Origin of the sequence: Fulvimarina endophytica (assembly GCF_003403015.1) — a bacterium.
In the GTDB taxonomy this organism is placed as follows: domain Bacteria; phylum Pseudomonadota; class Alphaproteobacteria; order Rhizobiales; family Rhizobiaceae; genus Fulvimarina; species Fulvimarina endophytica.
Map to the genome: position 1 here is coordinate 285,275 of NZ_QURL01000005.1, position 57,362 is coordinate 342,636.

The following is a 57,362-nucleotide window of genomic DNA, read 5'->3' on the forward strand; positions in this document are numbered from 1 at the left end:
CGTCGGCGACGTCACGAACAGCCTGCGCGGACCGAATTCGGAACTCGACTGATCGAACGACAGCGGTCCGCTCGCCGGGCGAACTCGAACGACACCCGGTCGGAAACTCCGGAATGGTGTTCGATCAGGTCTCAGGGTTCGAGATTCTCGGCATAGGCGGCCTTGACGCCCTCGGCCGTCATCGCCGTGAAGCGGACCGTGCGCAGGGTTTCCTGCTCGGCCCTGGCGATGGCCGATTTCGCCTCGCTTCGCGCGGGCATGGCCGCATCGTCGGCATTCATGGATGCGCTGCCCGCAGCCGCGCCCGCTATGCCCGCATCGTTGGCCGGCCTCGGCGAGGCACCGGCCGCGCCGCCGCTCACCGCATCCATCTGCCAGGCCGCGAACTTCTCCACCGCCCGGCGCCGCGCGATCGCATCGACGACACTGACCGAGGGCACGGACGGCGCAGCCTCCGCCTTCGCCACCTGAACGGGCTCGGCACCGGCCTTCTGCCCCGTGCTCGTGACCCGAGCCGGGTGAAAGATCATCGTCGAGATCAAGCTGTCGATAAGCCCGTTCATGGTCCCGTCCTCGTCCTTCCCGGCAAGATCGTCGCAACAGAACAGGAATTCGTTGATTTGATCCTTCAAATTCGAGGAAAGCGACGAATATTGTGGAACGGCGCTGGAATGTGCGAACGCACGGGTGCCGATATCGGCCGCAGCGACGGCGCAAAGCGCCCGAACACCTCTGCGAGCGGCCTGCCATTCGGTTCATGCGAAGGAAGTGATACCCGTGACCGCACCCAACGCGTCAGCGCCACGGATCGGCGCGCGCCGGCCCATGCTGGCGACCCTCATGATCGCCTCGGCGGTCTCGCCGCTCGCCATCAACATCTTCGTCCCGTCCATGGCGACCATCGCCGCCTCGCTGGAAACCGACGGAGCGACGGTCGGCCTCGGGCTCTCGCTCTATCTCTTCGCGGTCGCGATCCTGCAGATCGTGGCCGGCCCGCTCTCGGACCGCTTCGGACGGCGGCCGGTGATCATCGGCGGCATGGTCCTCTTTCTCCTCGGCACGCTTCTCTGCCTCTTCGCATCCTCGATCCTCTGGTTCCTCCTCGGGCGCGTGATCCAGGCCGCGAGCGCCACCGGCATCGCCCTGTCGCGGGCCGCCGTGCGCGACGTCTATTCGCGCGAGCGCTCGGCGGCGATGATCGGATATGTGACCATGGGCATGGCGGTGGCGCCGATGGTCGGTCCGGCGGTCGGCGGCTTCATGGATACGCTCTTCGGCTGGCAGTCCGTCTTCTGGCTGCTTCTCGGCCTCGGCCTCGTCGCCCTCGCCTTCATCCTTCTCGATCTCAACGAGACCAATCCGGATATTGGCCGACCCTTCACCGAACAATTGTCGAACTACGGAAAGCTTTTTTCCGAGCGCAGCTTCTGGCTCTACGCCGGTGCGGGCGCGTTCATCACCGGGTCCTTCTTCGGCTTCCTGGGCGGCGCGACCTTCATTTCGGTTGAACTCCTCGGGCTCACCCCGGCCGAATACGGGTTGTGGTTCATCCTCTGCCCCCTCGGCTACATGATCGGCAATTTCGTCACCGGCCGTATTTCAGAGCGGGTCGGGATCAAGCGCATGATGGTGATCGGCTCGACGCTCACCGTCGTCTCGACGCTGATGATCCTCGCGCCCATCGTTGCCGGCTATCTCGGCGCCCATACGCTGTTCGGGCCCATGCTGCTCCTCGGCATCGGCAACGGCATGACGCTTCCCTCGGCAACGGCCGGCGGCGTCAGCGTCCGGCCGGATGCGGCGGGCGCCGCCGCAGGTCTGCTCGGATCGAGCCAGATCGGCGTCGGCGCGGTCGTCTCGACCCTCGCCGCCTCGATGGCGACCGGGGCCTATGGGGCGACGAGCCTTGCGATCATCATGGTCGTCGTCTCGCTCGCGGCCCTCGCCTGCTCGCTCCTTGCACCGCGCGTGTCGAAATGACCGAAAGGGCTCGTTCTGCATCCGGGAAAGAACCTGCAGGATCCACGAGCCTGATCCCGCGGGAGCCGGGTCTCGATCCCGTCGCGGGCGCGGTGATCCTGGCCGGCGGACGCGGCTCGCGCATGGGAGAGGGCGAGCCGAAGCCGCTTCGCATCCTTGCCGGCCGCCCTCTCATCGCCCATGTGGCCGACCGGCTCGGAGCCATCCGACCGGTTGTCGTCAACGCACCGGCCGACGGCAGTTTCGATGCCTATGGCGATCATGTCGCGCCGGATCTGCGCTCAGGCTTCCAGGGTCCGCTCGCAGGCATCGAAGCGGGCATGGACTGGCTTGGCGCCGAGGACGAGCGGATGACCCATGCCCTCGTCCTGCCATCCGATACGCCCTTCCTGCCGAACGATCTCGTCCCTCTCCTTCTTGCGGAAGCGTCGTCTTCGAGAGTTCTCGTCGCAAGCCATCGCGGGCGCCTTCATCCGACGGTCTCCCTCTGGCCGATCACGCTCCTTTCGACCCTTGCCGAATGGCTCGACGACGAACGACCGCGCGCGATCAGGGCCTTTCTCGACCATGCGGGCTATCGCACGGTGTCCTTCGACGACCTCGCAGGCGACTGGGGGCCGGAGGGCGATCCCTTCGCCAATGTGAACACGCCGGAGGATCTGGCGCAGGCGGAGCGGCGATTGGAAGCGCGCGCCGGCAAGGGTTGTGGACCTTCGCGATAAGCGATTGTCTTGACGAAGACTTTCGTGCCACCATTGCCGAATTGCGCGCCATGCCGCCAAAACAGGCGACGGACCGCACCCGCAGGCAAAAGCCAAACAAGAACTTAGAAGATCGAGCTTCCATGCTGAAAACCCTGACCTCCGCTTTCGTGGCCGCCTCGCTTTTGACCGCCGCTCCCGTCATCGCCCAGGAGAGCGATGCCGACAAGGACTGGTCCACCATCGTCGTCGGGACGGAAGGCGCCTATCCGCCCTTCAACTTCACCGACGCCTCGGGCGAGTTGCAGGGGTTCGACATCGATATCGCGAAGGCGCTCTGCGAGGAGATGCAGGCCAAGTGCAGCTTCGTGACCCAGGAATGGGAGGGCATGATCCCCGCCCTGCAGAACGGGAACTTCGATCTTCTCATCGCTTCCATGTCGATCACGCCCGAGCGTGAGGAACAGATCGCCTTCTCCAACAAGTATTACAGCACGCCGCCCGCACTCGTGACGCTCAAGGATTCGGACATTACCGGCACCAGCGCCGAGGACATGGCCGGCAAGGTGATCGGCGCCCAGGTCTCCACGACCCATGCCGAGGCCGCACGCGACTACTTCCCCGATTCCGACGTGCGCGAATATCCCTCGGCCCAGGAGTATCAGCTTGAACTCGAGAACGGCCGTCTCGATGCCGTGCTGGACGACGTCGTCGTCCTCGACGAATGGCTGAAGAGCGATGCCGGCACCTGCTGCAAGATCGTCGATACGCTTCCGGCCAAGGAAGACATCTACGGCAAGGGCATCGGCATCGGCATGCGCAAGGGCGACGACAAGCTGAAGGCCAAGGTGGACGAAGCCATTCAGGCCATCCGCGACAACGGCACCTACAAGACGATCCAGGACAAGTATTTCGACTTCGACGTCTACGGTTCCTGAGACACGAACCATGCCGATCCCGCTCGAGGATCGACGCGGCACCAGGCCGGAGCGGGTCCCCTCGCCCCGGCCTTTCTTGCGCTCGACCGGCGGTCCGGCGTCACATCCCGCCTATCGCAGGCATGACGGGTCCCGCAGGCTTCATCCACCGCTCGGTCGCCGTCGGGCCCGGGCGAAGGACTTGCGCAGGCGCGCCGAAAGGGCGAGACGGGGCCTCTTTGCGCGCCGGAACCCGGCGCCAGTGACGATTTCCGCTGCATGGACATCAAGATGGAGGCTGCGCTGGACGCATTCGCCCTTCTGAGCTTCGGAGACGCCGGTTGGGGCGACGAGATGGCGAGCGGTCTCGCCGTCACGGCCGCGCTTGCCCTCGCGACCCTGCCGGGCGGCCTCGTCATCGGCTTCCTGCTCGCCCTCGCCAAGCAGTCGAGCGACCGGCTCCTGTTCCACTCGGCCAATATCTACACGACGATCTTTCGCGGCCTTCCCGAGCTCCTGACCCTGTTTCTCGTCTATTTCGGCGTGAATGCGCTTCTGCAGAGCATCGCGGAGAGCAGCGGCGTCGTCGATCTCGCGCTTTCGCGCTTCCAGTCGGGCATGATCGCCCTCGGCCTCGTCTTCTCCGCCTTCGCCTCCGAAGTCTTCCTGTCGGCCTTTCGTGCCATTCCGAAGGGTCAGTACGAGGGCGCGAACGCGCTCGGCCTCGGCAAGTTCGCCACGATGCGCCTCGTGATCTTTCCCCAGCTCGTGCGGATCGCGCTGCCGGGCCTCTCCAATCTCTGGATGATCCTTCTGAAGGATACGGCGCTCGTCTCGGTCATCGGTCTCGAGGAGATCCTGCGTCAGGCGCAGATCGCCTCCCGCGTCACCCGCGAGCCGTTCCTGTTCTTCGGAACCGCCATCCTTCTCTACCTGATCCTCACCCTCGCCTCCTCCGTCGCGATCGGCGGCATCGAGCGGTGGTCCAAGCGCGGGGAGGCCGCACGATGAGCGACGTCACCGCCCCGACCCCGCCGCCCGAGGCAAAGCGCCGTCCCGGCATCGCCGGCATCCTCTTCGCCGCGTTCTGGGCCGCCGTTCTTCTCGGCATCCTCTCCTATTTATACGCGAACTGGCGCCCCGAACTCTTCGCGCGCTATGGCTTCAACTATCTCGAAGGTCTCTGGGTCACCGTCAGCCTCGTCCTTGCGAGTTTCGTGATCGGCGCCGTCCTCTCGCTGCCCGTCGCCTTTGCACGGACGGCGAGGAGCCGTTTCGCCACCGTTCCCGCCTTCGCCTTCGTCTACTTCTTTCGCGGCACGCCGCTGATCGCTCAGCTGTTCCTGATCTATTACGGGCTCGGCGAGTTCCGTCCCTTCTTCGATTCGATCGGTCTGTGGTGGTTCTTCCGGGACGCCTGGTATTGCGCGCTCTTCGCGATGACGCTCAACACCGCGGCCTATCAGGCCGAGATCGTACGCGGTGCCATCGACAGCGTTCCAAGGGGCCAGTGGGAGGGCGGGCGATCCCTCGGCCTTTCGCGCCCGGTCATCTTCGCGAGGATCATCGCGCCCCAGGCGATGATCGTCGCACTGCGGCCCTATGCGAACGAACTCATTCTGCTCATCAAGGGCTCGGCGATCGTCGCCATCATCACAGTCTACGACCTCTTCGGCGTCGCGCGGCAGACCTTTGCGCGCACCTTCGACATCCAGGCCTATGTCTGGGCGGCGATCCTCTATCTCCTCGTGGTCGAGGTGCTCCGCCGGCTGACCAATCTGGCCGAAGCCCGGCTGACCCGGCATCTGAAACGCTGACCTGACGGATCGATTCGCAGACGCTCCCGGCATCCCGGTTGCCGGTTCGGGCCATCGAGCCCGCGCCTCGCCAGCCCTCCGCGACGCGCATTTGACCGCCCCCCGCGATGGTCTAGTTTGCGGTCGGGACTCAAGAAGAGCGAACAGGGGGAGAAGCCGGCATGGCGAAATGCGCATTCATCGGGCTCGGCGTCATGGGATATCCCATGGCGGGTCATCTGAAGACGAAGGGCGGGCACGAGGTCACCGTCTGGAACCGGACATCCGAGAAGGCGCAGAAATGGGCGTCGGACTATGACGGAGCCCATGCGGCCTCGCCGCGCGAAGCGGCCTCGGGAGCCGGGTTCGTCTTCATGTGCGTCGGCAATGACGACGATGTGCGCTCCGTCGTCTACGGCGATCACGGGGTTCTTGCCGGAATGGAGAGCGGCGCGACGCTCATCGACAACACCACCGCCTCGGCCGAGCTTGCGCGTGAACTCGCCGCCGCATGCCGGGAAAAGGGCGTGAAGTTCATCGATGCGCCGGTCTCGGGTGGCCAGGCGGGCGCGGAGAACGGACAGCTGACCGTGATGTGCGGGGGCGACCAGGCCGATTTCGATGCGGCAAAGCCGGTCATCGAGAGCTATGCGAAGATGGTCGGCCTGATGGGCGGGTCAGGGTCCGGCCAGATCACCAAGATGATGAACCAGATCTGCATCGCAGGCCTCGTTCAGGGCCTCTCGGAAGCCATCGCCTTCGGCAAGAATGCCGGAATGGACATCGAGAAGGTCGTCGGCGTCATCTCGAAGGGGGCCGCCGGGTCCTGGCAGATGGAAAACCGCCACAAGACCATGGATGCCGGAAAATACGACCATGGCTTCGCGGTCGAATGGATGCGCAAGGATCTCGGAATGTGCCTCGCCGAGGCGCGGCGCAACGGCTCCCAGCTTCCGGTCACCGCTCTCGTCGACCAGTTCTATGCCGAGGTCGAGGCGATGGGCGGCAAGCGCTGGGACACTTCGGCCCTTCTCGCCCGCCTCAAGAAGCCGGACTGAGACCGCGGCAGCCTCAGGCCGCCGTGAGCTTCGCGGCGCTCAGATGCACCTCCAGCGTCCCCTTGAAGCCGTCCGCGTCGAACGGCTTCATCAGGATCCCGTTGGCGCCGGCACGGCGCAGGCGCATCAGCGTGCCGATATTGCGGTCGACCAGCGAGACGACGATCACCGTATGGGGACTGCGGAAGCGGACGGAGCGTACCGCTTCGGGAACGCCGACGCCGCCGCCCGTTGCCGAGAGGATGACGAGGTCCGGCGCGCCGTGTTCGCCGAGATGGGCGTTGAACGCCCCGATGCTCTCGAACACCGTCGTCGTATAGCCCATCCGCTCCAGAAGCCGCTCGGCAACCTTACGGATGACCGGCATTTCGTCGAAGAGAAGGCATGTGGTCATCGTCGTCCGTCCCGAAGCAAGCGGCAGCCTCGCCGTGAGAGCGAGGGGCCATCGTCGCGCAAACCCTAACCCCGGCGACTTTCGGAAAGGTTAGGGTTTGCCACCGTCCCGGCCGAACCGAAGACTGCCCGACACTCCCGTCGCATCTGCCGTTCCTGCCGCACCGCAGGGGAAGTCGAGGCGAGCCCCTCAGTCGAGGCGGAACGTCACCCGTCCCTCGCCCGCCTCGTGGCTGACCGTCAGGCCGGCCTCGCGGGCGCAGAACAGCATGTAATAGGGCTGGACCGTCTGGGCATCGATCGGCGCGTCGTCATAGGTGCCCTCGATCAGCGGCACCACATGGGGCTGGAGGCGGATGCGCTGGGCCGCCGCCGTCACGCTCGCCTTCGGCGGATCGGCGCTCTCGACCTCCACGGTGACCTCGCCGCCGCGACTGATGCTCGAACTCGCCAGCACGACGAGATTGAGAATCGCCTTGGCGAAGTTCTTCGGGACATAGCCCTGGGCGCCAGTCCAGGTCAGCTGCGGCTTCTCGTGGTCCATATAGCCTTCCGCGACGGTCTTGGCGTCGTTGAGATCGATGGACGCGGTCTGCGAGCCGGAGGCGCCGTAGGCCATCCGCGCGAACTGGAGCTTGCCGACGGCCGCCTTGCAGGAATTGCGCACCAGCGCCATGGATTCCGCGTCGTCCGGCATGTCGTCGAGCAGTTCGAGCCCGCTCTGGATGCCGAAGACCGGCGAGATGATGTCGTGGCAGATCTTGCTGGACAGCAAGGCTGCGAGATCGGCTGCGGAAAGTTCGGGAAGTGTGTTCATCGCGCGTTTCTTCTTCCTCTGCTGGCCCCTCGTGCCCGGTCGGCACGTCGGATTGCCGGTTTTGCAAGCGTCCGGCCCGCACGGACCCGGAGGACGCTTCCTCTCGCATGAATGGCCGCGATGCCTAACGGGCTATGGTTAAGCCTTTCTTCGCGAGACGCCGATCAGAACCATTCCTTCCCATAGGAGGGTCGCGCCAAACTTGACGCTGCCGCCGCCCGAACCTGACCGATCCGCGCATTAGGAGTTTCGAAACCTTAACGAATCTATTCTCGGCTCCAAGCCACGCATGGTCCGGGCCTGAAGCCCGAACGGCAAGGGAGAGTGATCGTTCATGACGAAGGCCAGAAACGCCGCCCTCAGCCTCGGTCTCGGTCTGTGCCTTGCGGCACTCCCGGCGCTGGCGCACAAAGCCCATGCCCAATATGCGACGGACCAGTCCTATGGCGGCGGCCAGGGCGGATATGGCGGTCAGGGCGGATATCAGAACCAGAGCCCCTATGCGGCTCAGGGCCAGACCTATGCGCCGCAACAGGCGCAGGGTGGCGCGGGCGCCTATACCATCAACGAAGTCGTCCAGTCCGGCCACCAGTTCTTCGGCTCGACCTCGGGCGGGCTCGCCAATCTCATGCAGCAGGCCATCTCGAGTTACGGATTGCCGAACGGCTACATTCTCGGCGAAGAGGCCGCCGGCGCCTTCATCGGCGGCGTGCGCTTCGGCGAAGGCGTTCTCTACACGAAGAATGCCGGCAATCACCGCGTCTTCTGGCAGGGCCCGTCCATCGGCCTCGATGCCGGTGCGGACGGCGCGCGGACCATGATGCTCGTCTACGACCTTCCCTCCGTGCCCGAACTCTACGGGCGCTATGGCGGCGTCACCGGAACCGCCTATCTCGTCGGCGGCTTCGCGATGACGGGCCTGAAGCGGGGCGGCGTGATGATCGTGCCCATCAAGACCGGCGTGGGGGCCCGTCTCGGCGTCAATGTCGGCTATCTGAAGCTGACGCCCGCACCGACCTGGAACCCGTTCTGACGCGGGAAGCCCGTCTCTTCGGAACTCGGTCCCGCGATCGGCGGCACCGGCGAACGCAATCGCGCAACAGGTCACGAGCCTTTTCGAAGCTTCGTCCAGGCAAGGGGCGAATTTCGACCGCTTCCGGCCTATCTTGACGAGCAGACCGTCAGGAAGCCAAATCATTCATGATCACAGTCGCGCTCACCTTCGCCTTCGGACTCCTCCTGGCTCTCCTCGCTGCGCTCCTTCTCGCGCCGCTGGTCTGGAAGCGCGCGCGCTCGATCGCACGGCAGGAGTTCGAGGCAACGATCCCGGCCAATGCACGCGAGATCCAGGGCACCTACGACCGGTTGCGCGCGCAGACCGCCTTCGACGCCCAGCGGCGTGAGATCGCCGCGCAGGAGCGCGAAAGCCGGGCCGCCGCCGAGCGCGCGAACGCGGGACGGGTTACCGGCGAGAACGCGGAGCTGAGGGCCGAGAACAAGGCGCTCTCCCTTCAGATCGGCCAGCTCGCGAGCGAGATCGAGGATCTGAACGAGGCGCTGTCGCGGCGCGAGAGCGAGGCGGATGCCGCCGACAGCGAGCTCAGGGACATCCACCAGGACATGCAGCTCCGAAACGAAGAGTTCGAGGAGGTCCTCGCGCGCTACGAGGAGGTTTCGGATCTTGCCGACCAGCAGAGGGTCCAGCTCGTCACCTTGGAGACCCGCAATCAGGAACTCACCGACGCCCTGCGCACCCTCGAGCGCCGGATCGAGAGGGCGGACGAGATCATCGCTCGCCTGTCGGGCGACGAGACTGCCGCAGTCGGCGGCACGCTCCTCGACACGGCCTCCCATCGGCAGGACGGGGAGCCTCTTCGAAGCCTGAAAACCGGATCCGACGGTACGGCGTACCCCTTCGCGCCCGGTGCCGACGAAAAGGCGCGGCCGGGGGCGTCAGGCGCTTCGTCTGCGCCTCTTCCCGCTGCATCGCTCGCCACACTGACGGACGGGCCTTCCCTCGAAGCGATCAGCGACCCGGCGGCTCTTCGCGAGGAGATCGCCGAGATCGCGGCGCTCGTCATCGACATGACCGCGCGTCAGGAAGGACGCACCTCGCCGATCGAGAGCATTCTCGCATCCGCACACGAAAGCGACGAGCGCAGCCTCGCCGGCCGGGTCCGAGCCCTTCGCAAGGCACGCGAAACCGAAAGCGGGGCCCGCAGTTCCGTCAACTGACGCTTCGGTGGGCCTTGCAGGATACCGCTTCTGGAAGACACGTCCAGAGAGCGGATCGTCTGCCCTCGCCGGCCGATGTCAGCCGACGTCCTCTCCTCGTTCCGCAGGGTAACCGGGGCGCTCGCTCTGGCCAACGATCGACGCGGTGGATCAGTTGCGCAATTCGCGGCGCAGGACCTTGCCGACATTCGTCTTCGGCAGTTCCTCGCGGAACTCCACGACGCGCGGGCGCTTGTATCCCGTCAGGTGTTCGCGGCAATAGGCCTTGACCGCAGCCTCGTCGATCGAGGAGTTCTCGCGCACGAGGACGACCTTCACCGCCTCGCCGGAATTTTCATCCGGAACCGCGACAGCGGCCGCTTCCACGATACCCGGCATGGAGACGAGGACGTCCTCGATCTCGTTCGGATAGACGTTGAAGCCGGAGACGTTGATCATGTCCTTCTTGCGGTCGACGATCTTGAACCAGCCGTTCTCGTCCATCAGCCCGATATCGCCAGTCTTGAAGAACCCGTCTTCGGTCATGGCACGAGCCGTTTCATCCGGCCGCTGCCAGTATCCGGCCATCACCTGCGGCCCGCGAATGGCGATCTCGCCGATATCGCCCTGGGGCAGCTTCTCGCCCTCGTCGGACAGGATGGCCATTTCGGTACCGGGAAGCGGCAGGCCGATGGACCCGGTGTAGCGCGTGTCGCGCGTATGGTTAGCCGAGGCGACGGGCGAGGTCTCCGAGAGGCCGTAGCCCTCGCAGATCGAGGTCCCGGTCAGCTCCTCCCAGAGTTCGGCCGTCTTCTTCTGAACGGCCATCCCGCCGCCGACCGACAGGACGAGCGGGCTCCAGTCCACCGACTTGGCACCCTCGTGCCGGGCGATCGCGCCGAAGAGCGTGTTCACGCCGGGGAAGGTATGGAAGGGCTGGCCCTTGATCGCCTTCAGAAGGGCGGGAATGTCGCGCGGATTGGGGATCAGGATGTTCGTGCCGCCCATGCGCATGGAGAACATCATGTTCACGGTGAAGCCGAAGATATGATAGAGCGGCAGGGCGCAGACCATCGTCGTCGCCTCTCCGGACCTGATCTTCGAGAGCGCCGGGCCGAACCACTGCTCCACCTGCAGGACGTTCGAGACGATATTGCGGTGGGTGAGCGCCGCGCCCTTCGAGACACCGGTCGTGCCGCCCGTGTATTGCAGCACCGCGACCTCGTCGAGGCTCTGCGCCGGTCGCCTGAGGGACGCGCCCTCTCCCTTCTTCAGGGCATCGAGAAAGCCGACGGCCTCCGGCAGATCGTAGGCCGGCACCATCTTCTTGACCTTGCGCACGACGAGGTTCGTGATGAAGCGCTTCACGACCGGCTGCAGATCGCCGATGGTCGTCACGATCACATGTTCGAGCTTGGTCTGCGACCGGCAGCTCGCGACCGTATTCGCCATATTCTCCAGGACGACGATGGCCTTCGCCCCCGAATCGTTCAGCTGGTGGGTGAGCTCGCCCGTCGTGTAGAGCGGGTTGGTGTTCACCACGATCAGCCCGGCGCGCAGGGCGCCCGCGACGGCGACGGGATAGGCGAAGACGTTCGGCATCATCAGCGCGATCCGGTCGCCCTTCTTCAAACCGATCGACTGGAGATAGGCGGCGAAGGTCTTGGAATGGCGATCGAGTTCGCGAAAGCTCATCTTCCCGCCCATCAGCAGGAAAGCGGTCAGGTCGCCGTGCTTCTCGAAGGCTTCGTCGAGAAGGTCGGCGAGCGAACGGTAGTCGAACGGCGGCAGGTCATGGGCGACCCCGTCCTGATAATGATTGAGCCAAGGCGCGTCCATTCAGGTTTCCTCTTGCTTTTTCAAGCAGCCTAGACGACCCGTGATCGGAAGCAAACGCGGTTTCTGCGCCGCTCACGCGAAAGGCATGACGATGGCGACGAATTGCGAAACGGCAAAATTCGGGGCGATCGCAGAAGGAGAGGTGCGGACCTATCGCCGCGACGATCTCACGCTCGCCGTCCGCGTCTGGAAAGGGGACGGGGCGAGCCCGAAGCGGCCGATCGTCTGCCTGCCCGGCCTGACGCGAAACAGCCGCGATTTCAGCGCGTTCGCTTCACAGATCAGGCGGCTCGATCCGTCTCGCACGGTGATTGCCTTCGACTATCGCGGGCGCGGTCTTTCGGATCCGGTCTCGGACCCGTCCGCCTACAATGCCGCCGAAGAGGCGAAGGACGTTCTGGCGGGGCTCGATCATCTCGGTATCGCCGAGGCCGATCTGATCGGGACGTCGCGCGGCGTCATCGTCATCCATCTGATCGCCGTCTTCGCGCCCGAGCGTATCGGCAGGGTCGTCTTCAACGATGCCGGACCGCGGATCGAGGCGGCAGGTCTGGCAGAGATCCGCGACTATCTCGAGGCGGCGAGGCCTCACGAGACGCTCGACAAGGCGAGCGACGCCGTCGAGCGGTTGTTCGCCCCGACCTTCCCATCGCTCGGCCGCCCGGATTTCGAGCGAGAGGCGCGCGCTCTGCATGTGGAGCGGAACGGATCGCTCGTCTCCGACTTCGATCCGAAGCTCCTGCGGACCCTCGACGCCGTGGAGGCCGACAAGCCCCTTCCCGAGATGTGGGACCTGTTCGAGCGGCTCGCCGACAGGGAGATACTCGTTCTGCGCGGCGAACACTCCAATATCCTCACACCAGAGACCGTGACCGAGATGGAGCGGCGGCATCCGGGCCTGAAGAGCCAGGTGGTGAAAGGACAGGGCCATGCGCCCTTCCTGGAAACGGCCGGTCTGCCGGGGCTCATCCTCTCCTTTCTCGACGAGAACGCGCCGGCCTGACGCGGGCCCGGCGCGGCCGGACGCCCTCCCCGCGATCGCTCTCAGCCGACCCGGCGCCGATCGAGGCTCGTGAGCTGGGCATGGCGTGCGCGAAGGTCGCGGGCCTTGTCTTCCGTAAGATCGCCGACGCATCTCGGGCAGGACACGCCCGGCTCGAAATCCGTCGATGCGAGATCGGCTTCGCTCAACGGCTCGCCGCAGGCAAAACACGCGGTCCACGAGCCCGGCGCAAGACCGTGGCCGACGGCGACCCTGTCGTCGAACACATAGCACTCGCCCTGCCAGCGCGACGTGTCGGCATCGATCTCTTCGAGATATTGAAGAATGCCTCCCTTGAGGTGGTAAACCTCCTCGAACCCCTTCGCGAGCATGTAGCTCGATGCCTTCTCGCAGCGGATGCCGCCGGTGCAGAACATGGCGACTTTTGGGTTTTCAGCCGGGTCGAGTTCGCGCTCGACATAGGCTTTGAACTCGGTAAAGCTGTCGATGCCGGGATCGCGCGCGCCCTCGAAGGTGCCGACTTTGGTCTCGTAGCGATTGCGGGTATCGATGAGGAGGACATCGGGGTCTGCGACGAGCGCGTTCCAGTCCTTCGGCGCCACATAGGTTCCCACCTGTCGGGTGGGATCGGCTTCGCTCGCCCGCATCGTGATGATCTCGGGCCGGATGCGAACCTTCATCCGGGCGAAGGGCCAGGCCTGCGCCCGCGAATGCTTCACCTCGCCGAGACGAACGCCGCAGATCTCGTCGAGGGTTTCGATCAGCACCGCCGTCGCGGCGTCCGGGCCGGCGACCGTCCCGTTGACCCCTTCGCTCGCGATCAGGATCGTTCCGCGAAGGCCATGCTCGCGGCAGAGCGACAGGAGCCTGTCGCGAAGCGAGGGCAGATCGTCGAGCGCGACGAAGCGGTAGAAGGCGACCACATCGAGTTTCATGGCCGAGGATCTAACCCTCGCCGCGAGCGCGCGCAATCGGGGCGACCAGACCGTTCGGATCGAGGGTTCAACTCGCGGCTTCACGCTCGCGCGAGGTCGCGCTATGTAGCGGCAGCCTCATCCGAACGCATTCGAAAGACCCTCCGATCTCGATCTCCCCCCGCATCCTCGGCACGGCGCTTCTTGCGACCGCCGTCTTCACGATCCTGCGCGACTGGTTCGCCGTGCCGGGCTCCCCGATCCTCGCGGCGATCGGGGTCTGCGCGTTCCTCGTCCTCGCCTTCCCGGGCGCCACGTGGTCGCGGCGCATGTTCGTCTGCATCGGGGCGGGCCTTGCGGTCATCGCCATCTTCACGCGGGGCGACTGGCAGGACCTGATCCGGGCCGCGCTCGGCCAGGGAGCCTTCATCGCGACCTTCTTCGTCGCGCTCGCCACGCTCCGCTCGCCTGCCGCCCTGTCCCCCGCGATCCTTCGATGCGGCGAATACCTGGCCAGCCAGCCGCCCGGGCGCCGCTACATGGCGCTGAACGCCGGCGGCCACCTCTTCGCGCTGATCCTCAATTACGGCTCGATTCAGCTTCTCGGCGGTCTCACGGAAAGCATCGCGGGCCGCGAGCCGAACAAGGAACTCGGCGAGATCCGCAACCGGCGCATGCTTCTCGCCGTCCAGCGCGGCTTCTGCGCCTCCCTGCTCTGGTCGCCCCTCGCCTTCGCCATGGCGATCACGACCGCGATCGTTCCCGGCGCCACCTGGTCGGCCGCCGCACTCTTCGCGCTCGGCAATGCGGTCGTCTTCAGCGTCATCGGCTGGGCCCTCGATACGATCGTCAAGCCGAAATATTCCGGGCCGCGACCGGAGCGCCGGGACCCGGACGGCACGATCCGCGACCTGAAGCCGCTCATCCTTCTCCTGACGATCATCTTCAGCGGGGTCGGGATCATCGAACTTGCGACGGGCCTCAAGGTGGTCACCGTCGTCATGGTGTTCATCCCGCTCATCGCCCTCGGCTGGCTCATGATCGAGGCGAAGGAGAGCGAGCGCCCGGGTGCCCAGGTGCGGGCGGAAGTCGAGCGCATGGCGTTCGTGGAGATCCCGAGCTACCGCTCCGAGATCGTTCTCCTCATCATGGCGGGCATCATCGGCTCGCTCGGCGCATCGCTCGCGGTCCCGCTTCTGCAGCGCTCAGGCCTCGACCTGTCGACCCTCCCGATCTGGCTGATCATCGCCGCGCCGGTCTGGCTGATCCCGCTCTTCGGCCAGATCGGCATGAACCCGATCCTGTCGGTCTCGCTCTTCGCGCCGATCCTGCCGAATCCCGAGGTGATCGGCGTCTCCCCGGTCGCGGTGGTCTGCGCGATCACGGCGGGCTGGTCGCTCGCCGGCATCACCTCGCCATTCACCGCGACGACCATGCTCGTCGGGCGGCTCGGCCATACGACGGCCTTCCGGGTGGGAGCGTTCTGGAACCGGGCTTTCTTCCTCGTCGCAGCTTCGGCTCTCACCGTCACCGCGCTGCTCATCGCCGAGATCGCGCCGGCTTGACCCCGCGCGTTCGCGAGGCGTCAGAGCTTGGCGAGAACGCTTTCCGCCGACGAGACGTCCGGGAGTCCAGGCGCTTCCTCGACGCCGAGCGAGGCGACGACGCCGTCCTTCACGATCATCGAATAGCGCTTGGAACGCAGCCCGAACCCGGCCACCGACAGATCGATATCGAGCCCGATCGCCTTGGTGAACTCGGCATTCCCGTCCGACAGGAACAGGATCTTGCCGGATGCCTGCTTGGCCTCCTCCCAGACCGCCATGACGAAGGCGTCGTTCACGGCGACAACGGCAATCTCGTCGACGCCTTTGGCGCGGATGGCCTCGTTGTGCTCGAGGAAGCCGGGCAGATGGTTCATCGAACAGGTGGGCGTGAAGGCGCCCGGAACGCCGAAGAGAACGACCGTCTTGCCTTTGAAGACGTCGTCGGTCGAAAGGTCGACCATGCCGTCCGACGTCTTGGTGCGGAAGCTGGCATTCGGCAGCCTGTCGCCTTCCTTGATGCTCATGGCGTCTTTCCCCTCTGCGTTCCGCTCGGCGTTCGATCTTTCGCCGGCAGGGCCGGCTCGAACGAAAATTTAGGCCGGCCGGGGCGCAAAGCGAGAGCGGACCCTGCCGGGTTTTCCGAGGCTCACGATCCGCGCCGCCGCCAGCGGTTCCCCGGGTCGGCGAAGGAGGCGAGCGCGCCGTGGACGCCGACGACGCGGGCGGCCATGTCGCGCCCCGCCTTCACTGCCTCGGCGACGGAGGAGCCAGCGAGCCGTGCGCCGAGATAGGCACCGTTGAACGAGTCCCCCGCGCCGGTCGCATCCACCACCTCGACATCAGTGAGCGCCGGCACCTCGCCCCTCTCCTCACCCGATCGATAGGTCATCGAACCGGCCCCGTTCTTGACCGCCACTTCCCGAACGCCGGCTTTCGCATAGCGCTCGATCGTCGCGGCTGGATCGCTGTCGCCGAAGGCCGCTTCCTCGTCATCGAAGCTCGGCAGCACAACGCTGGCGGCCTCCGCCATCGCCATCACCGCCTCGCAGGCTTCGTCTCGGCCCGCCCAGAGCGCGGGGCGGATATTCGGATCGAAGGCGACGAGGCGCCCTGCATCCCGCGCCTTCCGGCATTCGCCGATAAGGGCGGCGCGCGCATCGGGTGGCAGGATGGCGAGCGTGATTCCGGAAAGATAGACGCAGTCCGCCGCTCCGATCGCCGAACGCAGCGCGTCCTCGTCCTCGGCCAGCCTGCGGGCTGCGGAGGTCTCGCGCCAATAGGTGAAGCGGCGGTCGCCATCGACCTGCTCGATCATGTAGAGGCCCGGACGCCTGCCGGGCAATCGGCGGATCGCTCCGGTATCGATGCCCGCATCGTTCAGGAAGGCAAGGATGCGATCGGAGAAACGGTCGTCGCCGAGAGCGGTGAAGTAGGCCACGGTATCGCGCTGCGGGTCGAGCCCGGCGCGCGCATACCAGAGCGTGTTGAGCGTATCGCCCGCATAGCCCATCCGCCAGTCACCGCCGACCGCAGAGCCCTGCCGGCTTTCGCCGCCGGACATCTCGATCATCACTTCGCCGATGGACAGTATGCGCATGGGCCCGTCTTGCCTCCGAGGCTGATGCTTCATCCCGGTCGGGCATACAGGGCGCGGCGCGTTCTCGAAAGGCTCGCGACGAGGTTCGGGGCGGGCTTTCCTTTGAAGTAGACCGAGAAGGGGAGCCCTTCAGGCGCTCGCCGCGCTCGGGACGAAACCGCCTTCGTCGAAGGCGAAGCAGTTGCGGCCTCGCCGCTTGGCCTCGTAGAGAGCGCGATCGGCGGCGACGAGCATCTCGTCGAGGTCCCGGCTCAGATCGCGTCCTCCCCACGTCACGCCGACGCTCACGGTGACGACGTCGAGGCCGTCGCCCCGTGCGGGATGGGGCATCCTCAGGGCCTCGATCGTCTCCTGGACCGAGCGGGCGAACCGCGCCGCCTCGAATTCGCTCCTGTCTTGCAGGACGAAGGTGAACTCCTCGCCGCCGAAGCGGGCGCAGAAGGCGCTCTCGTCGGCTGCGGCGATCCTGGCGAACGCGTCGGCGATCCGCTGGAGACAGGCATCTCCCGCCGGATGTCCGAGAGCGTCGTTATAGAGCTTGAAATGGTCCACATCGACCATGAGGACGGCGGTCGAACGCCGCTGCGACAGCGCTCCCCGCAGAACCTCGGTCAACTGACGCCGATTGGGGAGTCCGGTGAGATCGTCGGTTCGCGACTGATCGCGGAACTTGAGCCCGTCGCTCTTTGCCATCTCGGCCTCCAGGCGCGCCGACAGGGTGCGCAGGTAATTCTCGCACCGCATCCGCTCGTATCGGAAGTTCGCAAACAGCGCGAAGAAGCAGACCGTCGAGATCTGGAGCACGAATGTCAGGGAGAGATCGTAGCCCAGCCCGCCTTTCGTTGCGATCGCAAGCAGGGTGACGACGTAAGCTGAACCGGTGAACACGACCGCGTTCGCAAAACGCAGCGCAAGGAGCAGGTTGGCGAAGATGATAGTGAGCGGCAGTTCCGCATATGTGAAAAGACTTGCCGGATCCCGCGACAGCCAGAAGAGGAAAACCGGGACGAGATAGCCGTTGAAAACACCGATTGTGACCAGTCTCTCGGTCCACTCGAGGCTGATCCGGCCGATCGCCCAGACGAGAAGGAGCGTCGACGGCGTGATGACGCCGATCCTCAAAATCCAGGCGAGATCGACGATATCGGGCACGAGCCAGATACTCGAGATGTTGTAGATATTGTAGATGAACAACCCGAGAAGGATCGCGATGCGCAGCTCCTTGACGCGCCGCTCGGCAGTCTCCTGTGTATAGCATTGCTCGATGGGCTGCGCGAAACGAAGCCACTTCGTGACGGGTGGTCGCCCGCCAAGATCGAATGTCTGCTCCAATAGTGCGCCGTTCATCGGGAAAGCCCTTCGTGGAGCCTAATTCCTGACGGCAATGGGTAAAAATCACGACAAGGATATGCCTCGCAATCGTCCGACGCTGCCGGATCTTGACCGATCGCGCCCGATTCCGCCGCTCTTTCGGATGCAACGCCCCACGCTACGGCGCGCCGATCGACGCCTTCCTGCCGTTTAGGGAGGGCGCCCTGCGCCTCGTTCGCCCTCCGCGATGCCGCACCTGCAGGCTCTCGCGAGATGCCACGGTTCGGAAGGCCGTGCGACGCTAACGCTTCGTTAAGCATGTTGGCGCAAACTTCCGGTGCGGCTCGACGGGCCTTCCCGCCATTCTTTCACCGGATTCGTTTCGATAACGGGATGTGGGGGGAACGGGCCGTCCGGCAGCGCGAGCGAACCGGACAGGGCGCCGGCTCGCGATCGGGCAGCGATCGAACCCGATGCCGGTGACGATCCCTGCCATTCTGCCGGAACCGGCAGGCGGGCGGCGCGGCACGAAAGCACTGGACGGCTCGGACGGAGCCGAACGGCGCGAGATCTTTAGGACAGGGGCGAGCGGGGACTATGGGCGAAGGTGTGATCACCGAAGGTTTGGGCCATGCCGGCGGCGTGTCGATGTGGGCCCTGTTCTGGCAGGCCGGTCTGATCGTCAAATTGGTGATGATCGGGCTCGTCGTCGCCTCGGTCTGGACCTGGGCGATCATCGTCGACAAGTCCATGCGCTTTGCCGCCATGCGGCGCCAGCTCAACAATTTCGAGAACCGGTTCTGGTCCGGCCAGTCGCTGGAGGAGCTCTACCAGTCGCTCGTCGAGCGCAAGACCTCCGGCATGAGCGCGATCTTCGTCGCCGCCATGCGCGAATGGAAGAAGAGCTTCGAGAAGGGCGCGCGCTCGCCCATCGGCCTGCAGCAGCGCATCGAAAAGGCGATGGACGTGACCCTCGCCCGCGAGATGGACCATCTGGAATCGCGTCTCGGCTTCCTTGCGACCATCGGCTCGGCCGCTCCCTTCGTCGGCCTGTTCGGCACGGTGATCGGCATCATGACCTCGTTCCAGGCCATCGCGGGATCGCAGCAGACCTCGCTCGCCGTGGTCGCGCCCGGTATCGCCGAGGCGCTGCTTGCGACGGCCATCGGTCTCGTCGCCGCGATCCCGGCCGTCATCGCCTACAACAAGCTGACCTCCGATGCCGGCAAGATCGGGCTGCGCCTCGAAGGGTTCGCGGACGAGTTCTCCTCGATCCTGTCGCGCCAGATCGACGAGCGCGCACCGCAGCATCGCGCCGCCGCCTGACCGAAGCATCGAGCCGGAGCGGCTGACCGGGCCGCCCCCTTTCACAGAACGAGCGAAGAGCGGGACCTTCATCCCATGGGCATGTCGACAGGATCAGCGGGCGGCGCACGGCGTCGCAGGGGCAGAGGCCGCGGCCGCCGCGCTCCGATGAGCGAGATCAACGTGACGCCCATGGTGGACGTCATGCTGGTTCTGCTCATCATCTTCATGGTGGCAGCTCCGATGCTCACGGTCGGCGTGCCCATCAACCTGCCGGAAACCCAGGCGAAAGCGATCAATTCGGAAACCCAGCCGATCACGATCAGCGTCGATGCGGGCGGCACGGTGTTCCTCAACGACACCGAGATCCCCGTCGAGGACGTGGTGGCCAAGCTTCAGGCGATCGCCAGTGCCGGCTACGAGGAGCGCATCTTCGTGCGCGGCGACCGCTCGGCCGACTACGGCACCGTGATGCGGGTGATGGCGCTCATCTCGTCCGCAGGCTTCCGCAATATCGGTCTCGTCACCGATCAAGAGAGAAACGCTTAAGGCGCCGCGATGAAGACCGGGCTCCTCGTCTCAACCGCAATCCATGGCGTAGCACTCACCTGGGGCCTCTGGGCCCTGGGCGCGCCAGATCCCATGGTGCTGCCCGACGACAGCCTGCCGGTCGACATCGTCTCGGTGCAGGAGTTCTCGCAGATGATGCGCGGCGCCGAGGATGCGCCGCTGGCCGAGACGAGCGCCGTCGAGCCGACGGACGACAGCGAACAGCCCGTGCCGGACGCCCAGAACGCGGGCCAGAACACCGTGGATCTCGACGCCGCGCCCGCACCGCGGGCAGCGCCCCGCGAGACGATCCAGACCGCGGCCGCCGAGGCGCAGCCCGAACCCGTGCCCGTGCCGGCTCCCGTTCCCGAACCCGAACCACAGCCGGCGCCCGAACCGGAGCCGCTGCCCGAGCCGGTGCCGGAAGCCGCGCCCGAGACGCCGGCCGAAGCTCCTCCCGAAACGGTCGAAGAAGCCGAGACACAGGCAGAAGCGCCGCCGGAGCCCGCCCAGCCGCGCAATGTTCCCATTCCGGGCGTCAAGCCGGCGCCGCCACGGCCCGTCGAGGTGGCCGAGGTCAAGCCGAAGCCGGAGCCCAAGCGCGAGGAAAAGAAGCCGGAAGAGCCCAAGCGCGAACCGCCCAAGCAGCAGGCGACGGACGAGAAGCGGTTCGACGCGGACAAGATCGCCGCGCTTCTCAACACCGAGAAGTCCGCCGGCGGCGGCGCCAAGCGCGAGCAGCAGACCGCCGCGCTCGGTGGCCGCGAGACGAATGCGTCCTCCCTCTCGGCAAGCGAGATCGACGCGCTTCGCCAGGCGACCAAGGCCTGCTGGTACGAGCCCTCGGGATCGTTCGGTTCGGAGGGCATCGTCATCGAGGTCTCGTTCGAGCTCGACCCGGACGGATCGCTCCAGGCCCTGCCGCGCGCGACCGCCTCGGGTGGCGATCCTGCAACACGCAAGGCCTATGAGGACAGCGCCGTTCGCGCCGTTCGCATTTGTGCCCAACAAGGTCGCTACCGGCTCTCCTCGGCGACATACGACGCATGGTCGGAACTGACCTTCAATTTCCGGCCCGGCGACACCTACTGACCAGACGGCCCCGCCGGGCGCGCATCACCAGACAACCTGAATTTAGGGACAGGACGACAATGGACTTCTCCCGGACGACCATCATGCGGAGCCTCTGCTCGGCGCTGATCGCCCTCGGCATGGCAGGCTTCGCGACCATCGGCACTGCCGAGGCGCGGGTGACGATCGACATCTCGGGCGGCAATGTGCAGCCCCTTCCGATTGCCATCACCGACTTCCAGAGCCAGGACGGGCTCGGCGCGCAGATCTCGAGCGTCGTCCAGGCGGATCTGAAGCGCTCCGGCCTGTTCGCCCCGATCGACAAGGCGGCGTTCATCCAGACCGGTCTGACGCCGGACACCTCCCCCAACTTCCAGGACTGGACGGTCATCAACGCCCAGGCGCTGGTCGTCGGCCGCGTCGCGCGGGAAGCCGACGGGCGCCTGCGCGTCGAGTTCCGTCTCTGGGACACCTTTGCCGGCCAGCAGATGGACGGGCAGCAGTTCTATGCCGACCCCAACGACTGGCGCCGGATCGCCCACATCATCGCCGATGCGATCTACAAGCAGATCACCGGCGAAAACGGCTATTTCGACAGCCGCGTCGTGTTCGTCTCGGAATCGGGCGACAAGGCCAACCGCGTCAAGCGGCTCGCCATCATGGATCAGGACGGGGCGAACCTTCGCTACCTGACCGAAGGCCGCGATCTCGTTCTGACGCCGCGCTTCTCGCCGAACCGGCAGGAGATCACCTATATGTCGTTCGGCAACGGCGAGCCGCGCGTCTATCTCCTCCAGCTCGAGACCGGCCAGCGCGAGATCGTCGGCAACTTCCCCGGCATGACGTTCTCGCCGCGCTTCTCGCCCGATGGCCAGAAGGTGGTGATGAGCCTGTCCCAGGACGGCAACGCCAATATCTACGCGATGGACCTGCGCTCGCGGGCGACCCAGCGCTTGACCAGCACGGCCGCCATCGACACCTCGCCCTCCTATTCGCCGGACGGCTCGCGCATCGTCTTCGAGAGCGACCGGGGCGGACGCCAGCAGCTCTATACAATGAACGCCGACGGCTCGAACCAGCAGCGCATCTCCTTCGGCGACGGCGCCTATTCGACGCCCGTCTGGAGCCCGCGCGGCGATCTCATCGCCTTCACCAAGCAGTCGGGCGGCCAGTTCCAGATCGGCGTCATGCGCCCGGATGGATCGGGCGAGCGCATCCTGACCTCCGGCTTCCACAACGAGGGTCCGACCTGGGCACCCAATGGCCGCGTCTTGATGTTCTTCCGCGACAGCCAGGGCGGCGGCGGCCCCCAGCTCTTCTCGATCGACCTCTCGGGCCGCAACGAGCAGAAGGTGCCGACCCAGGGCTTCGCCTCCGATCCGGCCTGGTCTCCGGTTCTCGGCTAAGTTCGAAGCGACCCTACGAAAAGCGACATGCACGAAGACCGGCGGCGACGCCGGTCTTCGTGTTTCCGGCCCAGGCGAAACCGATGGAAGTCCCGCGTGACGCTTCTTTCGAAGGGCGAGCCGCCGGATCGGCGTAGCGCCGCGAAATCCTTTCCGGTCAAGCCCTTGCAGGAAGGTCACAGTCGCCGCGCGCATGCGTTTTCAGGTCCGATTTAAGACAGCGTTAAGCAAAAACGCGGTAAGCATTCGGTCAACAGAAACGACAGCGTTCCAAGGAGCTGGCCATGAGCCTCTCGCGCATTCTCAATCTCCGCTTCGTCGCCATTGCCGTTGCCGGCCTGATGGTCGCGGGTTGCGCCAACAAGCAGAACGGTCTTCCGGACAATGCCGCAGGCCTCGGCCTCGGTGGTGCGGGCGGCATGGGCGGTGCTGGCGGCATGGGCGGCGCCGGCGGCGGCGCTCCGGGATCGTCCCAGGACTTCACCGTCAATGTGGGCGACCGGGTCTTCTTCGAGACCGACTCCTCCTCCATCACGGCGGACGCCCAGCAGACCCTGCAGCGCCAGGCCCAGTGGCTGAACCAGTATCCGCAATACGCGATCACGATCGAAGGCCATTCGGACGAGCGCGGCACCCGCGAATACAACCTGGCGCTCGGCGCGCGGCGCGCTGCCGCCACGCGCGACTATCTCGCCCAGCTCGGCGTGAACGCCAATCGCATGCGCACCATCTCCTACGGCAAGGAGCGCCCGGTCGCCGTTTGCGACAACATCTCCTGCTGGTCCCAGAACCGCCGCGCGGTCACCGTTCTCGGCGGCGCCGGAAGCTGACGACCACGCGCCGAAAGCGCGGAACCCAAGCCTCAACGCATTCGAAGGGACGGGACGACCGGGGCCGCAAGGCCCGGGTCGCCGTCCCTTCTCTCGTTCATAGCCCCGAAGGCTCCGGACCGTCGCAGTCCCGCGTCTTTGAAACCGGCGAGCGGGAGCCCCGCGAACTGCCGCTTGCGCTCTGCCGGACCTTGGCTTGCCGGGGGTTTTGCGTGTATTGACACGACCGAGAAACGCGGCGCGCGGGCTCTCCGGACAGGTCGGGTCCTCGGAACGCCGCTTCATCCTTCCGAGGAGATCCATGATGTTTCGCCGTTCGAGCCGGTTCGTGCTTCTCGCTTCCGCAGCGATCGCGATCACACCCTTGTCCGCGTCCGCCTTCAGCCTCCCATCCGCTGTCGACGCCCGCACCGGCGCGTCCGACAAGGCTCCGGTGATCCTCGCCCAGGCCGGAGATACGCTTTCGCGCATCCAGCGGCTCGAGGACGAGGTTCGGCGCCTCAACGGCCGCGTCGAAGAGCTGTCCTTCCAGCTTCTCCAGGCCCAGGAAGACATGCGGCGCGCCCAGGAGAACAACGATTTCCGCTTCCAGGAGTTGGAACAGGGCGCAGGTTCGGCCGGGTCCGGCGACGGACTGCCTCAGCAGCGCGGCGATGCCGGCTCAACCGCTCCGGCCGCAGGTGGGAACCCGGACGCCCAGATCGCCGACATCATCGGCGGCGGGGCCGGTACCGCATCGACAACCCCGCCGGCTTCGCAGTCGTCCAGCCAGCCGGTCGCGGCACCCTCCGGCAATGCGCAGGCGGTCTACAGCGCGGCCTATGACGAACTGCTTGCCGGGGACTATGCTTCGGCCGAACAGTCCTTTCGTCAGTATGTGCAGACCTATCCGAACTCGCCCGACGCCTCCGACGCCCAGTACTGGCTCGGCGAGAGCCTCTATCAGCAGCAGAAATACGCCGATGCGGCCGAGGTTTTCCTGAACGCCCAGAAAGACGATCCGGAAGCGACCAAGGCTCCGGAGATGATGCTGAAGCTCGGAATGTCTCTCGCCGCTCTCGGCAATGCCGAAACGGCCTGCATCACCTATCGGGAAGTCAGCTCGCGCTATCCTCAGATGAACGAGACCCTGCGCACCAAGCTCGGCGAGGAAGAGAAGAGCGCGAACTGCTGAGGGCCGCTTCCGGTGTGAGATTTCGCGGCACGTTCGAAACGGGCGACGTCGAACCGCTGAAGAGTGCGGATCTCACGGAGCGCCTGGACGCGATCTGGCCGCAGACGGCCTCTCGCTGCGAGGCACGCACGATCCTCGTCGCGGTCTCCGGGGGACCGGACTCCCTGGCGCTTCTCGCCCTTGCCGCAGACCTCGACGCCCGGCGATACGTCGTGCGCGCCGCAACGGTCGATCACGGATTGCGCCCGGAGGCTGCGGCGGAAGCCCGCCATGTTGCCGCCATCTGCCGCGATCTCCGCGTTCCGCATCGGACCCTTCCATGGCGGGGATGGACCGGCCGGGGCAATCTCCAGGCGGCGGCTCGAAACGCGCGCTATGATCTGGTCCTGCGCGAAGCGCGCCGCACCGGTGCAGGCGCGATCCTCACGGCTCACCATCTCGAAGACCAGCTGGAGACGGTGCTCCATGCGATCTCGCGCGGAGACGGCGCCGAGCGACGGGCCGGCATGCGCGAGACGCGAGAACTCGATCCCCGCACCGTTCTCCTTCGCCCCTTTCTTTCGGTTTCGCCCGCCCGCCTGCATGCGGTGCTCGGCTCGCAGGGGCTGCGGGCGATCGAAGATCCGAGCAATCTCGACGACCGGTTCGCGCGCGTGCGCCATCGGCGTGCGATCGCAGGCATGTCGCAGGACGAGCGCGACGGACTGCTCGCGACCATGAAGAGCGCCGCAAGGCTTCGGGCGGAACGCGACGAACGGCTCGCGGACGCGTTCACGCAGTTTTGCGCAGAAGGCCTCGTCTTCGACGACGCCGCCTGCGCGATCCTTCCGCGATCGGCCTTCGCGACACTCGATCCGTGTGTCGCCGCCCCGCTTCTCGCCCGGCTTCTCACATCAGTTGGAGGCGCGGCTCACGGACCCCGCCGCGAGAATGTGGACGGCCTCCTAAGCGCCCTCCGAGAAGGCGAGACGAGGACCCTGAACGGCGCGCGCGCCTCGGCCTCGGGCGATCGCGTCATCATGGCCCGCGAGTTCGGCCGGGACGGCCCGCCGCCCTGCGATGGTCCGCGGGACGACATTCCGGCGGTGTTCGACCGGCGCTTCGAGATCGCCTGGCCCCAGGGCCAGCATGGCTCTCGCGCCCATCTCGGCGCCTACGGCACGACGGGCCGGGGCGACGCACGCACCCGAACCTTGCCTTGCCTCTTTGGCGGGGATGGAACGCTTCTTGCCGCGCACGGGGCCGTCGCGGCGCGTGAGGAACGGGCGGGACGGCCGATCGAAACCCTCGCGAATCTCGCCTCCCTGCTGCCATGGCGGTGCCTTGCGGACCTGCCCGAGCGACCCGGCTTCGCCTCGATGAGGGCGCGCTCGCGGCTTCGTTAATCACGTCGCGGATCGAGCCCGCGCGACACCCTTGCCCAGCCGCTCGTCCCCGTGCGACCAAAGCGCCGCAAATCCGCCGCTTGCCATTGGCAAGATCGGGGAAGATGCTTACCTTGACGCCGTAGCGCGGGCTGTTCTCGCGCCGCCAAGCCAGGACGACTGATGAATCAGAACTTCCGCAACTTCGCGCTTTGGGCGATCATCGCCCTTCTCCTCATCGCGCTGTTCCAAATGTTCTCGAATGGCTCGCGCAATGCCAATGCGCGCGAGGTTCCCTATTCGCAGTTCCTGTCGGAAGTCGATTCGGGCCGCGTGACATCGGTCACGATCCAGGGCCAGAAGATCACCGGCAACTATTCAGATGGCGGCCAGACCTTCCAGACCTACGCACCGGACGATTCGAACCTCGTCCAGCGGCTCGAGAACAGCAATGTCCGGATCTCGGCGGCGCCTCCCGGCGACGACACCAATCCGATCTGGTCGATGCTCCTCTCCTTCGGCCCCATTCTTCTCATTCTCGCCGTCTGGATCTTCCTGATGCGCCAGATGCAGGGCGGCGCCGGCGGCAAGGCGATGGGCTTCGGCAAGTCCAAGGCCAAGCTCCTCACCGAAGCCCACGGTCGCGTGACCTTCGCGGATGTCGCGGGTGTGGACGAGGCCAAGCAGGACCTGGAAGAGATCGTCGAGTTCCTGCGCGAGCCGCAGAAGTTCCAGCGCCTCGGCGGCAAGATCCCGCGCGGCGTGCTGCTCGTCGGCCCTCCGGGTACGGGTAAGACGCTCACCGCGCGCGCTGTCGCGGGCGAAGCGGGCGTTCCATTCTTCACGATCTCGGGCTCCGATTTCGTCGAGATGTTCGTCGGTGTCGGCGCGAGCCGTGTGCGCGACATGTTCGAGCAGGCCAAGAAGAACTCGCCCTGCATCATCTTCATCGACGAGATCGACGCCGTCGGCCGCCATCGTGGCGCGGGCCTCGGCGGCGGCAATGACGAGCGCGAGCAGACGCTCAACCAGCTTCTGGTCGAGATGGACGGCTTCGAAGCGAACGAAGGCGTCATCCTGATCGCCGCGACCAACCGTCCCGACGTTCTCGATCCGGCGCTCCTGCGTCCCGGCCGCTTCGACCGCCAGGTCGTGGTGCCGAACCCCGACGTCACCGGACGCGAGAAGATCCTGAAGGTCCATACCCGAAACACGCCGCTCGCGCCCAATGTGGACCTGAAGACGATCGCGCGCGGCACGCCGGGCTTCTCGGGCGCCGATCTCGCCAACCTCGTCAACGAAGCAGCCCTGATGGCGGCACGCCGGTCCAAGCGTCTCGTCACCATGCTCGAGCTCGAGGATGCCAAGGACAAGGTCATGATGGGCGCCGAGCGCCGGTCCATGGCCATGACCGAGGACGAGAAGAAGCTGACCGCCTATCACGAGGCCGGCCACGCTCTCGTCGGCATCCACGTTCCGGGCAACGATCCGCTTCACAAGGTGACGATCATCCCGCGCGGCCGCGCCCTCGGCGTGACCATGAACCTGCCGGAGCGCGACCGCTACGGCATGCGCAAGAACGAGATGGAGGCGCGGCTCGCAATGATCTTCGGCGGCCGGGCGGCCGAGGAGATCATCTACGGTCTCGACAACGTGACGACGGGCGCGTCCAACGACATCCAGCAGGCGACCAACATGGCGCGCGCGATGGTGATGGAATACGGCATGTCCGACAAGCTCGGTCGCCTGCGCTACAAGCAGAACCAGGACGAGGTTTTCCTCGGCCATTCCGTCGCCCAGCAGCAGAACATGTCGGAGGATACGGCAAAGCTGATCGACTCGGAGGTGCGCGGCATCATCGAGGTCGCCGAGAACAAGGCACGCAAGGTTCTCAACGATCACATCGACCAGCTGCATCTCCTGACCAAGGCGCTGCTCGAATACGAGACCCTGTCCGGCAAGGAGGTCGACGACCTTCTTCATGGCCGCCCGCTCGCCCGCGACATGGGCGACGACACGCCGCCGAGCCGCGGATCCTCCTTCCCGAAGGCCGGGACCGCGCGTCCCAACAAGGGCGGCGAGGCCGATGGCGAGATGGAGCCGCAGCCGACCTGATCTCGGTCGCGGGATCGGAACACATTCATCGAGAGGGCGGCCTTCGGGTCGCCCTTTTCGTTTGGGCGGAGGTCTGCCGATGGGGGCGCTCGAACGACTGGCGCCGTGTCGAACCGAGGGACGGACCTTGAGGATCGGGTCCGAAAGACATCTATCCCGCGCACCTCTTCTCGGTCCGAAAAGGCCGGATCTTTCACCAGTTCACCAGTTCAGGTGAAACCGCCTCTTCGCGGAGCCACTTCGTGGTAGAAAGCGCACAGACGATCCCTCCTTTCCGATCGACGCGTTCTTTGCCTATGAATGGCCTAGATTGGCCCGAACAGGCCGATGCGATCGGTGAGGCCGCCAGGCCAGGGACCGCTGCTCGGGTCGCCCACAGGCTGTATGCCGAACGGAACAGGCGGTCTGCGGCCGAGGACTTATTTTCTGCGGGGAAGCGAACGGGTTCGAACGAACGCCTGCGCACCCGCGACGGACATTTGGAGACCAGACGATGACGCGACGCTATTTCGGCACGGACGGCATTCGAGGCAAGGCGAACCGCTTTCCGATGACCCCGGAAGTGGCGCTGAAGGTCGGGATGGCAGCCGGTCTCGTCTTCCAGCGCGGCGACCATCGGCACCGGGTGGTGATCGGCAAGGACACGCGCCGGTCGTCCTACATGCTCGAAAACGCCATGGTCGCGGGCTTCACCTCGGCGGGCATGGACGTCTACCTCCTCGGCCCGATGCCGACGCCCGCGGTCGCGATGCTCACGCGCTCCCTGCGCGCCGATATCGGCGTGATGATCTCTGCGTCCCACAATCCGTTCGAGGACAACGGCATCAAGCTCTTCGGGCCCGACGGCTACAAGCTGTCCGACGAGATCGAGAGCCGGATCGAGGCTCTCCTCGACGAAGACATGACGAACCGCATGCCGACGGGTGCCGCCATGGGGCGGGCCACGCGCATCGACGGCGTTCACGACCGCTATATCGAATTCGCCAAGCGCACCCTGCCCCGCGAGATCTCTCTCGAAGGCATGCGGATCGCGATCGATTGCGCGAATGGCGCGGGCTACGATGTGGCTCCCAAAGTCCTCTGGGAACTCGGCGGCGAAGTGGTGGAGATCGGCACGGCGCCGGACGGCACCAATATCAACAGGGACTGCGGCTCTACCGCTCCCCATGCCCTGGCGGAGAAGGTGCGGGAGGTGCGGGCCGATATCGGCATCGCCCTTGATGGAGATGCCGACCGGGTTCTCGTCGTCGACGAGCGCGGCGAGATCGTCGATGGCGATCAGCTGATGGCGGTGATCGCGGAAAGCTGGAACGAGGACGGCCGGCTCGCCGCAGGCGGCATCGTCGCGACGATCATGTCCAATCTCGGCCTCGAACGGTTTCTGGCGTCCCAGAACCTGCTGCTTGCCCGCACCAAGGTCGGTGACCGCTACGTGGTCGAGCACATGCGCGCGCACGGCTACAATGTCGGCGGCGAACAGTCCGGCCACATCGTCATGTCCGATTTCGGCACCACCGGCGACGGGCTCATTTCGGCTCTGCAGGTGCTCGCCGTCGTCAAGCAGCGCGGCGGCAAGGTCTCGGAAATCTGCCGCCGGTTCGATCCCGTGCCGCAATTCTTGAAGAATGTCCGCTTCGCCGGCGGCTCGCCGCTCGAGCGCGACGAGGTGAAGTCGGCGATCGAGGCGGGGCAGAGCAGGCTCGGCAATTCGGGCCGGCTGGTCATCCGCCCCTCGGGCACCGAACCTCTGATCCGCGTCATGGCGGAAGGCGACGATCCGCGTCTCGTCGAAGACGTGGTGGACGACATCTGCGGCGCGCTCCGGCGCGCTGCCGCCTGAGCGCAAAGGGCCAGGAACGCCCGCTTCTCGTCCGGGGCGATACAGGGCATAAAATCAGACGCCGCATGAAAGACGGGCGCCCCCGAGAGGCGCCCGTTTTCATGTCTCGTCCTGAGAGAAGCTGTCGCGATCAGCGAACGATGTAGACGATCTCGCGGGTCGCAGGATCGATCAGCACTTCCTGCCCGTTCACGTTCGCATACTGCATCTCGTATTCCGGGATCGGGTTCAGCGTTACGACATCCGGGACGCGGGCGCCGACGACCGTCTCACCTTCCAGATAAACGGGATCGACCGGGTTGCTGCGGACATATTCGATGCGCGGCGCCGGGGGCTCGACCGCTGCGCCGGCCACCAGGCCCACGCCGCCGCCGACAGCCGCGCCGACCGGTCCGCCGACGAGGGCTCCGACGGTCGCGCCGGTCGCCGCGCCGGCAACGGCACCCGCTCCGCTTTCCTCATAGGTGACGGTCGGGATCGCCTCGGGCGCAGCCTCGCGCCGCTGGACCACCACGACGGTCTCGCCGTCGACATCCGTCGTCAGATACTGGGCGGAGGCCCAACCCTGCGTTCCGTCGACCGTGACACGGCACCAGTTCCCCGCATCGTTGCAACCGTCGAGCGTTGCCGAGTCGCCGGTCGGCAGAACGCCGACGATCGGGAAGTTCGATCCAGGCCCGGCACGCACATTGAGATCGGTGGTGGACGAAATCGCGGTCTGCGCGAGCGACGGAACGGCAGAGAGCGTCACCAGCGAGGCACCGGCAGCGGCGAGAATCATGAAGCGTTTCATCAAGAGAAACTCCCAAAGTGTGCGGCGGACCCGATCTCAGGCCCGCATCGGAAGTAACAACACAGGCAACTCCTCGATGTTCCAAAATATTTTCATGAACGAACTCGTATCAAACCGTTCATTTTCGGTTCATCTTCGATGATCGAAGTATTCCCGTCTCATCGTGAGATTTGCTACTTAAACGGTCGCAGCCTCCACGATCCGTTGCAGCGGCCTCGCGATCGACCGGTTGCGCCATCCGCCGGGTTTTGCACACGATGAATATGAGGGGCCGGCGATCTCCAGAAACTTCCTTTGACGGGCGCTCGGAAACGTCGTTAGATCGCTAAAGACGGACGAATCGACTTTGGGAGGGGTTGTGAATTGCCGAGCGCCGATCGTGCTCCGAATACCGATTACGCCATCGAGACGCGCAACGTCACCAAGACGTTCAAGGGTTTCACGGCCGTCGACGACGTATCCCTAAAAGTCCGGCATGGGACGATTCACGCCTTGATCGGTCCGAACGGGGCCGGCAAGTCGACCATGTTCAATCTCATCACCAAGTTTCTCGAACCGACCAGCGGGTCGATTCACCTGGATGGCCGGGACATCACCCGGGACAAGCCGGCTCAGATCGCCCGGGCGGGTGCCGTGCGCTCCTTCCAGATCTCGTCGGTCTTCCCGAACCTGACGCTTCTCGAGAACATCCGCGTCGCGCTCCAGCGCCGGATGGGCAATTCCTACCATTTCTGGGAGTCGCAGGCCCGGCTCGACGTCCTCAACGAGGATGCGAGACGGATCCTCGCGGAAGTCGGCCTCGATGATTCGGAATCGGTCCTCGCCTCCGAGCTTCCCTATGGCCGCAAGCGGCTCCTCGAGCTTGCGACGACGCTGGCCATGGAGCCCCGGGTCATGCTGCTCGACGAGCCGATGGCGGGCATGGGCACGGGCGATGTGGCGCGTGTCGCGAACATCATCCGCAAGGTGTCGCAGGGACGGACCGTCCTGATGGTCGAGCACAATCTCAACGTGGTCGCGGACCTGTCGGACCGGATCACGGTGCTTCAGCAGGGTTCGGTTCTCGCCGAGGGAACTTACGAAGAGGTCAGCACGAACCGCCAGGTCCGTTCGGCCTATATGGGCGAGAGCGATGACTGAACCGGTGCTGACTGTCGAGGGCCTGGAGGCCTGGTACGGCGAGAGCCATATTCTTCACGGCGTCTCGTTCGAGGTGCCGCCCGGGCAGATCGTCACTCTCCTCGGCCGCAACGGCGCCGGCAAGACGACGACGCTGCGCTCGATCATGGGCCTTGTGAAGAAGCGCAAGGGGTCTGTGCGCCATCAGGGCGAGGAACTGATCGCGCTCCCGGCCAATCGGATCGCCCGTTCCGGCATCGCCTACTGCCCCGAAGAGCGCGGCATTTTCTCTTCGCTGAACGTGAAGGAAAATCTCCAGCTGCCGCCGACCATCGCGGACGGCGGCATGAGCCTCGATCGCGTCTACGAGCTGTTCCCCATTCTAAAGACGCGCGGCGCAAGCCAGGGCACCAAGCTTTCGGGCGGCGAGCAGCAGATGCTGGCGATCGCCCGCATCCTGCGAACCGGTGCCCGCATCCTGCTTCTCGACGAGCCGACAGAGGGCCTCGCGCCGGTCATCGTCCAGCAGATCGGCACGATCATCACGCGCCTGAAGGAGGAGGGTTTCACCATTCTCCTCGTGGAGCAGAACTTCCGCTTCGCCGAGAAGACCGGAGATCTTCACTACGTGGTCGAGCACGGGGAAGTCGTAGACCGTTTCGAGCGCGCGCAAGTGGCCGGAAACAGGGACAAGATCACGCGCTATCTGGGGGTCTGATCCTTCGGCGGCGTGAAACAATCATCAGGGAGGACACATCATGAAACTGACGAAGACACTGCTTCTCACCGGCGCGGCGAGCATGCTGGCGCTTTCGGCGAACGCACAGGACTCGGGGAGCGGCATCAGCGACGACACGATCAAGATCGGTCTCATCGCCGACATGTCGGGTCCCTATTCGGCGCTCGACGGTGCCGGGTCCGAGGCTGCGATCCGCATGGCCATCGAGGAGATGGGCGGCGAGATCGACGGCAAGAAGATCACGCTCCAGACCGCCGACCACCAGAGTAAGGCCGATATCGGCTCCAACATCGCGCGCCAGTGGGCCGACCAGGACAATATCGACCTGATCCTCGGCGGCGCCAATTCCGGCGTCGGCATCGCCCTTCAGGAAATCACCAGCGAGAAGGGCGTCGCCTACATCAACAATGGCGGCGCGACCAATGCGCTGACCAACGAGAACTGCGCCCCCGAGACCGGCCTCCACTGGACCTACGACACCGATGCACTGGCCAACGGCACGGCGGTCGCGATGGTCAAGGAAGGCAACCAGTCCTGGTTCTTCATCACCGCGGACTACACCTTCGGGCACAATCTCAAGAATACCGCGGCAAATGCGGTCCAGGAGAATGGCGGCGAGGTCGTCGGCGAGGTCTCGGCTCCCTTCCCCACCCAGGACTTCTCCTCCTTCCTGCTCCAGGCACAGGGCTCCGGCGCCCAGGTCGTCGGCCTTGCCAATGCGGGAACCGACACCCAGAACGCCGTCAAGCAGGCGCAGGAATTCGGCCTCACCCAGGCCGGCCAGAAGCTCGCCTCGCTGCTTCTCTTCATCACGGACGTGGACGCGCTCGGCCTCGACGCGGCGCAGGGTCTGACTCTGACCACCGGCTTCTACTGGGACCAGGACGACAAGGCCCGCGAGTGGAGCGCCAAATACGAGGAGCGCACCGGCGCAAAGCCCTCCATGGTTCAGGCCGGCATGTATTCCTCCGCGCTCAACTACCTCAAGGCGGTCAAGGAAGCCGGCACGGACGACGCCAAGAAGGTCGTCGCCCAGCTGAAGACCATGCCGATCGAGGACGCGTTTGCCCGCAATGGCAAGGTCCGCGCCGACGGGCTGATGGAACACGACATGTTCCTGGCTCAGGTGAAGACCCCCGAGGAGAGCTCGGGCAAGTGGGACTACTATAACATCATCCGCACCATCCCGGGCGCCGACGCGTTCCAGTCGATCGAGGACGGCAAGTGCGAGGCCGCGAAGACGGCCATGGCCGAAGGCGGCGCCTCGGGCGCTTCAGGCACCGAGAGCACGTCCGGTCAGGCCCAGTAAGACCAGTGATCGTTGAGCGCGGCGGACCTTGAGATCCGCCGCGTTCGCCTCCTTAGAATTCGTAGCAAGCCCGCCCTGCCTGCCCGTCTGACGACGGTCAAGGCGGACGGTGCCTTCCAGGGATTACGACGCGCATGGACTTTCTCGGGGTCCCCTTCCCGGTCTTTGCCGGACAGCTGCTCATCGGGCTGATCAACGGAGCCTTCTATGCCGTGCTCAGTCTCGGGCTCGCGCTGATCTTCGGGCTGCTCAACATCGTCAATTTCGCCCATGGCGCGCTTTACATGGTGGGTGCCTTCGTCGCCTTCCTGCTGCTCGACGTGCTCGGCATCGGCTATTGGCCGGCGCTCGTCCTCTCGCCGATCATCGTCGGCGTCTTCGGAATGGCCATCGAGCGCTTTCTCCTGCGGCCGATCGCCGATCTCGATCACCTCTACGGACTGCTTCTGACCTTCGGCCTCGCCCTCCTGATCGAGGGCCTCTTCCGACAGGTCTACGGCGTCTCGGGCGAGACCTACGCCATTCCGGCCGCTCTCCAGGGCGGCTTCAATCTCGGCTTCATGTTCCTGCCCACCTACCGGGCCTGGGTCATCGTCGCGGCGGTGGTCGTGTGCGGCGCGACCTGGTTCCTCATCGAGCAGACGCGCCTTGGAGCCACCATGCGTGCGGCGGTCGAGAACGCCGATCTCGTGCGGGCCTTCGGCGTCAACGTTCCGCTGCTGGTCACGCTCACATACGGGCTCGGCGTGGCGCTCGCCGCCTTCGCCGGCGTTCTCGCGGCACCGATCTATTCGGTCAATCCGCTGATGGGCTCCAACATCATCATCGTCGTCTTCGCGATTGTCGTGATCGGCGGCCTCGGATCGATCAAGGGAGCCATCCTGTCGGGCTTCCTGCTCGGCATCGCCGAGGGCGTGACGCGGGTCTATTATCCGGAAGCCTCCAACATCATCATCTTCGTGGTCATGGCTGTCGTGCTGATCGTCAGGCCGGCCGGACTGTTCGGGAAAACCGCATGACCGACATCACCAAGACCGAGGATGCCCGCACGGTGCGCGCCCGTTCCCGATCGTCCAGCATCCTTGCCGATGTCCGGCTCTGGGCTGCGATCGGCTTCGTCCTTCTCCTGATCGCGCCGCACTACGTCTATCCGGTCTTCGTCGCGAAGATCCTGTGCTTCGCCCTGTTCGCGGCGGCGTTCAACCTCCTGCTCGGATTTGCGGGGCTCCTCTCCTTCGGTCATGCGGCATTCTTCGGAATGTCGGCCTATGTGACCGGCTACTGCCTCCAGACGCTCGGCTTCTCGGCCGAACTCGGCATTCTCGCAGGCACTGCCGCGGGGGCCCTGCTCGGCCTCGGCATGGGCCTTCTGGCCATCCGCCGTCAGGGCATCTACTTTGCGATGATCACCCTCGCGCTGGCCCAGATGGTCTATTTCGTCGCGCTGCAGGCGCCCTTCACGGGCGGCGAGGACGGAATGCAGGGCGTGCCGCGCAACGCGCTCTTCGGCGTCATCGACATGTCGACGAACATGAACGTCTATTATCTCGTTCTCGGCGTGTTCTGCATCGGCCTCTTCATCATCTACCGCACCGTGCACTCGCCGTTCGGACAGGTGCTGAAATCCATCCGCGAGAACGAGCCCCGCGCGATCTCGCTCGGCTACGACGCCGATCACTACAAGCTGATGGCCTTCGTCATTTCCGCCGCCCTGTCGGGCATGGCCGGCTCGGCCAAGGTCATGGTGTTCCAGCTCGCATCCCTGACGGACGTCCAGTGGCAGATGAGCGGCGAAGTGGTGCTGATGGCGGTTCTCGGCGGCATCGGAACCATGCTCGGGCCGATCGTCGGCGCAACGATCATCATCTCGCTCCAGAACGAACTGGCGCAGATCGGATCGATCTCGACCATCGTGCAGGGCGCGGTCTTCGTCTTCTGCGTGCTCGCCTTCCGGCGCGGCATCGTCGGCGAGATCAAGCACCGCTGGGCCCTCTGGCGCAGCCGCTCTTCCTGAACGGGCGGGCATCGGGCCACCGGCGGATCCAAAGGCGACAGTCCCGCCATTCGGCATGAGACCGAGCGGTCTCGGCCACACGGCGCTCAAATCGAGCGCCCCCTCACGGATACCCCGCCGCCTGGGTCTCGGGCGTTCGCCTCTCCAAGAGCCTAGTTCGCGGAGGATCGGCGGCTACAACACCGAGCACACAAACGAAAGGCCGCTTCCTTTCGGAAGCGGCCTCGTGATTTCGAGCCGGCCAGGTCATCGGCGGGCGATGACGCCGGTCCGTAAATCCTCAGACGAAGCGGAAAGACTGCTCCCCGCGCACCATCAGATTCAAAGACCCAACCGGCATCAGATAATCACTCGACATTGGATCACCTCCTTTCGCTTCGTTAAACACAAGGCAAAGTATGGGGAGGGGCGATGGGACGCGCAAGGGCCAAACCCTGGAGCCGTCGAACCTTTTCGTCGCAGCTGTCTGCGCCGGGGGCGACCGGACGGCACCCGGGGCAAGCGCACGCTCAGGATCGGCAACCCCAGCCTACCGGCCCAGCAGGTCCTTCATGATCGACGAGACCTCGTCCCTTGCCGCATCGAGGCCGCGCGAGGTGTCGATCACGTAATCGGCACGGCGTCGCTTTCCTTCATCGGGGATCTGCGATGCGAGGATCGCCTCGAATTTTTCGGCGGTCATGCCCGGCCGGGCAAGAACCCGTTCACGCTGGATGCTGGCGGGCGCCGTGACGACGGCGACCCGATCGCATCGTTTCTCGCCACCCGTCTCGTAGAGAAGCGGAATGTCGAGAACGGCGAGAGAAGCACCGCTGGTCCTCGCCGCCTCGATGAAGGCCGCCTCCTCCTCGCGCACCAGCGGATGGATGATCGCTTCCAGACGTCGCATCTCTTCGGGGCGCCCGACCACAGCCGTGCCGAGGCGCGCCCGGTCGACGATGCCCGCCTCGACGGTGCCCGGAAAGGCGGCCTCAATGAGCGGTGCCGCCCTGCCCGCATAGAGGCGATGTACGGCGGCATCCGCCGAATGGACAGGGACGCCCTCCGCCTCGAACATCTCTGCCGTCGTCGACTTGCCCATGCCGATCGATCCGGTGAGGCCGAGGACGATCATCGAAGGTGCCTTGTCATCATCAGGTCTCGATGCCGAGATCGCGCAGCACCAGCGCCCGCAGCTCCGGCGTCACCTCAGGCCGTTTGCCGAACCAGCGCTCGAACCCCGGAACGGCCTGATGGAGCAGCATTCCAAGGCCGTCGCAGAAAGCGAGCCCCCTCGCCTCGGCAGCTTTCAGGATCGGTGTCATCAGAGGCGAATAGACGATGTCCGTCACCATCGCGCCGGGTTTCATCATCGAAAGATCGGGAAGCTTGTCCGCGAACCAGGCGGGAAGCTCGGGGTCCCGCTCGGGCACCGGCGCGGTGTTGACGAGGAGATCCGTCACTCCGAGAAGGCCGCTCCGCTCGTCCTCGCCATGGGCCGACAGGCGAGGGCCGAAGTCCCGCACGAGGGCCTCGGCGCGCGACACCGTGCGGTTGACCACCGCGACATGGCCGACGCCGCGCTCCAGAAGAGCGTGGATCACGGCGCGGGCGGCGCCCCCTGCCCCGATGACCAGCGCATGCTCGGCACCGTCCCAACCGGCGAGCCGCTCGTCGAGATTGGCGGCAAAGCCATAAGCATCGGTATTCCCGCCGACGAGGTCGTCACCCTCGAACCAGAGCGTGTTGACCGCACCAATCGCCTCGGCCGCAGCGTCCCGCCGGCTCACGGCCGCGAACGCCGTCTCCTTGTGGGGGATCGTGACATTGCCGCCGATGAAGCCGTTCTCGCGCAGCTTCGAAAGGAAGAGCTTGAACTCCTCGGGCGGGACGCCCTGGCGCGTATAGCTGCCGTCGATGCCGAGGCTCTTCAGCCAGTGGCCGTGAACGAGGGGCGAGCGCGAATGCCAGACGGGCCAGCCGGTGATGAAAGCCTTCGCGCCCGCCTCCGGCGTCCGCCCGAATGCCGGATCGAAGATGGAATGCTCGCCGCGAGGCCTTGCCTCGCCGCTGACATAAGGCTTGGGCTCCCAGGCCGCGTCGCGCTCGGCGATGGTGCGTGCCCTCTCTTCCGCCCGGTCGGTCTCGTCAGCCATCGATCTCGCCTCGCGCGCGCAGTTCCTTCAGAAGCGGCAGCAGCGGCAGGCCGATGATGGTGAAATAGTCGCCCTCGATCGCCTCCATCAGCTGGATGCCCTCCTTCTCGATCTGGTAGCCGCCGACACTCGTCAGGGCCTTCTGGCCGGCATGGGCGAGATAGCGGCCGACGAAACCCGGATCGAGTTCTCGCATGGTGAGCGCCGCGATAGAGGTGTGGCGCCAGACGACCGCGCCGTTCTCCACGAGGACCACCGCGCTGTTGAGGTGATGGGTCTTGCCGGAAAGCGACAGGAGCGCGCGGCGCGCTTCTTCCATATTCGCGGGCTTGTGGAACACCCGGTCGCCCAGCGAGAGGGTCTGGTCGGCGCCGATCACGAGGCTTCCGGGATGACGCTCGGAGACGTCCGTCGCCTTCGCCTCGGCGAGGATTTGGGCGATCTCGTCGGGTGCGGTGCCCGAGTCCTTCATCGGCGCTTCGAGCGCACGTTCGTCGAGTTCGGCAGGGTCGGTCGTGAAGTCGACACCGGCATTCTTCAGGAGCTCGCGGCGATGGACGCTCGACGAGGCGAGAACGATACCCTTCGGCATGGGCAGACCCCTTTCTTCAAAAAACCGGCATGCGGTCGCCGTCTCGCGGCGGAGGATTTCGAGGGCTGCTTGTCCCGATTTTCGCGAACGCGCGCAAGAGGCGAGAGAGAACGCAAGCGGGTGACGCCTTGCATTTGCTTCCGTTTTGCGGCGCGATAACTGAGCGATGGACGACCTCCCCCGAGCGGGCGGCAGGCGGCAAGGGAGACGACGGAATGGCGGACGGAAACGGACAAAGCGGCGTTCGCGATTTCTGGATCGACCGGGGCGGCACGTTCACCGACATCATCGCCCGCAGCCCCGATGGCACCCTGACCCCGCTGAAGCTCCTGTCGGAAAATCCCGGCGCCTATGACGATGCGGCGCTCGAAGGCATCCGGCGCATTCTGGGGCTTCAGACCGGCGCGCCGATCCCGCCGGACCAAATCGGCACGGTTCGCATGGGCACCACGGTCGCGACCAACGCGCTTCTGGAGCGCAAGGGCGACCGCACGCTTCTCCTCGTCACACGCGGCTTCCGCGACGCCCTCAAAATCGCCTATCAGGCCCGACCCGACATCTTCGCCAAGCAGATCGTGCTGCCCGAACAGCTCTACGAGCGGGTGGCCGAGATCCCTGAGCGGATCCTTGCGGACGGCACGGTCGAGACGGAGTTCGACGAAACGGCGGCGCGAGAAGCGCTCGACAAGGCGAAGGGCGACGGGATCGATGCGGTCGCCATCTGCTTCATGCATTCCTGGCGCTATCCAGCGCACGAGAAGACTGCCAGGCGGCTCGCCGAGGAGGCCGGCTTCTCCCAGGTCTCGACCGGACACGAGGTCTCGCCCCTGGTCAAGCTCGTCGGGCGCGGCGATACCGCGGTGGTCGACGCCTATCTGACGCCGATCCTGCGTCGCTACGTGGAACGGGTCGCCGGCGCACTCGGCGCGAAGACCGGCGAGGATGCGGCTCCTTCCCTCCAGTTCATGATGTCCTCCGGCGGACTGACGGCGGCCGAGATGTTCGACGGAAAGGACGCGATCCTCTCGGGGCCCGCTGGCGGTGTCGTCGGCATGGCGGAGACCGGACGAGACGCCGGCTTCGAGAAGATCATCGGCTTCGACATGGGCGGCACCTCGACCGACGTGACCCATTATGCGGGATCGTTCGAACGGGCGCTCGATTCGGAGGTCGCGGGCGTGCGCGTCCGTGCCCCGATGATGCGCATCCACACGGTGGCGGCGGGCGGCGGCTCCATCCTCGCCCTCGATCAGGGCCGGTTTCAGGTCGGCCCCGCCTCGGCCGGCGCCCATCCCGGGCCCGCCGCCTACGGCAAGGGCGGACCGCTCACAGTGACGGACGCCAATGTGATGCTCGGCAAGCTCCGTCCGGAGCTCTTCCCCAAGGTGTTCGGAGCGAGCCAGGACCAGCCCCTCGACGCGAAGATCGTGCGCGAGAAGTTCGAGGCCATGCGAGCGGCCTCGGGCAGCCGTCGAAGCCTCGAGGAGATCGCCGAGGGCTTCCTCACCATCGCCGTCGAGAACATGGCGAACGCGATCAAGAAGATCTCGGTCCAGCGCGGCTATGACGTCTCTTCCTATCTCCTCAACTCCTTCGGGGGCGCGGGCGGGCAGCATGCCTGTCTCGTCGCCGATGCCCTCGCCATGGAGACGGTGCTGATCCATCCGATGTCGGGGCTCCTCTCTGCCTATGGCATCGGGCTGTCCGCCCTTTTCGCGAGCCGCAGCCAGGCGATCGTCGTGGCGCTCGACGAAGGGGCGCGCACAGAGATCGAGGAGACGGCCGATCGCCTCGGCAGGACGGCGCGCGAAGAACTGACCATCCAGGGTCTTTCGGCCGACGCCATCAGCACCGAAACGATCCTGCAACTGCGCTATGACGGCACCGATACGACCCTGCCCGTTCAATGGAGCGGAGACCTCGCCGAGGCGCGCAGAGGCTTCGAGGCCGCGCACAAGGCGCAGTTCGGCTTCATCTACGAGGACCGTGCGATCACCGTCGAGACCGTGACGGTCGAGGCGAGCGAGGTTCGCGAGGCGTTTGACGGGCGACGGGAGACCGCGAGCGGCATCGAGCGAGAGGCGGAGCCATCCCAGCGCGCCGAGGTGTTCACGGACGGGAAGCGGCGCGAGGCCGGGGTCTATCGCAGCGAGACCCTCGAGGCCGGCCACCGGCTCGACGGGCCGGCCCTCATCGTCGAGCCGAACCAGACCATCGTGGTCGAGCCGGGCTGGCGCGCCGAGATGACGGCGCGCGGCGACATCCTGATGCGCCGGATCGAGAAGAAGCCTCGTCTCGCCGCGCTCGGAACCGGCGAGGCGGGCGGCGACGGCGCCGATCCGGTTCTTCTCGAGGTCTTCAACAACCTCTTCATGTCGATCGCCGAGCAGATGGGGGTGACGCTCCAGAACACGGCTTCCTCGGTCAACATCAAGGAACGGCTCGACTTTTCCTGCGCGGTCTTCGATGCGGACGGGGCGCTCGTCGCCAATGCGCCGCATATGCCGGTCCATCTCGGCTCCATGGATCGCTCGGTGGAGGCGATCATCAAGGCGAACCGGGGGACGATCCGCCCCGGCGACGTCTTCGCCCTGAATGCCCCCTATAACGGCGGCACCCACCTGCCGGACATCACTGTGGTCACGCCCGTCTTCGACGAGGCGGGAGCGGACGTCTCCGGGATCTCAGACGAGGAGGACCGCCGGATTCTCTTCTACGTCGCCTCGCGCGGCCACCATGCGGATGTGGGCGGCATTGCCCCCGGCTCCATGACGCCCCGTGCGACCAGGGTCGACGAGGAGGGCGTCCTTTTCGATAATCTGAAGCTCGTCTCGAAGGGAAGCTTCGAGGAGGAGGCCGTGCGCCGCGTCCTTACCGATCATCCCTACCCGGCGCGCCGGCCCGAGCAGAACATCGCCGACCTCAAGGCGCAGATCGCCGCGAACGAGAAGGGCGTTTCCGAATTGCGGCGGATGGTCGAGACCTTCGGGCTCGAAACCGTGAGAGCCTATATGGGCCACGTCCAGGATAATGCGGCGGAGGCCGTGCGCGAACTGATCTCGCGCCTCGACGATTGCGCATGCGACTACGAGACGGATACCGGCCAGACGATCCGGGTGAAGATCACCGTCGACAGGCAGGCGCGCACCGCGACGGTCGACTTCACCGGCACCTCGGAGGTCCGCGCGAACAATTTCAACGCGCCCGAACCGGTCACCCGCGCGGCCGTTCTCTACGCCTTCCGGGTGATGGTGGAAAAGCCGATCCCGATGAATGCCGGATGCCTGCGGCCGCTCTCCATCGTCATCCCGGACGGCTCGATGCTGAAGCCGTCCTATCCCGCTGCGGTGGTCGCAGGAAACGTGGAGACCTCCCAGCACGTGACGAACGCGCTGTTCCAGGCCTTCGGTGCCCTGTCGAACCATCAGGGCACCATGAACAACCTTACCTTCGGCAACGAGCGCTACCAGTATTACGAGACGATCTGCGCGGGCTCGCCGGCGGGCCGGCTCAACGACGGCACGTCCTTCGCAGGGACGGCCGGCGTCCACTGCCACATGACCAATTCGCGCCTGACCGATCCGGAAATCCTCGAAATGCGCTATCCCGTGGTGCTGGAGGATTTCCATATCCGCGAAGGGTCGGGCGGCGCGGGCGCCCAGCGCGGCGGGGACGGAACCGAACGGCGCATCCGCTTCCTGGAGCCGATGGACTGCGCGATCCTCTCCTCCCACCGCACGCGCCCGCCGGAGGGGATCGCGGGCGGCGAACCGGGCGAGACCGGAGCCACTCTGGTGCGCCGCCTGAGCGGCGAGATCGAGGAACTGGCCCCGTGCGACCAGACGCTGCTGGACGCAGGCGAGGCGGTGATCGTGCGTACGCCGACGGCCGGCGGCTACGGCAAGGCGAGCGATGCCGGATGATGGGTCAAGCCTGAGGCCGCGCGGCCTCAGGCACGTCGTGACGATGGGGCCGGATCGCGATCGCGGACGACATTCCGCTCAAGCCGCTCCACGGCGGGCCTTACCGGCGCCCGCCGTATTCGACCTCAATGAGTTCGCGGCGGGCGCGCCGCCTCAGCCGCCCATCGGATAGTTCGGGCTTTCGCGCGTGATCGTCACGTCATGGGCATGGCTTTCGCGCAGACCCGCATTGGAGATGCGCACGAATTCGGCCTTCTCGCGGAACGCCTGAAGATCCCTCGCACCGACATAGCCCATGGCGGCGCGAAGACCGCCGACGAGCTGGTGCAGGACGCCGCCGACCGGACCCTTATAGGCGACCTGACCCTCGATCCCCTCGGGCACGAGCTTCAACTCGTCCCGCACTTCGGCCTGGAAATAACGATCGGCCGAACCCCGGGCCATCGCACCGACGGACCCCATGCCGCGATAGGCCTTGAAGGACCGGCCCTGATATAGATAGACCTCGCCCGGGCTTTCGTCGGTGCCCGCCAGAAGCGAGCCGATCATGCCGGCGGCAGCGCCGGCCGCCAGCGCCTTGGCCAGATCGCCCGAGAACTTGATGCCGCCATCGGCGATCACCGGGATGCCCTGCTTGTCGGCCTCTTCGGCCGCGCCCATCACGGCCGCGAGCTGCGGCATGCCGACACCGGCGACGATCCGCGTCGTGCAGATGGAGCCCGGGCCGATGCCGACCTTCACGCCATCCGCGCCCGCATCGATGAGCGCCCGCGTGCCGGACGGCGTCGCCACGTTACCGGCGATGATCTGGACCGAATTCGACTGCTTCTTGACCCGCGTGACCATGTCGAGGACCCGCTGGGAATGGCCGTGGGCCGTATCGATCACGAGAAGATCGATGCCGGCGTCGATCAGGCGCTCGGCCCGCTCGAACCCGTCGGCGCCGACGCTCGTCGCGGCGGCCGCCAGAAGACGGCCATGGGCGTCCTTCGCAGCATTCGGGTTGAGCTGGGACTTCTCGATGTCCTTCACGGTGATGAGGCCGATGCAGAAGCCCGCTCTGTCGACGACGAGGAGCTTCTCGATCCGGTGCTGGTGGAGCAGGCGCTTGGCCTCGTCCTGGGTGACGCTTTCCTCGACCGTGATGAGATTCTGGTGGGTCATCAGCTGGCGGATCGGCTCGCCATCGTCGGAGGCGAAACGCACGTCGCGATTGGTGAGGATGCCGACGAGCCGGCCGCGTCCCGTGCCCTCGTTGTTGCCGTTGTCGACGACGGGGATGCCGGAGATGCGATGCTGGGCCATCAGCGCCCGGGCGTCGCCGAGGGTCGCGTCCGGCCCGATGGTGACCGGGTTCACGACCATGCCGCTCTCGAACTTCTTGACCTGCCGAACCTGCTCGGCCTGTTCGAGCGGCGTCAGATTGCGGTGGATGACGCCGATGCCGCCGGCCTGGGCCATGGCGATGGCGAGGCTCGATTCGGTGACCGTATCCATGGCCGAGGACAGGATCGGGACGTTCAGCGCGATCTCGCGGGTGATCTTCGTGCGGACATCCACCTCGCCCGGCATGACTTCCGAATGTCCGGGCTGGAGCAGAACGTCGTCGAAGGTGAGAGCGGTGCCGCCGGAAGCGGTCTCGATGATGCGGGCCATGCCAGTCCTTCCGAAATGCCTTGAACGGCGCGCGGACATCGGGTCCACGTGCGGTGCAAAAGGATGGCGCTGACGGCTAGCACGGCTCCGTGACGTTGGGAAGATCGCCGCGCGAGCCGGGCCGTCTTCCAGACTGGCCATTCGGGCGACGAACCGTTAACAGACGCGCGACCCCGAAAGGGGGCGGACGAAACGTTTCATGCGGACGATCCGCCGATCCCGATAGCCAAAGAACCGACGGACCCCGACCCCATGGCCGAATACGACCTTCTCTGCATAGGAAACACGATCGTCGACGTCATCGCCTATTGCGAGGAGGAATTCCTGAACAAGGAAGCCATCCAGAAGAGCGGCATGACCCTGATCGACGCCGAGCGCGCCGAAACGCTCTACGGCACGATGCCGCCTGGCTCGGAATCCTCGGGCGGCAGTGCGGCCAATACGATCGCCTGCTTCACCAGCCTCGGCGGCTCGGGCGCCTTTATCGGTAAGGTGGCGGACGACCAGCTGGGCGAGATCTTCCGCCACGACATCCGCTCGATCGGCGTTGCCTTCGACACCAAGCCGAACGACGCGGGCGGCCTGCCCACGGCACGCTGCCTGATCCTCGTGACGCCGGACGGCGAGCGCTCGATGAACACCTTTCTCGGGGCCTGCACCGAACTTGGACCGGACGATATCGACGAGACGCTCGTGAAGGCCGCCAAGGTCACCTATTTCGAGGGCTATTTGTGGGACCCGCCCCGCGCCAAGGAGGCGATCGTGAAGGCTGCGAAAGCCGCCCATGCGGCTGGTCGCAAGGTGGCGATGACGCTTTCGGATTCCTTCTGCGTCCATCGCTACCGCTCCGAGTTCCTCGACCTCATGCGTTCCGGCACGGTCGACATCGTCTTCGCAAACGAGGCCGAGGCGCTCGCGCTCTACGAGACCGACAATCTCGACGACGCTCTCGACGCGCTCGGCCGCGACGCGAGGACACTCGCCGTCGTCACCCGGTCGGAAAAGGGCTGCATCGTGGTCGAGGATCAGACCCGCACGGTGGTGCCGGCAAGCCCCGTCGAGCGTGTCGTGGACGCGACGGGCGCGGGCGACGCCTTCGCCGGGGGCTTCCTCAAAGGCTATATCGACGGACTGCCGAGCGAAGTCTGCGGCGCGATCGGCGTCGAGGCCGCATCGCATGTGATCTCGAAGCTCGGCGCGCGGCCGGCCGGCCGGCTCACTGATCTTCCGGCAATCAAGGCGATCGGGCGGAGCTGACGCCTTCGTCGCGTTGTCCCTCGGGAAACCGGAGGGCTCGCCGCACGCACTCTCACCAGCGCGCGGCCATGCTTTCGTCGCACCCGGCTCCCATGGATGGGGCGCATGCTCCAAGCCGGCCTTCGCACGGCGCTCGCCGGGAGCGTGCGGGTCCGAGATAGACGAGAGCGAGACATTATGAACGGTTCGGCAACCCGTTTGCGCGCGGCCCTCCTGGGAGCGCTCCTGTGCGGCGGCATCCAGTCGGTCGGGATCGGCGCCGCCAATGCCCAGACGGCAGCGAAGACCCTCTTCGACGCGGCCGATACACCTGCACCCGGCGCCAGCGAGAGCATCGGCTCCTATGCGAAAGGCTGCATGTCGGGGGCGGTCGAGCTTCCGGCCGACGGGCCGAACTATCAGGCCATGCGCCTGTCTCGCGATCGCCATTGGGGCCATCCGGTTCTCAGATCCTTCATCGAGGACTTCGCGGCGAAGGTTCACGATCGCGGCGTCTGGCCGGGCGTCCTCATCGGCGACATGTCCATGCCGCGCGGAGGGCCGATGCCGTCGGGCCATTCATCCCACCAGATCGGGCTCGATACCGATGTCTGGCTCCGGCCCATGCCGAAGGAGCGCTTGAGCGAGGCCGAGCGGGAGGACTTCCCCTTCCGCACGGTTCTGAAGGCGGGCAGCCTCACCGTCGACGACACGGTGTGGAACGACAGCTATCGCGAGGTCGTGAAGCTGGCGGCGACCGACAGCCGCGTCCAGCGGGTTCTCGTTCATCCCGGCATCAAGAAGAAGCTCTGCGAGACGACGAGCGGCGATCGCACCTGGCTGAACAAGATCCGCCCCTATTACGGCCATGACAGCCACATGCATGTGCGCCTCTTCTGCCAGCCGGGCTCGCCGGACTGCGAGCCCCAGCGCTCGACCGGCAAGGGCGATGGTTGCGACGATCTCGACTGGTGGTTCGACGTGGCGCTGCAGCCGCCTCCCCCGAATGCCAAGCCCTACAAACCGAAGCCCGACCTGACGCTCGCCGATCTGCCCCAGAGATGCGCCGCCGTTTTGCGCGCCGGACCGGACGGGGTGAAGGCGGTGGCGGCCCTTGCGCCCGAAACCGGAGCCGTGCCCCATCCCACGCCGCGCCCGTCCCGCTGAGGCCGCGGGAGGCAGAGTGCCCGGCCTCGGCACCGCGGGCTCCGATCCGGCAAGCCCGGTCCGGGATCGACGGCGCTCCGTCTTTTCGCCGATCGGCGCCCGATCGACGCCGATTCCCGCTTTGCCTTCCTTCGTCCGGCGGTTAGATGGAATTGCGAACAACAGGGGACGATGCAGACGATGGCACCGCGGCGAAAGCCTGACACCTTCCTGAAGTTTCCGATCCTGATCGGCGATATCGGCGGCACGAACGCCCGCTTCGCGATCCTGAAGGACGCCTTCGCGGAACCGAAGTTCTTCGACAACGTGGAAACCGCAAGCTTCGCCTCGATCGACGCGGCGATCCAGGAATGCGTGCTCGACCAGACATCCGTCCAGCCGAAAAGCGCGGTGCTCGCCATCGCCGGCCCCATCGACGGTGACGAACTCGACCTGACCAACTGCCCCTGGGTGATCCGCCCGAAAGGCATGATCGCCGATCTCGGACTGGAAGAGGTCGTCGTCATCAACGACTTCGAGGCCCAGGCTCTCGCGATCTCCGCGATCGGCGATGGCGGGCGCGCGGAGATCGGCAACGGCATTCACCGCGAGGGCGCGAGCCGCGCCGTGATCGGACCGGGAACCGGTCTCGGCGTCGCGGGTCTCGTGCGCGCCCGCAACATGTGGATCCCAGTGGCCGGCGAAGGCGGTCATATCGATATCGGACCACGCACCGAGCGCGACCACGCGATCTGGCCGCATCTGGCGACCGTCGGCGGGCGCATCTCGGGCGAACAGATCCTGAGCGGGCGCGGTCTCGTCAATCTCTACAACGCGATCTGCAAGAGCGCAGGCAAGGTTTCCGATTGCCAGACGCCGGCCGAGGTGACGAGGGCCGCCGAAGCCGGCGCCGATCCGCAGGCCAAGGAGGCGATCGAGCTCTTCTCGATCTATCTCGGGCGGATCGCCGGCGACATCGCCCTCGTCTTCATCGCCCGTGGCGGCGTCTATATCGCGGGCGGCATCTTCAAGCGTCTCCTCCCACTCGTCGATCATGCCAGGATGCGGGAAGCCTTCGAGGACAAGGCGCCCCATACCCATTTGATGTCAGAGATCCCGCTCTACGTCATCACCGAGCCGCAGCCGGCGCTTGCCGGCCTCACCGCCTTCGCGCGCTCGCCGCGCTTCTTCGGGCTCGAGACCACCGGCCGGCACTGGAAGGCTTGAAGGCTTGAAGGCGAGCATGCGATGAAGCCCTGGGTCCACCTCGCCAGCGCCGAGGCGCCGGATGGCGACACGCTGAGGCTCCTGCGCCGAGGCGACGAGTTCTCGATCCAGATCGCGCGCGGCAACGAACTCATGAATTCGAGGCTGGGCGGATCGGAGGAGGCGCTCGCTGATCTGTCGCTCGATCGGCTCGCCGAACGTCCGCCCGCCCATATCCTCGTCGGCGGGCTCGGCATGGGCTTCACCCTGCGGGCCGTGCTCGGCCGGCTCGGACCGGCGGGTAGGGTCACGGTCAGCGAGATCGTTCCCGAACTCGCAGGCTGGGCCCGGCGCGAGATGGCGGACGTCTTCGGGGACTGCCTGGACGATCCGCGTGTCGAAATCCGCCTCGGCGACGTCGCGGCCCATATCCGAGAGGCAGGCGCGTCCTACGACGCGATCCTCCTCGATGTGGACAACGGACCCGACGGCCTGACCCGCGAAGGCAACGACGCGCTCTACACGCCTGCGGGCCTCAGCGCCGCAAAAAACGCCCTTCGCCCCGGTGGCATCCTCGCCGTCTGGTCCGCCGCCATGGACGACGGGTTCACCCGCCGGATGCGGGCGGCGGGCTTCAAGACTGAAGTCGAGAAGGTGCATGCGGGGCGCTCGAAGCGCGGACCCAAGCATGTGATCTGGATCGGAACCCGGACCGCTTGAGGCGAATGCGCGGGTCTGGTGGCGCGGAGGTTGACCTGCGGCAAGGCGATCACATCTTCGGCAAGAAGCGAACGGTGGGCCAAGGAGTCACAACCAGATCCATGATCGAGCGAAATTGGCTTCAAAGGCGCTCCGACCGGATCGAGGCTCTGAGACGCAGCGGTCTTCTCGAAGGATCTTCTGAAAACGCGTTCGGGTCCTTCACCGACCATGTTCGCGAAGTCCTGGACGTGCCTGTCGCTATCGTCACGCTCGTCGACGAGAACAGGCAGGTCTTCGCAGGCCACAGCGGACTGCCCTCGCCCTGGGACGAACGTGGCGAAACGCCGATGACCCATTCGTTCTGCCAGTATGTGGTCGATCGCGGAGCGCCTCTGAGCGTGCCCGATGCACGACAGGACGACGTTCTGAAGACCAATCACGCGATCGGCGATATCGGCGTGATCGCCTATCTCGGCGTTCCCCTCACCCTGCCGGACGGTGCGGTGATCGGAGCGCTCGCGGCGATTTCCGACAGCCGGCGGATCTGGACCGATGCCGATGAGAGACGCCTCCTCGTCATCGCACGGACCGTCGAGCGGGAGATGGCGGTTCGTATCTCGGAGAGCCGCTGGCGCTCGATCTTCGAACAGCTGGCGGAAGGGTTCATTCTCGCCCGTGTTCTGCGCGACGAGAGCGGGCGTGTCGTCGACTGGATGTACGAGGAGGTGAACTCCGCCTGGCACCAGCTCGTGGGGGTCGAACCCGGCATGGTCGTCGGACGGACGGTGCGCGAGGTCTTCCCCGGTATCGAGGACGAATGGGTCATGGAGTTCGCCGATGTCGTGGAGACCGGCGAGCCGATTCGGTTCACGCGGCAGGTGGGAAGTCTCGGCCGCTGGTACGACGGGGCCGCCCAGCCGATCGGCGGCGACCGGTTCACGGTCATCTTCCTCGAAGTGACCGGACGGATCGAGCAGGAGCGCCGGCAGACCGCCCTTCTCACGCTCGGCGACGACCTGCGCGACCTGACCTCGGTCAACGAGATCGTCGAGGCGGCATCGAGAGCGATCGCGAAAGGCGTCGTCGCCGACCGGATCGGCTTCGGCACCGTGGACGACCGGAACGAGACGATCGATATCTCGTCGGACTGGTGCGCGCGGGGCATGGTGAGCGTCACCGGACGCCACAGCTTCCGCTCGTTCGGCTCCTTCGTGGACGATCTGAAGCAGGGCCGCACGGTCGCGATCGACGACGTGAACACCGATCCTCGAACCGCCACGACCGCCGAGGCCTTCACCGAGATCCAGACGCGCTCGCTCCTCAACCTGCCGATCGTTGAGGCGCAGCGGCTGGTACTGATCGTCTATGCCCATGGCATGCAGCCTCATGCCTGGACCGAGGAGGAACTGCGCTTCGTTCAGCAGGTCGGGGACAGCACGCAGGCGGCGATCGGACGGCTGCGCGCCGAGGACGGCCGGCGGCTTCTCAACCAGGAACTGGCGCACCGCCTGAAGAACTCGCTCGCCATGGTCCAGGCCATCGCAACCCAGACCCTTCGCCAGGCGCAAAGCATGGAAGAGGGCCGCGACGCGATCTCCGCTCGCCTCGGTGCTCTCGCCCGGGCGCAGGACATCCTGACCGGCACCGATTTCGTGGAAGCGGACATTATCGAGGTCGTCGGGGCAGCACTCGCGCCTCACCTCACGCCGTCGCGCCGCATCGATTTCGGTGGCCCCCACGGAAGCCTGACCGCACAGCAGGCTCTCGGCATCAGTCTCGCGATTCACGAACTCGCGACCAATGCGACGAAATACGGCGCCCTCTCGAACGAGACCGGGCGCGTTTGCGTGACATGGGGCGAGGAGGCCGAGCGGTTCGTCTTCCGGTGGATCGAGGCGGACGGCCCGCCTGTTCATCCGCCCGAACGCCGAGGCTTCGGCTCGAAGCTGATCGAGCGCATCGTCGCGTCCTATTTCGAGGGCGAGGGCCGGATCGATTTCGATCCCGCCGGCATCCGTTTCCAACTGACCGGCGCGTTCGGGCACAAGATGCCCGACAAGCCAGCCTGAAGCACCGTCATGTCCCAGTCCTTCAACCCGGCTCGCTACGCAGTTCTCATCGTGGAAGACGATGCGCTCCTGCGATCGGAAGCCGTCGATCTGTGCGAAGAAGCCGGCTTTACCGCCTTCGAGGCCCGCAATGCGGACCAGGCGATCGCGATGCTGGAGCGGCATCCGCAGATCCGTGTCCTCTTTACCGACGTGGAGATGCCGGGCACGATGGACGGATTGAAGCTCGCCCATGCCGTGCGCGAGCGCTGGCCACCCGTCACCATCATGGTGACGTCCGGCCGCACGAAGGTCGCGCTCGAGGACATGCCTGAGAACGGCCTGTTCTTCGCCAAGCCCTATCCCCCGAACGGCATCGTCGCCGCCCTGAACGAGATCGCGGGCCGGATCTACGACTGACGGCTCGGCATTCTCTAACCAGCCGAACCACGCCGCAACGAGGGATTTCGGCCTCGCAACGGGTTTCGGCGCATTGGCCTGCGACGCGGGCGGCCGGATGTTTCGGGTCGCCGGCAGAGGGGCTTCGCCGGATCTCGGCGCGAAGACCATTGCCATTGCCTGCCGGCGAGCCTAACTCGCCATGCGAACGAGAAGCCGCATCGCAAGGAGAAGCGTCCATGGGTCTGAAGATCGCCGTCCAGATGGATCATGTCTCATCGGTTTCGATCCGGGGCGATTCGACCTTCGCCATGTGTCTGGAGGCCCAGGCCCGCGGCTACGAACTCTGGCACTACACGCCCGACCTCCTGTCGATGCGAGGCACCAGGGTGACCGCGCGGGCGCAGAAGATGACCCTGCGCGACATCGAGGGCGACCACTTCACGCTCGGTGAGAGCGAGCGGATCGATCTGTCCGAGATGGACGTCGTGCTGCTGCGCCAGGACCCGCCCTTCGACATGGCCTACATCACCTCCACCCATCTTCTCGAGCGGGTGCATCCGAAGACGCTCGTGGTCAACGATCCGCGCTCGGTGCGCGACGCGCCCGAGAAGATCTTCGTCACCGAGTTCCCGGATCTGATGCCGGAAACGCTGATCACCCGCGATCCCGAAGAGGTGAAGGCCTTCCGGGCCGAGTTCGGCGAGATGATCGTCAAGCCGCTCTTCGGCAATGGCGGCGCCGGCGTGTTCCACATCACGAAGGACGACCGGAACCTCTCCTCCTTCATGGAGATGTTCGCGCTTCTGTCGCGCGAGCCGTTCATCTGCCAGCGCTACCTGCCGGGGGTGCGCAAGGGCGACAAGCGCATCATTCTCGTCGACGGGGAGATCGCCGGTGCAATCAACCGCGTGCCGGCGGAAACCGATACCCGTTCCAACATGCATGTGGGCGGCACCGCCACGGCGACGGAACTGACGGAGCGAGATCGCGAGATCTGCGCCCGCATCGGACCCGCACTGAAGGAGCGCGGGCTGATCCTCGTCGGCATCGACGTGATCGGCGACGTGATGACCGAAATCAACGTCACCTCCCCAACCGGAATTCGCGAGGTGAAGCGGTTCGGCGGGGCCGACATCGCCGTCATGCTCTGGGACGCGATCGAGAACCGCCTCTGAGGCGGTGAGGTTGGAATCGCGGCTTCTTCGGCGAGATGCGCCGCTCGACGGGTCGTTCATCATGAACGCAGGTTAACGACCGCGTTCGGGAACGGTTCGGCAAGCGGCGGCTATTCGTGAGGACGAGATCAATTCCCGCTGCGCCGGAGACTCAACGCCGATGAAACGCCTGCTCTTCTCCACCGCCCTCCTTCTCGGCCTCGCCGCCGCGCCGACCCTCGGCCAGGCGGCCGAAAAAGCCATCGCGACCGCGGACGTCAATCTGCGCGCCGGACCGTCGACTTCCTATCCGGCGGTCGACATCGTCGGTGGCGGCGAGCGCGTCCGCGTCTTCGGATGCCTGCAGACGCGGTCCTGGTGCGATGTCGCATTCCGCGGCGCACGCGGCTGGATGTCCTCGAACTATCTTGCCTATCTCGGCCAGGATCGGCGCTATCAGGGAACGCGCGCCGTCGAAATCATCGCGGCACCGGTCATCACCTTCGAGGTCGGAGGTTATTGGGACGATCATTACCGCGACCGCTCCTTCTATCGTGACCGCGACCGCTGGCAGCGGCGCGGCGGCGAAGGCTGGGCGGGCAGAGATCGGGACGACCGCTGGTCCGACAGGGATGGCCGATATGAACGGGGCGACGACCGCTTCGGGCGGCGCGGCGACTGGCGGGACGATCGCGGTCGCGATCGACGGGACGCCAGGCGTTACGAGGAGCGCTTCGAGCCCCGCGATTCTCGCAGGTTCGAGGGCGGCTGGGACCGCTATAACGATCGCCCCGCCTATCGTGATCGCCCCGTCTCGAGGCCCGAGCCCGTCGTTCCGCTCTACCGGGTGAACTGATCGCACCGGGCAAGGCATCGTCCGGCACGCCTTCGCCGTGGATCTCCGATTCCTCCTTTCCGGTCAGCGCCTTGCCACGGCAGAGCGTGTTCATGATGGAACACGCTACTTTTGTTCTTGTTTTGTTGCAGGAACCGTGGTTACCTTGGCGTGCAATTGACGACCGGAAACCGGATCGCGCTCCAGGCCGACTGGAAACGGGGGCGCGCAGGAGGAGACGAACGATCATGGTGGCGCGGGTCAGGACGGTCGCCTTTCACGGCATCGAAGCCAGGCCCGTCGACGTTCAGGTGATGGTGGCGCCCGGCAAGATGGGCATCCAGATCGTGGGCCTGCCTGACAAGGCGGTGGCCGAGAGCCGGGAGCGTGTGCAGGCGGCACTCCATGCATCCGGATTGTCGATGCCGCCCAAGCGCGTCACGGTCAATCTCGCGCCGGCCGACCTTCCGAAGGAGGGGAGCCATTACGATCTGCCGATCGCACTGGGCCTCATGGCGGCGCTCGGCGCGATTCCCGCCGACGCGATCGCGGGCTTCATGGTGCTCGGGGAGTTGTCGCTGGACGGAGCCATTGCGCCGGTGACCGGCGTGCTTCCGGCGGCTATGGGCGCGAACGGCCTCGGCCTCGGCCTCATCTGCCCGGCCGAATGCGGTCCGGAGGCCGCCTGGGCCGACAGCGAGATGACGATCGTTGCGGCGCGCAGCCTGATCCAGATCGCAAACCACTTTCGCGGGACGCAGGTCATCGGACGACCGGAACCGGCCGTGCGCGCCCTTCCCGCCAACGGGCCCGATCTTGCCGAGATCAAGGGCCAGACGGTCGCCAAGCGTGCCCTCGAGATCGCCGCCGCCGGCGGGCACAATCTTCTGATGGTCGGACCGCCCGGATCGGGCAAGAGCATGCTCGCCCAGCGACTGCCCTCGATCCTGCCGCCGCTCGGTCCGCGCGAACTCCTCGAATGTTCGATGATCGCCTCGATCGCGGGAGAGCTTTCGGGCGGCAAGCTGTCCGATCGTCGCCCGTTCCGCGCACCGCATCATTCCGCCTCGATGGCGGCCATGGTCGGGGGTGGGTTGAAGGCAAAGCCCGGAGAGGTTTCGCTCGCCCATCGGGGCGTCCTCTTCCTCGACGAGTTCCCCGAATTCTCGCCCGTCGTTCTCGACTCGCTGCGCCAGCCGCTCGAATCGGGAGAGAGCGTGATCGCTCGCGCCAACCACAGGGTCACCTACCCGGCCAAGCTCCAACTCGTTGCCGCGATGAACCCGTGCCGTTGCGGTATGGCGGGCGAGCCGGGGCATACCTGTTCGCGCGGAGCCCGATGCGTCGCCGATTATCAGGCGCGGATCTCGGGCCCCCTCCTCGATCGCATCGATCTGAGGGTGGACGTACCGGCGGTGACCGCCGCAGATCTCATTCGCCGCGAGACGTCCGAAACCTCGCAGGTGGTCAAGGCACGTGTGGAGGCGGCACGACTGATCCAGATGGAGCGCTATACGAGCCTCGGCCTGCCTCCCGAGACCGTCAACGCCCATTGTTCCCCGTCGATGATCGAACAGATCGCCGAGCCCGACAATGCCGGCAGGCAGCTTCTGAACGACGCCGCCGAACAGATGAAGTTTTCGGCAAGAGCCTATCACCGTATCCTCAAGGTCGCCCGCACGCTCGCCGATCTCGACGGCAGTCCGATCGTCAAGCGGATCCATCTCGCCGAGGCGATCTCCTTCCGGATCGCGGGCGAGCGGATGCCGGCCGCAGCCTGAACGTCGTGACCACGACGTCTCCAAGGCTCGGCTTCCAGAGGAACGCTCAGCGAATGTAACGCGAGCGCAGACAGGAGAGCCTGCAGGCGCCTCAGGACAAGCTCGCGCCCGCCCCCTGCGACGGGCGGGCACCAAAGTGAACCGACCTATCCTTCGGTTCTATCAGTCTGGATAGAGCGCCGGACCGAAACATGAAACCGGTTTGCAAACCGTCCGGAGCGTCGGCAAAGAGACCGGAGAACCCGGCCCGGTTTTGGGATCGAGTCCGAGGCACTCGTGACGTGCCCCCGTGCTCCCCTGCCCTTGTGCCGCCGTGCCCCCGAAGGGACAAAGCCACCGAATGTCAGGCTCGGAGCGTTCCGCCCGTCGCCGTCTCGACATTCGCGACGATCTTCGTGGATACCGCTTCCAGATCCGCCTCGGTCAGCGTCTTTTCCGAAGGCTGCAGCGTGACCTCGATGGCGACGGATTTACGCCCCTCGCCGAGTGCGCCGCCGGCGAAGACATCGAAGACGCGAACCTCGGAGATTAGCGTCTTGTCGGCGGCCGCGGCCGCCTTCGTCAAACGTTCGGCCTCGACATCGCTCGGCAGGACGAAGGCGAAATCGCGCCGGACAGGCTGCAGCGCCGAGAGAGCGAGGACGGGTTTCGTCTTCGTCGCCTTGCGCTTGGCCTCCGGCAGGGCGTCGAGAAACACCTCGAAGCCCGCATGGGCACCCGCCGCGCCCAACTTCTTGAGGACTTTCGGGTGGAATTCGCCGAACTCCGCGAGCACCAGCTTGGGGCCGAGCTTGAGGCGGCCGGACCGGCCGGGATGATACCAGGCGCTCGCCTCGCGATCGATCATCAACTTGTCGGCCGGCGCGCCCACAGCTTCGAGAGCCGCCAGAGCATCCGCCTTCGCATCATAGACCGAAACGGAGGGCGCAGCGCCGTCCCAGGCACGGCCGGATCCGGCAAGTCCCGCCGTTCCGCGTCTGACGCCACCGGCGACCCGCATCTGGTCGGCCGGCTGGTCGCCGCGATAGACCGCCGCGACCTCGAAGATGGCGGTGTCGCCATAGCCGCGCGCGAAGTTGCGCGCGGCAGCAGCGATCAATCCGGGCAGAAGCGAAGGGCGCATGTCGGACATGTCGGCGGCGATGGGATTTGCGAGACGCAAGGCCTCGCTGCCGCCGCCGAAGGCCTCCGCGTGATCCTTGGAGATGAAGCTGTAGGTGACCGCCTCCGCCATACCGCGAGCAGCGAGTGCCCGCCGTGCCGCACGGTCGCGCGACTGCGTCGTCGTCAGAATGCGCCCGTTGACGCCGCTCAGGGGTGCCAGCGGCCGCGAGGCGATCTGGTCCACCCCGACGATGCGCATCACCTCTTCGACCAGATCGGCTTTGCCCGCGACATCCGGACGCCAGCTTGGAATCTCGATCTCCGCTGCGTCCTCGCCATTCTGGCTCCGGATCGTGAAGCCGAGATTGCGAAGGATCTCGAGCTGGCGTTCCGGTGCGATATCGAGGCCCGTCAACCTGTTCACCTCGGTGAACGGAAGAGTGACGACACCGGGGACATGCTCCGCGACACCCTCGACCGAACGCTTCGAGGGCGTGCCGCCGCAGATATCGAGGATCAGCCGCGTTGCAAGATCGAGACCGGGCTCCATGAACAGGGGATCGACCCCGCGCTCGAAACGATACCGGGCATCGGTGATGATGCCGAGCGAGCGTCCAGCCTTGGCGATCGAGATCGGCTCCCACAGGGCCGACTCGACGAGAACATCCGTCGTCGTCTCGTCGCAGCCGGACGCCTCGCCGCCCATGATGCCAGCGATCGATTCGACCCCGTTCGCATCCGCGATGACGCAGATATCCGGGCCGAGGGCATAGGTCTTTCCATCGAGCGCGAGGATCTCGTCGCCCTCGCGGCCCTGGCGGACGATCAGATCGCCTTCGACCTTGGCGGCATCGAAGACGTGCAGTGGTCGCCCGCGGTCGAAGGTGATGTAATTCGTGATGTCGACGAGTGCGTTGATGGGCCGAAGGCCGATCGCCTTCAGGCGCTTCTGCATCCATAGGGGAGAGGCACCGTTCGAAACGCCCGAGACGCGGCGCAGCGCGAAACCGGCGCACACATCGGTCTCGACGCGAACCCGCACGGGACATTCGCCTTCGCCCTCGATGCGCTCGACCGGCGTCTCCTTCAGTGTTCCGAGACCCGAGGCGGCGAGATCGCGGGCGATGCCGTAGACGCCGGTCGCCTCGGGATGGTTCGGCGTCAGATTGATCTCGATCACCGGATCGGCGAGATCGGCATAATCGGCAAAGCGCGTTCCGACCGGCGCATCCGCCGGCAGATCGATGATGCCGTCATGCTCCTCCGACAGTTGGAGTTCGCGCTCCGAGCACATCATGCCATAGCTCTCGACGCCGCGGATCTTGCCGACGCCGAGCGTCACGTCGAGGCCCGGCACGTAGTCGCCCGGACGCCCAAGGACGCCCACCAGTCCCTCGCGCGCATTCGGTGCGCCGCAGACGACCTGGAGCGGCTTGCCGTCATTGACTTCCGGCCCTGCATCGACAGTCAAGACGCGCAGCTTGTCGGCGTCCGGATGGGGAACGGCCGAGAGGACGCGGGCGATGCGGAACGGCTTGAAGACGGCCCTGTCGTCCACGTCCTCCACTTCGAGACCGATGGCCGTCAGGCGTTCGGTGATCTCCTCCAGCGAGGCGTCCGTGTCGAGATGATCCTTCAGCCAGGACAGGGTGAACTTCATCGATTCTCGTTCCTGTGGCTCGGCGCGACCGCGAAAGGCCGGGTCACGCTCTGTCGGTTTGCGCTCG

Annotated in this window: 49 protein-coding genes (1 of these 49 cut by a window edge); 35 read left to right on the forward strand and 14 right to left on the reverse strand. The window is 65.9% G+C overall.

All coding sequences use genetic code 11. The features are described 5' to 3' along the window. On the forward strand, positions 1 to 52 hold the 3' end of the coding sequence (locus DYI37_RS13360) for a hypothetical protein (RefSeq protein WP_116683753.1). Its footprint begins 431 nt before the window's first position; only the last 52 of its 483 coding nucleotides appear in the window; its start codon lies beyond the left edge, outside the window; its stop codon occupies positions 50 to 52. Positions 53 to 131: 79 nt separating this feature from the next. Here DYI37_RS13360 and DYI37_RS13365 read toward each other — a convergent pair whose 3' ends face one another. Then, complete coding sequence (locus DYI37_RS13365) at positions 132 to 563, reverse strand: hypothetical protein (RefSeq protein ID WP_147307930.1); 432 nt, start codon at positions 561 to 563, stop codon at positions 132 to 134. 214 nt (positions 564 to 777) lie between these two features. Here DYI37_RS13365 and DYI37_RS13370 point away from each other — a divergent pair, with 214 nt between their 5' ends. From DYI37_RS13370 to DYI37_RS13395, 6 genes are all read left to right on the forward strand, one after another. Beyond that, on the forward strand, positions 778 to 1,980 hold the full coding sequence (locus tag DYI37_RS13370) for a multidrug effflux MFS transporter (protein ID WP_245413910.1): 1,203 nt from the start codon (positions 778 to 780) through the stop codon (positions 1,978 to 1,980). Next, complete coding sequence (gene mobA / locus DYI37_RS13375; RefSeq protein ID WP_116683756.1) at positions 1,977 to 2,702, forward strand: molybdenum cofactor guanylyltransferase; 726 nt, start codon at positions 1,977 to 1,979, stop codon at positions 2,700 to 2,702. The genes DYI37_RS13370 and mobA overlap by 4 nt, the downstream gene beginning before the upstream one ends. A gap of 122 nt (positions 2,703 to 2,824) precedes the next feature. Beyond that, positions 2,825 to 3,619: an ABC transporter substrate-binding protein gene (locus DYI37_RS13380; protein ID WP_116683757.1), complete on the forward strand. Its 795-nt coding sequence runs from the start codon at positions 2,825 to 2,827 to the stop codon at positions 3,617 to 3,619. A 258-nt stretch (positions 3,620 to 3,877) separates the two neighbouring features. After that, positions 3,878 to 4,609, forward strand: coding sequence for an ABC transporter permease (locus DYI37_RS13385; RefSeq protein ID WP_245413911.1), 732 nt, complete (start codon positions 3,878 to 3,880; stop codon positions 4,607 to 4,609). Then, the gene (locus DYI37_RS13390; protein WP_116683758.1) at positions 4,606 to 5,415 is read left to right on the forward strand and encodes an ABC transporter permease; all 810 of its coding nucleotides are present in this window, start codon (positions 4,606 to 4,608) and stop codon (positions 5,413 to 5,415) included. Before DYI37_RS13385 ends, DYI37_RS13390 begins: the two co-directional genes overlap by 4 nt. 161 nt (positions 5,416 to 5,576) lie before the next feature. Continuing rightward, entirely contained in the window at positions 5,577 to 6,452 is an 876-nt protein-coding gene (locus DYI37_RS13395; RefSeq protein WP_116683759.1) for an NAD(P)-dependent oxidoreductase, read from the forward strand. Between the two features lie 13 nt (positions 6,453 to 6,465). Here DYI37_RS13395 and DYI37_RS13400 read toward each other — a convergent pair whose 3' ends face one another. Both DYI37_RS13400 and DYI37_RS13405 read right to left on the reverse strand, forming a co-directional pair. Then, positions 6,466 to 6,846 carry a response regulator gene (locus tag DYI37_RS13400; protein ID WP_116683760.1) on the reverse strand — a complete coding sequence of 127 codons (381 nt, stop codon included), beginning with the start codon at positions 6,844 to 6,846 and terminating at the stop codon, positions 6,466 to 6,468. A gap of 189 nt (positions 6,847 to 7,035) precedes the next feature. Then, the gene (locus DYI37_RS13405) at positions 7,036 to 7,662 is read right to left on the reverse strand and encodes a histidine phosphotransferase family protein (RefSeq protein WP_116683761.1); all 627 of its coding nucleotides are present in this window, start codon (positions 7,660 to 7,662) and stop codon (positions 7,036 to 7,038) included. 334 nt (positions 7,663 to 7,996) lie between these two features. Here DYI37_RS13405 and DYI37_RS13410 point away from each other — a divergent pair, with 334 nt between their 5' ends. Both DYI37_RS13410 and DYI37_RS13415 read left to right on the forward strand, forming a co-directional pair. After that, the gene (locus DYI37_RS13410; RefSeq protein ID WP_116683762.1) at positions 7,997 to 8,695 is read left to right on the forward strand and encodes a DUF1134 domain-containing protein; all 699 of its coding nucleotides are present in this window, start codon (positions 7,997 to 7,999) and stop codon (positions 8,693 to 8,695) included. A 167-nt stretch (positions 8,696 to 8,862) separates the two neighbouring features. Continuing rightward, positions 8,863 to 9,897, forward strand: a complete 1,035-nt coding sequence (locus tag DYI37_RS13415; protein ID WP_116683763.1) for a hypothetical protein — start codon at positions 8,863 to 8,865, stop codon at positions 9,895 to 9,897. A 150-nt stretch (positions 9,898 to 10,047) separates the two neighbouring features. Here DYI37_RS13415 and DYI37_RS13420 read toward each other — a convergent pair whose 3' ends face one another. Continuing rightward, the gene (locus tag DYI37_RS13420; protein WP_116683764.1) at positions 10,048 to 11,715 is read right to left on the reverse strand and encodes an AMP-binding protein; all 1,668 of its coding nucleotides are present in this window, start codon (positions 11,713 to 11,715) and stop codon (positions 10,048 to 10,050) included. 91 nt (positions 11,716 to 11,806) lie between these two features. Here DYI37_RS13420 and DYI37_RS13425 point away from each other — a divergent pair, with 91 nt between their 5' ends. Continuing rightward, positions 11,807 to 12,718 carry an alpha/beta fold hydrolase gene (locus DYI37_RS13425; RefSeq protein WP_158555177.1) on the forward strand — a complete coding sequence of 304 codons (912 nt, stop codon included), beginning with the start codon at positions 11,807 to 11,809 and terminating at the stop codon, positions 12,716 to 12,718. A gap of 41 nt (positions 12,719 to 12,759) precedes the next feature. Here the strand turns inward: DYI37_RS13425 and trhO are convergent, their stop codons facing one another. After that, positions 12,760 to 13,653, reverse strand: a complete 894-nt coding sequence (gene trhO / locus DYI37_RS13430; RefSeq protein ID WP_116683766.1) for an oxygen-dependent tRNA uridine(34) hydroxylase TrhO — start codon at positions 13,651 to 13,653, stop codon at positions 12,760 to 12,762. A gap of 224 nt (positions 13,654 to 13,877) precedes the next feature. On the opposite strand from trhO, the gene DYI37_RS13435 reads away from it, so the two are divergent. Beyond that, the gene (locus tag DYI37_RS13435; RefSeq protein ID WP_245413912.1) at positions 13,878 to 15,197 is read left to right on the forward strand and encodes a hypothetical protein; all 1,320 of its coding nucleotides are present in this window, start codon (positions 13,878 to 13,880) and stop codon (positions 15,195 to 15,197) included. A 20-nt stretch (positions 15,198 to 15,217) separates the two neighbouring features. Here the strand turns inward: DYI37_RS13435 and DYI37_RS13440 are convergent, their stop codons facing one another. From DYI37_RS13440 to DYI37_RS13450, 3 genes are all read right to left on the reverse strand, one after another. Beyond that, positions 15,218 to 15,703, reverse strand: a complete 486-nt coding sequence (locus tag DYI37_RS13440) for a peroxiredoxin (protein ID WP_116683767.1) — start codon at positions 15,701 to 15,703, stop codon at positions 15,218 to 15,220. 122 nt (positions 15,704 to 15,825) lie between these two features. Next, on the reverse strand, positions 15,826 to 16,776 hold the full coding sequence (locus DYI37_RS13445) for a sugar kinase (RefSeq protein ID WP_116683768.1): 951 nt from the start codon (positions 16,774 to 16,776) through the stop codon (positions 15,826 to 15,828). A gap of 129 nt (positions 16,777 to 16,905) precedes the next feature. Continuing rightward, entirely contained in the window at positions 16,906 to 18,123 is a 1,218-nt protein-coding gene (locus DYI37_RS13450; RefSeq protein ID WP_116683769.1) for a GGDEF domain-containing protein, read from the reverse strand. Positions 18,124 to 18,684: 561 nt separating this feature from the next. Here DYI37_RS13450 and tolQ point away from each other — a divergent pair. From tolQ to glmM, 9 genes are all read left to right on the forward strand, one after another. Continuing rightward, complete coding sequence (gene tolQ, locus DYI37_RS13455; RefSeq protein WP_116683770.1) at positions 18,685 to 19,413, forward strand: protein TolQ; 729 nt, start codon at positions 18,685 to 18,687, stop codon at positions 19,411 to 19,413. 75 nt (positions 19,414 to 19,488) lie between these two features. Then, on the forward strand, positions 19,489 to 19,941 hold the full coding sequence (gene tolR, locus DYI37_RS13460; RefSeq protein ID WP_116683771.1) for a protein TolR: 453 nt from the start codon (positions 19,489 to 19,491) through the stop codon (positions 19,939 to 19,941). A gap of 9 nt (positions 19,942 to 19,950) precedes the next feature. Continuing rightward, positions 19,951 to 21,033: a hypothetical protein gene (locus tag DYI37_RS13465; protein ID WP_116683772.1), complete on the forward strand. Its 1,083-nt coding sequence runs from the start codon at positions 19,951 to 19,953 to the stop codon at positions 21,031 to 21,033. A 119-nt stretch (positions 21,034 to 21,152) separates the two neighbouring features. Next, complete coding sequence (gene tolB, locus DYI37_RS13470; protein WP_245413934.1) at positions 21,153 to 22,418, forward strand: Tol-Pal system beta propeller repeat protein TolB; 1,266 nt, start codon at positions 21,153 to 21,155, stop codon at positions 22,416 to 22,418. Between the two features lie 284 nt (positions 22,419 to 22,702). After that, on the forward strand, positions 22,703 to 23,248 hold the full coding sequence (gene pal / locus DYI37_RS13475; protein ID WP_116683774.1) for a peptidoglycan-associated lipoprotein Pal: 546 nt from the start codon (positions 22,703 to 22,705) through the stop codon (positions 23,246 to 23,248). Between the two features lie 301 nt (positions 23,249 to 23,549). After that, complete coding sequence (gene ybgF, locus DYI37_RS13480) at positions 23,550 to 24,422, forward strand: tol-pal system protein YbgF (protein WP_245413913.1); 873 nt, start codon at positions 23,550 to 23,552, stop codon at positions 24,420 to 24,422. Between the two features lie 14 nt (positions 24,423 to 24,436). Next, a complete protein-coding gene (gene tilS / locus DYI37_RS13485; RefSeq protein ID WP_158555178.1) occupies positions 24,437 to 25,807 on the forward strand; it encodes a tRNA lysidine(34) synthetase TilS in 1,371 nt (456 codons plus the stop codon). Positions 25,808 to 25,969: 162 nt separating this feature from the next. Continuing rightward, positions 25,970 to 27,901 carry an ATP-dependent zinc metalloprotease FtsH gene (gene ftsH, locus DYI37_RS13490; RefSeq protein ID WP_116683776.1) on the forward strand — a complete coding sequence of 644 codons (1,932 nt, stop codon included), beginning with the start codon at positions 25,970 to 25,972 and terminating at the stop codon, positions 27,899 to 27,901. 493 nt (positions 27,902 to 28,394) lie between these two features. Then, positions 28,395 to 29,741 (forward strand): phosphoglucosamine mutase, encoded by a 1,347-nt coding sequence (gene glmM / locus DYI37_RS13495; protein ID WP_116683777.1) that lies wholly within the window; start codon positions 28,395 to 28,397, stop codon positions 29,739 to 29,741. A 130-nt stretch (positions 29,742 to 29,871) separates the two neighbouring features. On the opposite strand, the gene DYI37_RS13500 is transcribed toward glmM, so the two are convergent. Continuing rightward, entirely contained in the window at positions 29,872 to 30,534 is a 663-nt protein-coding gene (locus DYI37_RS13500; RefSeq protein WP_116683778.1) for a DUF1236 domain-containing protein, read from the reverse strand. A 363-nt stretch (positions 30,535 to 30,897) separates the two neighbouring features. Here DYI37_RS13500 and DYI37_RS13505 point away from each other — a divergent pair, with 363 nt between their 5' ends. From DYI37_RS13505 to DYI37_RS13525, 5 genes are all read left to right on the forward strand, one after another. Continuing rightward, complete coding sequence (locus DYI37_RS13505) at positions 30,898 to 31,674, forward strand: ABC transporter ATP-binding protein (protein ID WP_116683779.1); 777 nt, start codon at positions 30,898 to 30,900, stop codon at positions 31,672 to 31,674. Further along, entirely contained in the window at positions 31,667 to 32,371 is a 705-nt protein-coding gene (locus tag DYI37_RS13510) for an ABC transporter ATP-binding protein (protein WP_116683780.1), read from the forward strand. Before DYI37_RS13505 ends, DYI37_RS13510 begins: the two co-directional genes overlap by 8 nt. Positions 32,372 to 32,411: 40 nt before the next feature. Continuing rightward, complete coding sequence (locus DYI37_RS13515) at positions 32,412 to 33,701, forward strand: ABC transporter substrate-binding protein (protein ID WP_116683781.1); 1,290 nt, start codon at positions 32,412 to 32,414, stop codon at positions 33,699 to 33,701. A gap of 134 nt (positions 33,702 to 33,835) precedes the next feature. Continuing rightward, positions 33,836 to 34,720: a branched-chain amino acid ABC transporter permease gene (locus DYI37_RS13520; RefSeq protein WP_116683782.1), complete on the forward strand. Its 885-nt coding sequence runs from the start codon at positions 33,836 to 33,838 to the stop codon at positions 34,718 to 34,720. After that, on the forward strand, positions 34,717 to 35,715 hold the full coding sequence (locus DYI37_RS13525; RefSeq protein WP_116683783.1) for a branched-chain amino acid ABC transporter permease: 999 nt from the start codon (positions 34,717 to 34,719) through the stop codon (positions 35,713 to 35,715). The genes DYI37_RS13520 and DYI37_RS13525 overlap by 4 nt, the downstream gene beginning before the upstream one ends. Positions 35,716 to 36,244: 529 nt before the next feature. On the opposite strand, the gene coaE is transcribed toward DYI37_RS13525, so the two are convergent. From coaE to DYI37_RS13540, 3 genes are read right to left on the reverse strand one after another with little or no spacing between them, the layout of a single operon-like run. Further along, positions 36,245 to 36,829: a dephospho-CoA kinase gene (gene coaE, locus DYI37_RS13530; RefSeq protein WP_147307931.1), complete on the reverse strand. Its 585-nt coding sequence runs from the start codon at positions 36,827 to 36,829 to the stop codon at positions 36,245 to 36,247. 19 nt (positions 36,830 to 36,848) lie between these two features. Further along, entirely contained in the window at positions 36,849 to 37,850 is a 1,002-nt protein-coding gene (locus tag DYI37_RS13535; RefSeq protein ID WP_199520156.1) for a shikimate dehydrogenase, read from the reverse strand. Further along, positions 37,843 to 38,442, reverse strand: a complete 600-nt coding sequence (locus DYI37_RS13540) for a Maf-like protein (protein ID WP_116683785.1) — start codon at positions 38,440 to 38,442, stop codon at positions 37,843 to 37,845. The genes DYI37_RS13535 and DYI37_RS13540 overlap by 8 nt, the downstream gene beginning before the upstream one ends. 215 nt (positions 38,443 to 38,657) lie before the next feature. Between DYI37_RS13540 and DYI37_RS13545 the strand changes: the two genes are divergently transcribed. Beyond that, positions 38,658 to 42,365, forward strand: a complete 3,708-nt coding sequence (locus tag DYI37_RS13545; protein ID WP_116683786.1) for a hydantoinase B/oxoprolinase family protein — start codon at positions 38,658 to 38,660, stop codon at positions 42,363 to 42,365. 153 nt (positions 42,366 to 42,518) lie between these two features. Here DYI37_RS13545 and guaB read toward each other — a convergent pair whose 3' ends face one another. Continuing rightward, complete coding sequence (guaB, locus tag DYI37_RS13550; protein ID WP_116683787.1) at positions 42,519 to 44,021, reverse strand: IMP dehydrogenase; 1,503 nt, start codon at positions 44,019 to 44,021, stop codon at positions 42,519 to 42,521. 252 nt (positions 44,022 to 44,273) lie between these two features. On the opposite strand from guaB, the gene DYI37_RS13555 reads away from it, so the two are divergent. From DYI37_RS13555 to DYI37_RS13595, 9 genes are all read left to right on the forward strand, one after another. Further along, entirely contained in the window at positions 44,274 to 45,278 is a 1,005-nt protein-coding gene (locus DYI37_RS13555; protein ID WP_116683788.1) for an adenosine kinase, read from the forward strand. Between the two features lie 177 nt (positions 45,279 to 45,455). Next, the gene (gene mepA, locus DYI37_RS13560; protein ID WP_116683789.1) at positions 45,456 to 46,424 is read left to right on the forward strand and encodes a penicillin-insensitive murein endopeptidase; all 969 of its coding nucleotides are present in this window, start codon (positions 45,456 to 45,458) and stop codon (positions 46,422 to 46,424) included. Positions 46,425 to 46,595: 171 nt separating this feature from the next. Continuing rightward, positions 46,596 to 47,630 (forward strand): glucokinase, encoded by a 1,035-nt coding sequence (locus DYI37_RS13565; RefSeq protein ID WP_199520157.1) that lies wholly within the window; start codon positions 46,596 to 46,598, stop codon positions 47,628 to 47,630. Positions 47,631 to 47,651: 21 nt separating this feature from the next. Then, entirely contained in the window at positions 47,652 to 48,329 is a 678-nt protein-coding gene (locus DYI37_RS13570; RefSeq protein ID WP_116683790.1) for a spermidine synthase, read from the forward strand. Between the two features lie 101 nt (positions 48,330 to 48,430). After that, the gene (locus DYI37_RS13575; RefSeq protein ID WP_158555180.1) at positions 48,431 to 50,380 is read left to right on the forward strand and encodes a GAF domain-containing protein; all 1,950 of its coding nucleotides are present in this window, start codon (positions 48,431 to 48,433) and stop codon (positions 50,378 to 50,380) included. Positions 50,381 to 50,389: 9 nt separating this feature from the next. Further along, positions 50,390 to 50,779, forward strand: coding sequence for a response regulator (locus DYI37_RS13580; protein WP_116683792.1), 390 nt, complete (start codon positions 50,390 to 50,392; stop codon positions 50,777 to 50,779). Positions 50,780 to 50,997: 218 nt separating this feature from the next. Further along, positions 50,998 to 51,936 carry a glutathione synthase gene (gene gshB / locus DYI37_RS13585; protein ID WP_116683793.1) on the forward strand — a complete coding sequence of 313 codons (939 nt, stop codon included), beginning with the start codon at positions 50,998 to 51,000 and terminating at the stop codon, positions 51,934 to 51,936. A gap of 160 nt (positions 51,937 to 52,096) precedes the next feature. Next, positions 52,097 to 52,771: an SH3 domain-containing protein gene (locus DYI37_RS13590; RefSeq protein ID WP_116683794.1), complete on the forward strand. Its 675-nt coding sequence runs from the start codon at positions 52,097 to 52,099 to the stop codon at positions 52,769 to 52,771. Between the two features lie 227 nt (positions 52,772 to 52,998). Beyond that, the gene (locus tag DYI37_RS13595; protein ID WP_116683795.1) at positions 52,999 to 54,531 is read left to right on the forward strand and encodes a YifB family Mg chelatase-like AAA ATPase; all 1,533 of its coding nucleotides are present in this window, start codon (positions 52,999 to 53,001) and stop codon (positions 54,529 to 54,531) included. Between the two features lie 343 nt (positions 54,532 to 54,874). Here the strand turns inward: DYI37_RS13595 and pheT are convergent, their stop codons facing one another. Continuing rightward, positions 54,875 to 57,295: a phenylalanine--tRNA ligase subunit beta gene (gene pheT, locus DYI37_RS13600; RefSeq protein ID WP_116683796.1), complete on the reverse strand. Its 2,421-nt coding sequence runs from the start codon at positions 57,293 to 57,295 to the stop codon at positions 54,875 to 54,877. Positions 57,296 to 57,362 lie beyond the last annotated feature (67 nt).

Bases quoted from the DNA above. Each gene is read 5' to 3' on its own strand.
- DYI37_RS13365 (WP_147307930.1), bottom strand. From the start codon at position 563: ATGAACGGGCTTATCGACAGCTTGATCTCGACGATGATCTTTCACCCG.
- mobA (WP_116683756.1), top strand. From the start codon at position 1,977: ATGACCGAAAGGGCTCGTTCTGCATCCGGGAAAGAACCTGCAGGATCC.
- DYI37_RS13380 (WP_116683757.1), top strand. From the start codon at position 2,825: ATGCTGAAAACCCTGACCTCCGCTTTCGTGGCCGCCTCGCTTTTGACC.
- DYI37_RS13385 (WP_245413911.1), top strand. From the start codon at position 3,878: ATGGACATCAAGATGGAGGCTGCGCTGGACGCATTCGCCCTTCTGAGC.
- DYI37_RS13390 (WP_116683758.1), top strand. From the start codon at position 4,606: ATGAGCGACGTCACCGCCCCGACCCCGCCGCCCGAGGCAAAGCGCCGT.
- DYI37_RS13395 (WP_116683759.1), top strand. From the start codon at position 5,577: ATGGCGAAATGCGCATTCATCGGGCTCGGCGTCATGGGATATCCCATG.
- DYI37_RS13400 (WP_116683760.1), bottom strand. From the start codon at position 6,846: ATGACCACATGCCTTCTCTTCGACGAAATGCCGGTCATCCGTAAGGTT.
- DYI37_RS13405 (WP_116683761.1), bottom strand. From the start codon at position 7,662: ATGAACACACTTCCCGAACTTTCCGCAGCCGATCTCGCAGCCTTGCTG.
- DYI37_RS13410 (WP_116683762.1), top strand. From the start codon at position 7,997: ATGACGAAGGCCAGAAACGCCGCCCTCAGCCTCGGTCTCGGTCTGTGC.
- DYI37_RS13415 (WP_116683763.1), top strand. From the start codon at position 8,863: ATGATCACAGTCGCGCTCACCTTCGCCTTCGGACTCCTCCTGGCTCTC.
- DYI37_RS13420 (WP_116683764.1), bottom strand. From the start codon at position 11,715: ATGGACGCGCCTTGGCTCAATCATTATCAGGACGGGGTCGCCCATGAC.
- DYI37_RS13425 (WP_158555177.1), top strand. From the start codon at position 11,807: ATGGCGACGAATTGCGAAACGGCAAAATTCGGGGCGATCGCAGAAGGA.
- trhO (WP_116683766.1), bottom strand. From the start codon at position 13,653: ATGAAACTCGATGTGGTCGCCTTCTACCGCTTCGTCGCGCTCGACGAT.
- DYI37_RS13440 (WP_116683767.1), bottom strand. From the start codon at position 15,703: ATGAGCATCAAGGAAGGCGACAGGCTGCCGAATGCCAGCTTCCGCACC.
- DYI37_RS13445 (WP_116683768.1), bottom strand. From the start codon at position 16,776: ATGCGCATACTGTCCATCGGCGAAGTGATGATCGAGATGTCCGGCGGC.
- DYI37_RS13450 (WP_116683769.1), bottom strand. From the start codon at position 18,123: ATGAACGGCGCACTATTGGAGCAGACATTCGATCTTGGCGGGCGACCA.
- tolQ (WP_116683770.1), top strand. From the start codon at position 18,685: ATGGGCGAAGGTGTGATCACCGAAGGTTTGGGCCATGCCGGCGGCGTG.
- tolR (WP_116683771.1), top strand. From the start codon at position 19,489: ATGGGCATGTCGACAGGATCAGCGGGCGGCGCACGGCGTCGCAGGGGC.
- DYI37_RS13465 (WP_116683772.1), top strand. From the start codon at position 19,951: ATGAAGACCGGGCTCCTCGTCTCAACCGCAATCCATGGCGTAGCACTC.
- tolB (WP_245413934.1), top strand. From the start codon at position 21,153: ATGGCAGGCTTCGCGACCATCGGCACTGCCGAGGCGCGGGTGACGATC.
- pal (WP_116683774.1), top strand. From the start codon at position 22,703: ATGAGCCTCTCGCGCATTCTCAATCTCCGCTTCGTCGCCATTGCCGTT.
- ybgF (WP_245413913.1), top strand. From the start codon at position 23,550: ATGATGTTTCGCCGTTCGAGCCGGTTCGTGCTTCTCGCTTCCGCAGCG.
- ftsH (WP_116683776.1), top strand. From the start codon at position 25,970: ATGAATCAGAACTTCCGCAACTTCGCGCTTTGGGCGATCATCGCCCTT.
- glmM (WP_116683777.1), top strand. From the start codon at position 28,395: ATGACGCGACGCTATTTCGGCACGGACGGCATTCGAGGCAAGGCGAAC.
- DYI37_RS13500 (WP_116683778.1), bottom strand. From the start codon at position 30,534: ATGAAACGCTTCATGATTCTCGCCGCTGCCGGTGCCTCGCTGGTGACG.
- DYI37_RS13510 (WP_116683780.1), top strand. From the start codon at position 31,667: ATGACTGAACCGGTGCTGACTGTCGAGGGCCTGGAGGCCTGGTACGGC.
- DYI37_RS13515 (WP_116683781.1), top strand. From the start codon at position 32,412: ATGAAACTGACGAAGACACTGCTTCTCACCGGCGCGGCGAGCATGCTG.
- DYI37_RS13520 (WP_116683782.1), top strand. From the start codon at position 33,836: ATGGACTTTCTCGGGGTCCCCTTCCCGGTCTTTGCCGGACAGCTGCTC.
- DYI37_RS13525 (WP_116683783.1), top strand. From the start codon at position 34,717: ATGACCGACATCACCAAGACCGAGGATGCCCGCACGGTGCGCGCCCGT.
- coaE (WP_147307931.1), bottom strand. From the start codon at position 36,829: ATGATCGTCCTCGGCCTCACCGGATCGATCGGCATGGGCAAGTCGACG.
- DYI37_RS13535 (WP_199520156.1), bottom strand. From the start codon at position 37,850: ATGGCTGACGAGACCGACCGGGCGGAAGAGAGGGCACGCACCATCGCC.
- DYI37_RS13540 (WP_116683785.1), bottom strand. From the start codon at position 38,442: ATGCCGAAGGGTATCGTTCTCGCCTCGTCGAGCGTCCATCGCCGCGAG.
- DYI37_RS13545 (WP_116683786.1), top strand. From the start codon at position 38,658: ATGGCGGACGGAAACGGACAAAGCGGCGTTCGCGATTTCTGGATCGAC.
- guaB (WP_116683787.1), bottom strand. From the start codon at position 44,021: ATGGCCCGCATCATCGAGACCGCTTCCGGCGGCACCGCTCTCACCTTC.
- DYI37_RS13555 (WP_116683788.1), top strand. From the start codon at position 44,274: ATGGCCGAATACGACCTTCTCTGCATAGGAAACACGATCGTCGACGTC.
- mepA (WP_116683789.1), top strand. From the start codon at position 45,456: ATGAACGGTTCGGCAACCCGTTTGCGCGCGGCCCTCCTGGGAGCGCTC.
- DYI37_RS13565 (WP_199520157.1), top strand. From the start codon at position 46,596: ATGCAGACGATGGCACCGCGGCGAAAGCCTGACACCTTCCTGAAGTTT.
- DYI37_RS13570 (WP_116683790.1), top strand. From the start codon at position 47,652: ATGAAGCCCTGGGTCCACCTCGCCAGCGCCGAGGCGCCGGATGGCGAC.
- DYI37_RS13575 (WP_158555180.1), top strand. From the start codon at position 48,431: ATGATCGAGCGAAATTGGCTTCAAAGGCGCTCCGACCGGATCGAGGCT.
- DYI37_RS13580 (WP_116683792.1), top strand. From the start codon at position 50,390: ATGTCCCAGTCCTTCAACCCGGCTCGCTACGCAGTTCTCATCGTGGAA.
- gshB (WP_116683793.1), top strand. From the start codon at position 50,998: ATGGGTCTGAAGATCGCCGTCCAGATGGATCATGTCTCATCGGTTTCG.
- DYI37_RS13590 (WP_116683794.1), top strand. From the start codon at position 52,097: ATGAAACGCCTGCTCTTCTCCACCGCCCTCCTTCTCGGCCTCGCCGCC.
- DYI37_RS13595 (WP_116683795.1), top strand. From the start codon at position 52,999: ATGGTGGCGCGGGTCAGGACGGTCGCCTTTCACGGCATCGAAGCCAGG.
- pheT (WP_116683796.1), bottom strand. From the start codon at position 57,295: ATGAAGTTCACCCTGTCCTGGCTGAAGGATCATCTCGACACGGACGCC.